The organism is Bellilinea caldifistulae (assembly GCF_001306055.1).
Classification (GTDB): Bacteria; Chloroflexota; Anaerolineae; order Anaerolineales; family Anaerolineaceae; genus Bellilinea; species Bellilinea caldifistulae.
The window spans coordinates 1-57671 of the sequence record NZ_LGHJ01000023.1 but is presented as its reverse complement, the minus strand read 5'-3'; the positions used below and the strand labels follow the sequence as shown (position 1 = coordinate 57671).

The window sequence follows — 57671 nt, the reverse complement described above, 5'->3', positions numbered from 1 at the left end:
CGGACAGATTGGAGGGGCTCATTTAAGTCTATAAATAAACTTCCAATGTAAATACTCAGCCACAACAAAAACCATCCTTTTATTTTTTGGATGATTCGATAGACTACGGAGAAACTTTGAAACCTGGAAAATTCTGATTTTCTTTTGAAAACTGAACCAAGGATTCTCCTCAGTAGTTCGAAAAAGACAAAAGAAGCCAGTAAGGCTCCAAAAGCAAGTAACCAGTTATCCAGATGATTGTTCGAAATTAAAAAATCAAAATCCATCGCAAGGAGATTATAACTTACCTTCGTTCAACATTCGTAAAAATACTTCAACAACCCGCGGATCGAACTGTTTCCCAGACAAACCGGTGATATATTCAATCACATCCTTTTCTTCCCATCGCGCTCGATAGTGGCGATCGAAACGTAGCGCATCCCAAACGTCCACAACCGCAAAAATCCTTGCTGGTAGTGGAATTTGCTCCCCCTTTAATCCCAACGGATACCCATTTCCATCCCAGTGTTCATGATGGAAGGTGGGAATATCCAGCGCAGGCTGCAAAAACTCAATGCCAGAAAGCATGGATTGAGCATACAGAGGATGTTTTCGAAGGATTTTCCAATCCTCAGTCGTCAGTTCGCCCTTTTTTAACAAAATGGTGTCGGGTACAGCCATCTTGCCAATATCGTGCAAAACCGCCCCTCTCCAAACATTAACCAGTTCCGCTTCGCTCAACCCCATTTCACGCGCCAGTTTCACCGTTGCCTCAGCCACGCGTCGCGTATGACCTTCGGTTTCAGCATCGCGCATTTCCAGCGCCATTGACCAACCAAGGATAGTCTGATCATAGGCTGCGGCCAGCTCCCGGTTGGTTTTTTGCAAATCCTCAACCATCCGTGCGTTGTCAATCGCAATGGCCGCACCCGATATGAGGGAATTCAAGAATTCGCGTTTTTCAGCATCCAGCCGTAAAGTGTGCCGCTGGAATACTTCCAAGACACCATGCAGTTGACCTTTGGCAATAATTGGTGTTCCATAATACGAATTTAAACCTTCTTTTTCTAATGGGATAATATGTTCCTTTCCTCCCTCCCATTCGGAAAAATTGGGGACAAATAACGGTGACCGCTGCTGAGCCACCTTTCCAGGTAGCCCCCATCCGATTGGTGCAGGGCTGGTTCGGACTTCCAAACTCCGAAAACCCCATCCTGCCACAAATACCAATCGCTGAGTTTTCGCATCATATAACCAAACATCGGCAGCATCTACATTTAATTGAGAAACGACCTGATCTAACAAAATACTGAGTGTGAAACGAAAATCAAGGCTGGATGTTATGGCAGTTTCAATGGTACGAAGCGCTACCAGCTGCTGCAGCCTTTTTTCAGTCTGTTCGTACAAAGTGATTCGGCGGATCGCTGTGGCAACCATATCCGAAATTGAGGTTATCAACCTTAAATCATCCTGAGAAAATGGACTCTCTCGAACGATTAAGAGACTGCCCATTGCCTGTTCCCGTTCAAGTAGAGGGACACATAAAACAGCATTTGCCCGGTTTTCTATATCTGCAATCAGCAGACTTTTATCCAGGCCAATTTCATCTCCCAAAACCGGTAAACCGCTTTCAATGACTTTCCCAATCAGACCTTCTCCCCGATTGTAACGATACCCTTGAATCGGGCGGAGGATTCCCACAGCCATTTCCACAACACTTAAACCGGTTGGCTCTCGAAAAGCCAGCGCGCCGCCATCAGCATCCAGATGCCGGGCAATTTGATCCAGAACAATGCTGGAAATTTCAGTTTTTCCTCTGGCGGAACGCATTACCGCACTGATCGAGGCGATCACCTCCATTTCCTGTTCTCTCTTCTTAACTTCGGTAATATCGGTGATATATCCCTCAACCGTGTGAATAGTCCCGCCATTATTGATTAAACCAACGCCCTGTTCAAGCACCCAGCGGGTCTGATGATTGGCCGTCCGAATGCGATAGATAACCCGATACGGCTTTCCCCCAACGGCCGTCTCTTCAATTACTTTTGCAACCTCGCCCCGATCATCAGGGTGAATCAGGTCTTGAAATTGAATTAAATTTCCATCCAGTAATTCCTCTGGTGAATAGCCAGTTAATTCAACACAACCGGAACTGATAAAGGTGATTTTTCTTTCTTTCAAAGAATAACGATAAGCCATCCCCGGCAAATTCCTCAACAAGACCGATAGCATTTGCTGGGTTTCGTTTACCGTTTCTAACGCCTTCTTCTGCTCGCTCAAATCGGCAATCAGATAAGTAACTCCGGCTGCTTCTCCCGCCGTATTTCTCAACAACGCAGCAGAAAGGCCAACGGGAATCTCTCGTCCATCCTTCGTCTGACATTTTATTTCTTGAATTTGTATGGTTTTGCCTGCCAAAACCCGTTTTCGAATAGATTGAAACTGAAACGCATGCTCCGCCGATAGTACTGGCATTTCTTTCCCAATAACCTCGGATGCTGTCCATCCAAAAATCGAAGTGGCCGCTGGGCTCCATTCGATCACCCTGCCTTCCATATTCTCGACAATTATTGCTAACGGCGAAGTGCGGATTATCGCCGCCAGTTTTTCGTTTGATTCCTTCAGCGCTTCTTCAATTTTCCGGTGTGATTTCTCCCGCTCCTCCAGGGCTTCCGCCATTTGATTGAATGTTTTTTCCAATTCCAGTAAACCATCTGCAGTGGCTTTCATCCGCGGCTGAGTGCGAACTGCCAGATCTCCACGGGCAATCTTTTTTGCGGCATTCAACAGGGGTTCGCTTCTTCGTTCCAAAATCCTTCCACTAATCAAATACGCCAGCAAAATACTCAATAAAAACACTGCTACGAACAAAAATCCAATGGTATACAGCAATTTTTGAAACTCGCGGTTGACGTTTTCAAGGGGCAATCCACTCCGGATAATGCCAAAAGGCTGGCCTTCAAGGGTAAGCACTCGATAAGAATATAAGCGGGTTATGCCGTCCATTCCTGTTGTCGTGAACTTACCCTGTTCAACCAGTTCACCACCGAAAATTTTCTGTTGTATAAGGGAATCGGTTTGCCCAATCAAATTCGGGTTTGCAGGAAATATTGCAATGATTCTTCCGCTCAAATCAGTGAGGACAGTTTCGGTTTCAGATGGAATACCAGAACGAATGACTAACTGTTGGATCAATTCGCCAGGAATACCTGCATAAATATAACCACCGCTATGATTGATTTCATCCTGAAACGGGATAACAAATGGTAAAATCATTCTCCCCGTCAACGGGTCTGCCTGCATCGCTCCAATGCTTAAAGATTGGTTTTGCAAAGATTGCGCTACAGCATCTACCTCAAAAAGATCATCAACATCATTGGTGGTAGGCAGCTGACAAAGGATTTTTCCGTGATCATCCAAAATTGCCAGGCTGACAAAACTCCCACGAATGAAGTATTCATTGAGCAGTTTTCTGCATTCTGAAACCTGTAAGGGCAACCACCTGTCAATCCGAGTGCCCAATTCCACCATCACAATTTGGGCGTTTTCCAGGCTCCACAGCTGCCGCTCGGCAATGCTGTTGGCAAGCAACTCGGTTTGATTTTCCAGATTTCGATATATATTTACCCCCCAATTAAACGCAAAAAAAACTGCCGCAAAAATCATTGGCAAAATTGCCAGTAAAATCAGCAGCGTAAGCCTGAAACGTAAGCCCTTAAGAAGATGAAACATCTGAAAAAATAATCATAAAAGTAATTACGAAAGAAAAAGGCGATAAATCCCCGATCACCTTTTTCAGAATGAAGATATTAATATTTTACAAGACATTGGAAATTACACAAGCCCATCACGAGAACGATTTTCACGATTCCAGAAAAGAAAGAGTAAAATTGAATAGACTAGAGACGAGGGAGTTATGACCGATATCAAAACCTTTCTTGAATTTCGACAAGATGAACTAAGCAGCGCCGCAATATATGAATCGCTCGCCAGTATCGAAAAGGATGAACGCATCCGTAAAGTTTACGAGAAGATGGCAGCGGTTGAACGCAAACACGCTAAAAACTGGGAAGAAAGATTACAAGCAGAGGGAATTCAACCACCTCCCTTTAAACCATCCATCCGTGTTCGCCTGATCATCTGGTTGGCCAAACGGTTCGGTCCCGAAATGATCCTACCGAGCCTTCAGGCGATGGAAAAGGATGGCAGCTCCGCTTATCTTAAAGTTGATGCCGATAAGCAAATGGCAAAGGACGAACAAACTCATTCGCTGGTTCTAGCCCAAATTAAGAGAACTGTTCGCGGGGGTATGGAAGGTAGCGCTCTAGCCCAATTGGAAGGCCGCCACCGTTCAACGGGCGGCAACGCTTTACGGGCGGCAGTACTAGGCGCAAATGATGGACTTGTCAGTAACCTTAGCCTGGTCATGGGGGTTGCCGGAGCAACCATGGATAACCGCTCGATTCTGGTAGCCGGAATCGCTGGTCTGTTAGCTGGTGCCTTTTCAATGGCCCTGGGCGAGTGGCTTTCTGTTCAATCCTCCCGCGAACTTTACGCTAATCAAATCAAAATTGAAGAAGGTGAAATTGAACAGGCACCCGAAGAGGAAGCCGAAGAATTGGCTTTAATTTATGAAGCCCGGGGAATACCATCGGAACAGGCAACCCAGATGGCTTTAAAAATTATGCAAAATAAAGACGGAGCATTAGATACCCTTGCCCGTGAAGAATTGGGGATTGACCCAGAAGAATTGGGCGGTTCTGCGTGGGAAGCAGCCATAACCTCATTTATCCTGTTTGCGGTTGGCGCTGTAATCCCCGTAATCCCTTACACCTTTCTTGGCGGTACATCTGCCCTGCTTTTCAGCATTTTATTCAGCGTAATTGGCCTGTTCTTGCTCGGCGCAGCAATCACTTTATTTACCGGCCGTTCAATCTGGTATTCTGGTACCAGAATGGTGATTTTTGGAATGCTGGCAGCCGCAATCACCTTTGGTATTGGCAGATTGATCGGCATCAGTATTACCGGATAAAGGTCATGAAATCTTTTGAACAGTTGATAACTTTCTTGCCTTCCAAAGATCTTCAAACCACCACTAATTTTTACCAGAATGTTTTAGAACTACCCCTGGTAAGGGATCAGGGTGATTGTAAAATCTTCCGCGTTTCTCCTGCCGGATTGATCGGCTTCTGTTCTCGCCCAGAATTACCATCCCCCGCAAAATCCATCATTTTGACTTTGATAACCGATGAAGTAGATGAGTGGTTCAAAAAACTGGTCAAAGCTGGTGCACAGGTTGAAAAACCACCAACGTACAATTTGAAATACGCCATCTATCAGGCCTTTGTGTTTGATCCAAATGGATATCGAATCGAAATCCAGCGCTTTGATGACCCTCTTCCTGGCTAATTAATATGTCACTCACGCAAATTCCCTTTGGGAAGATCAATATACCCCTCCATTTAGCCTTTTCTTTTGACCATTACGAGCCAAAAGATTATCCTCCCGCCACGCAGCCTCTTTCTGTTGTAATACGGGCTTTGCAAAATCCGTTGGGAAATCCTCTGCTTGAATGGCCGAATTTTCCTGAAAGAGTTGCCATCAGCATCAACGATAAAACCCGGCCCGTGCCATACAACTTTATTCTCCCCCCATTACTGGATTGGCTGAATGAACACGGCATTCCGGATGAGCATATTGAATTATTTGTCGCAACGGGCACTCACACTCCAGCAACGATTGAGGAAGTCCAAACCATCCTTCCAGCCATTGTTTTAGACCGGAAGAAAATTCGGATTTTCTCCCACGACTGTGATGACCGGCGAGACCTGGTTTTTTTAGGTAATACGCGGCGTGGAACTCCTGTTTGGGTCAATAAACGCTTTCACCAGGCTGATCTACGGATCGTGACAGGAAATATTGAACCCCACCATTTCATGGGCTACTCTGGAGGTGTCAAGAGTGCAGCCATTGGTTTGGCTGGCCGCCAAACCATCAATCACAATCATGCCATGTTAAATGACCCACTTGCCTTTTTGGGTGAATATGACAACAACCCCATGCGACAAGATGTGGAAGAAATCGGTAGTTTGATGGGGATTCACCTTGCTCTGAACGTCATCCTTAACGCCAATCGTCAAATTCTGGCTGCTTTGTTTGGAACACCCCGTGCCGTTATGGAGAAAGGGATCTCTATATCCGATGATTTATGGAAAGTCGCCGTTTCTCAGCCCTACGATTTGGTGATTGCCTCACCCGGTGGTCATCCTAAGGACATCAATTTATATCAGGCACAGAAAGCCATCACCCATGCTGCTCTTTTCGCCCGCCCTGGCGGGGTGATTATCCTGGCTGCGGCATGCCCCGAAGGAATTGGCAGTCAAAAGGCGCTTGATTTCATTGCCCCAATGACAACACCGGATGAAGTCATATTCAAATTTCAGCAAATGGACTTTCAGATTGGAGCTCACAAAGCCTATCAAATTGCCCTTCAGGTAAAACGGAATCATCTCATCCTGGTTTCTGAGATGCCTCATGAACTCGTGCGTAAGTTTTTCATTACTCCGGCAAATTCCATTGAACAGGCTATAGAAATTGCCCAGAATCTGCTGCCGGAAAAGTTCAGCGCTGTCATTTTACCCCATGCAACAGCCCTGCTACCCAAATTTCAAAGCCGTTAACTAAGCCCATGAAGCGACCCATTTTTGAAAATCCTCACCTGGATGGTTCATCCTTCCTTCTTCAAGGCACGCAGCCGGTCGGAGTCCTGTTGTTGCATGGCTTTACCGCAACGACGGTAGAAGTACGCCCCCTCGCCGAACATCTCAATTCGCAAGGATACTCGGTATTTTGTCCCCTTCTGCCCGGACATGGTACGCGACCGGAAGACATGATTTCAATCCGCTGGCAGGATTGGTACGAAACGGCTCGTAAAGGGTTGGAAAAGCTGAGTCATACCCCCAATGTTTTTGTAGCGGGCGAATCAATGGGCGGATTGCTCTCGCTACTCCTGGCTGCCAATCATCGCTCGCTTAAGGGGGTTATCCTTTATGCGCCCGCTATCAAAATTAATGGGATCTGGCGGGCAAAATGGTTGGCTCCGTTTGTAAAAATCATGCCAAAAAATTATCTGCCCGACGAGGATGAAAATCAAGCCGAAACCGATACCCTCCCATGGCAAGGCTATAACGTCGTCGCTTTAGCCGCTGTGGCTCAGTTAGAAAAATTACAAAAAGAAGTTCTCAGGCAAATTCATCATGTTTATCAACCGGTTTTGATTTTTCAAGGCAAAAAAGACCGCACGATCAATCCTTCAGGTTCTCGATTGCTGTACGAAAAATTACCTTCCAGGAACAAATCCTTGGTCTGGTTGGAAAACAGCGGCCATTGTGTCGTTTTGGACCGCGAATTAGATTTTGTTAAGTCCAAGACTGTGGAGTTTATCCAGAACCTGCTGAATTGAAGAGGATCAAACAGGAAGCCAAATATCCTGCTTGCGATAAAATTCCTTTTTGACAATCCGATTTGAAATTGAAAATTTATTTTGAATGGATTATTTGTGGAAAGGGTTATAATTGTATATGAGCGCGATAACAATAATCCAGCATTTTAGCGGAGGATGAATGACCGAAAATTCCCGCCCACCCGGCAAAACCACCATCGCCCCCGAAGTGCTTGTTTCCGTGGCGCGTCTGACAGCCCTCGGCGTACCCGGTGTTAATCGGTTGGCAACCATTCCCTCGGAAGTCGAGCGTTTTTTCAGCCGCGGAATGAGCGAAGGGATAAAGATTACTGTTGAAAACGACCACGTCTATATTGACCTTTATGTCATTCTCAACCGTGATGTAAAGGTTCGCGAGGTGTGCCGGGCAATTCAGCAACAGGTAGCCCGGGCCGTTTCCGAATTGGTCGGCATGGAAGTTGGGCGAGTTAACGTCCATGTTGAAGATGTAGAAACCGGCGTAACCGCCAATTAATGTCGGAAAACCTGTTGAATTTGGAAAATTAACAACGAAGGTGTTATGAAACCCCGAACCAAGGCAAGAAGCTTAGCCTTGCAGGTGCTTTATGAATGCGACCTGACCAATCATTCTCCTCAGGCTGCCATGGAAGAGCGCCTTAAAGACGAAACACTGGATACGAATCTGGTGAAATTTGCCTACGATATCATCAATGGGGTTTTTCCAATCACTCGTCAATTAGATGATTTCATCGCCCAGCACGCCCCCGAATGGCCATTAGATCAGGTGGCTGTCATTGACCGGAATATTTTGCGGATTGCCTTGTGGGAATTTGCCGTCGAAGGGTGCACACCAGTAAAGGTTGCCATAAACGAAGCCATTGAGCTGGCAAAAATCTTTGGGGCGGACAGCACTCCACGCTTTGTCAACGGCGTATTAGGCAGCCTTGCCAACCGTCAGCAAGAAATCAGGCAAAAATTCAAAAAAGTCACCTCACCAGAGGACGGGAAAACCGCTCACCAGAATTAATTCTCGCGAGCGGTTTCTGTTTTTCATCTTTTAACCTAAACGCTGAGGAAATGCCATGAAAATGACACACAAAATAGGGATTTTTCATAACACCTTAATTATCCTGATTGGTCTGACTTTCTTCCTCAGCGCCTGTTCATTAGATTTTTCCTCCTGGTTCAATTCTTCTCCAACAGCACCCTCTCCGATTACCAGTGATCAGCCGGACCTGAGTTATACCAAAGTCACTTTTCGAGCAAAACCTCCTGCCAACGCCCCAAAAGGGAACATTACCCTCGAAATTCTCGATGAAGTGACCGGTCTGGCAATGAATCCTCAGCGCTATCCGATGATCGAAAATTCGGACGGGTCCTTCCAACTGGAATTGATTTTTCCGATCGGTTCGGTGGTAAAGTACCGATACTTAAGAGGAGATTTTCCTTATTTTGTTGAATACAACGCTCATGGCGAACAGGTTCGCTATCGCATGGCAGCGGTAAATTACCCCCTATTCGTTGAGGACACGATTGCTGGTTGGACTGATTTTCGGTTCAATGGCTTGACCGGTACAATCAAAGGACAGGTTTTTGATGCCAGCACCAAAGCGCCATTTCCAAATGCTCTGGTTTGCGTTGGTGGCATTCAAACACTCACTGCCAGTGATGGATCTTTCATCGTCGAGAACATTGCCGAGGGCATTCATAATTTAGTGGTTTATAGCATAGATGGAAGTTTTCAAACCTTTCAGCAAGGGGCTGTAGTTGCCGCAGATTCAACTACACTTGCTCTTACTCCGCTAACCCCCTCGCGCTTTGTCAATGTGACTTTTATCGTTCAGACTCCACCAACGAATTTACAAGGTGTACCGGTAAGAATGGTGGGAAATATTTATTCGCTTGGCAACACTTTCGCCGAGGTCAACGGTGGATTTAGCGTCATTGCTGCCCGCGCACCCCTGCTGACCAATGTCGCCGAAAATGCGTATGCCATAACCCTGCGGTTACCAGCCGGCTTTGATTTGCGCTACAAATACACCTTGGGCGATGGTTTTTGGAATGCAGAACACGATCAAAGTGGAGGATTTGTCCTCAGGCAACTGATTGTGCCGCAAAACGATACCACAATTACGGATCAAGTCACTTCATGGCAATCGGTCAATACACAACCAATCACCTTTTTGGTCAGTGCCCCCAATAACACACCTCTTGAAGATAGCGTTTCCATCCAATTCAATCCATATACATGGACAAATCCACTCCCAATGTGGCCATTGGGAAATAATCAATGGCTATATGTCCTTTATAGCCCATTGAATATGTTCAATTCATTACAATATCGTTACTGCCGGAATGACCAGTGTGGTCATGCAGATGATTTGGCCACTGCTGGCACACAAGCAGAAGGATATCCCTTGGTCGTCAGCAGCGAATCCCAAATTCGCCGGGACGAAATAAAAGCCTGGTCAAACTGGAATACCACTTCAAGTTCCACTGAAATTGTTGCTCCTACTCCCCAATCCCGTCTTAATGACTTTGTTCGAGGGATCGAAATAAGCCCCAATTACAACCCCACCTGGCAACCTTATTTATTTTGGGGGATGAATAAAATCAGTTTATTAAAAGCCAATACGACCGTCCTAACGCCGGGGTGGTCTTACGTAAATGTTGGCACACCCAATTTTGAACCCGTGGCCGGCAAGGACTCCCTGTGGCTTGATAATATACAGGCAATTCAAACCATCCAGCAAGCCAATATGACCGCATGGTTGTACCCCCACCTTCGCAACGGTAGCGAAGTTTGGTCTGAACCACATTTGGAAAAAGCCTGGTGGGAAAATTGGTTTGAACGCTATCATACCTTTGCGATCCATTTTGCAGATCTGGCTGCCCAAACCAGCACACCGGCTCTCATTTTAGGAGGTCCACAGGTGGCACCTGCCCTCCCAGCCGGAGTTCTTCCAAGCGGTGAGGCCTCAGGTGTGCCGGACTTTGCCGATGAACGATGGCAATCCATTGTCGAAAACGTTCGCCAGCGTTATAACGGAAAATTGGGTTGGAGTATTCAGATCACCGACAAAAGTCCAACAATCCCTGAATGGGTTGTTGAGCGGATGGATTTTCTTTATGTCCAACTTGTAATCCCCTCATTGTATTCCTCTTCAACGCCCCAAGATGACCGACTCAGCCAGGTGGAAGATTACCTCGACACGATTTTGCTTCCAATTCGAGAGTCCACCGGAAAACCTATCGTTGTAGCCATAAATTTACCCTCTGCTATAACAGATTCCTCGATCTGCAACAACGAAAACTGCCTGACCTTGGAAACATTTTTCCCGCCTCTTTCTCCAACCGAACAATTTACCCCCGACCTACAACTTCAAGCAGATAGTTACAGTGCCTTACTTTCCGCGATCAACGAACGCTCGTGGATTGACGGCGTTGTATCGCAAGGTTTTTATCCACCTGCAGCCATTCAAGATGCTTCGTCCTCAATTCACGGTAAACCGGCATCAGACGTTCTCTGGTATTGGTTTCTGGGCTGGTCGGGGAACAATCCCTAATTTACTCAACCCACATATAAGGAGAGATCAATTTGATGCAAGCCTTTGGAATTCCATCAAATTACGGAATTGAGAACCATGGCTTTCAAAATACAGGGAATATTTACTGGAATTATGCATCTGCCGGCTTGATTGAAGAAGGCATTAGACGCAATGAAGTTGCCCTCTCTTGTGATGGAGCAGTGATTGCCTACACCGGTAAACATACCGGACGGTCACCCAATGACAAATTCATTGTGCAATACCCTCACTTAGAGGATGAAATCTGGTGGGGAAAAATCAATCAACCTCTTTCCCCTCACGCATTTGATCAAATTTACCAAAAGTTTCTTGCTTACTTTCAAGGAAGAGATTTGTTTGTCCAGGATGTCTATGCAGGCGCACATCCAAATTATCGGCAAACGATAAGAGTGATTACCGAGAAAGCCTGGCACAATCTGTTCTCACGGAATTTGTTAATCCCCATTCCGGTTTCGCAAATTCCACACACCATCCCCGATTTCATCATCCTCCAGAGCGAAAACTTTCAAGCTGACCCCAAATTGGATGGTGTACGTTCTGGTACCGTTATACTGATTGATTTTGAAAGAAAAATCGTCTTGATAGGTGGAACCGGTTACGCCGGCGAAATCAAGAAATCAATATTCACCATTATGAACTATCTTTTGCCGCGTCAGGGCGTATTGTCCATGCACTGTTCAGCTAATGTGGGTAAAAATGGCGATGTTGCCTTGTTTTTCGGGCTGAGTGGAACCGGCAAAACCACCCTTTCTTCCGACCCCGAGCGTCAATTGATCGGTGATGACGAACATGGTTGGTCAGACGAAGGTGTCTTTAATATCGAGGGCGGCTGTTACGCAAAAACCATCCGCCTGAATCCTAAATATGAGCCAATGATTTGGGCTGCAACCAATCGTTTTGGGGCTGTATTAGAAAATGTAGTTTATGATCCGGTTTCCAGAGTGGTTGATTTCGACTCGGATCAATTTACGGAAAATACGCGTGGGGCCTATCCCTTATCATTCATCCCTAACAGTCTCAGCCAGGGATACGCGGGTCACCCGCAAAACATTTTTTTCCTGACGGCCGATGCATTCGGCGTAATGCCACCAATTGCCCGATTAAATTACGAACAAGCGATGTATTACTTTCTCTCAGGTTACACCTCTAAACTGGCCGGAACCGAAACGGGCTTAGGCAGCGAACCACAAGCCACTTTTTCAACCTGTTTTGGTGCGCCTTTCCTGCCACTCTCTCCAAACCGATATTCCGATCTGCTCGGCGAGAAAATCTTGCGCCATAAGGTTAAGGTTTGGCTAATCAATACCGGTTGGATTGGTGGCCCCTATGGAATTGGAAAACGGATCAACCTCCCCTATACCAGGGCAATGATCACTGCTGCTTTGAACCATGATCTGGATGAAGTACCGTTCCGTCAAGAACCATTTTTTGGATTGAACATCCCCCTCTTTTGTCCCGGTGTTCCTTCAGAAGTCCTGAATCCCCAATACAACTGGAAAGACAAGCAAGCCTATCAGGAATACGCCCGCAATTTGATTGCACAATTTGAAAACAATTGCACTCAATTTGCCAAAAACGTGACAAAAGAGGTGCTCGCCACTGGGCCGCATCTCTGAGTTTGATCAGGCTAGATAAATTAGAATGACCGCAGCAATTACTAAAAACGGCGCATACGGTATTGCTGTAAATGGCCGGTAGCGACGGGCAAGCACGCTTCCCAACAGGTAAAGCCCGCTGAAAACGCCGCCCATTACAACAGAAAAGAATAAGCTTATCGCAATCTTTGGCCATCCCAGCAACAATCCTAACACACCACTAAGGTTCACATCTCCAAACCCCAATGCAACTTCCTCAATTTCTTCTCCCCGCCTTTTGGACATCCAGCGGTTGAAAAGAACCCCAAAGTAATAAAGAATGAACATCAGTCCGAATCCAGTAAGCCCCCCCAGGATGGTTTTCAACCATCCATTCCAGTACAATCCCATCGGTATAGAAATCAATATACCCGCACCAACAACCTCGTATAATACAACCCGGTGTTCGATGTCCATGATAAACACCAGTGCGAAATATAAAAAATAGGGCAAGCTTAACCAAAATCCAAATCGTGCAGGGGGAAAATAAAAGACGATGGGAATCAGGATCGTTGAAAGTGCCTGCACAACTCGCCTTCGTGATGTGGTTTCCGCGCCACAGTTATTGCATTTTCGCAACAGTAGATAGTTCTGTAAGGACACCTTAATTCCACAAGATATGCATTTAGGAGAGCTCAATCGGCGAGTTCGGGGTAAAACATCCGCCAGATAATTCAAAAGAGAACCCGCCAGCCACCCAGCGAGGATCAGAAAAGGAAGAATACCAAAATTCATAATTAATCCTGTGCCGGAGCAGAAACCAATTGATCATTTAAGTTCCCCTGACTCAATGCCATTCTCTCTTTTTCTGCTCTTTGGGCTAATTGCTGGCGCAAATCCCGAATGTCACGTGGCAACAAGTAAATTGCACCCAAAAAGAATAAGAAACACAAAATCCATGCACCCACACATATGATCAGAATCGCATCCTTTAATGACGAATTCACCGCAATCAAACCCGCCAACGCCGGAGCTACTGCCGAACCACCTTGCTCAATCATGTTTTGAACCGAATTTGCAGTAGATCTCACTTCTGGCAAGGTGACATCATAAACCGTTGAAAGGACATTCGGTGCCGCAAAAGGAATGAAAATTGCTGTGATGGCCATGGAGATGGTAAAAAACAGGGTGTTGTTTTCAGGAATACTCAGGGAAAACCACAACAAAAGTGCACCGGTGATGACGCCGAAAGCCGAGACAATCAAACGGCCGCGCACATTGCGTTTGAAAAGATAATCCCCCAATGCGCCACCAATTGGATAACCAGCCGCTAAGAACAATACTGCAATCACCATCGTGATTAAGACTTGATTGGGATTGAAACCTCGTTCCGTTTCCAGATAACGGAAGAACCAGAAAGTAATCACCTGCCACGGAAAGACCCCGAAAAATCCCTGGGTAAAGAGTAGCAGAAGACTCTTTTTCCTGAAAAGCCCTAAAGCGGTCTTCCACTCAAAGCGATAATGAGTATGTTGCTCAATGTTTTCCAGCTCGGGTTCAGATCCCCCTCGTGGCATCTCCTTCACTGTAGTAAAAATGACAGCCGCAAGGACAATTCCCAAAGAACCAGTCAGTATGAAAATTCCTTGCCAGTGAATCAGTTGAGTCAGTGTAATGGCCAGCACCATCCCAATCATATAACCCAGCGGACTGGCAATCTGCAACAGGCCATATACTTTACCCCGTGTTTTTGGGGGAAAATAATCCGAGATCAGGGAATATAAACCGGGATAACTCGCATCGTCAATTCCCGTGGAAGCACGGGTAATTACAAAAACACCAAAGGATTTTGCCAGTGCGCTTAACCAGGTTGTCGCTCCCCAAATTAAAGAGGCCAATGCCAGCAGCTTTGCTCGCGCAAAACGATCATAAAGGTAGCCCCACAGGGGGTAAAAAATTCCTCCAACCAAAATGGCACCCGAAAAAACTACCCCCATTTGAGCTTCATCAATTTGAAAATATTCCATGATCGGTGTGGTCAATGGTCCAATCAATAATTTATCGGCTTGGTGGAGAAGCATGAACACGAAAAACACCCCTACCACAAACCAGCGATACCGAGCAGTTGGTTTCATCCTCTCTCTCCCGATTGAACCAATCTTCTCAAACAAGCAAAGTATAGCCAAAGATGGCGAAAAAGAAAAACGATTTGTCATCCCCAATTTTCAAGATCAATGAAAAGGTATAATGGGTTACGCCAATCAAAAACCATCCTTATAATCGGAAAATTTCGGGTAAATGAAAAAGATTTTAGACTTTTGGCAAAACGATCCATCCCTCTCGCCCAACATCAGCACAATTCATGTCACCAATGCGAATCCGGGACATTTTGTTCCATTACCTGAGAAATTGGATAAAGCATTGGTAGATGCACTTTTACAAGAGAACATTAAAGCACTTTATCGCCATCAATGGGAAGCCATCCAGAACATTACGCAATCTAAGCACACCATCATCACCACTGGAACTGCCAGCGGAAAGTCACTTTGCTATCTTTTACCAATTCTAGACAAATGCTTGAAGGACAACACTGCCACTTCATTGTTGCTTTTCCCCACCAAGGCCCTCACACAAGACCAATTGAATACATTTCTGCGCTTATCCCCTTCTACGTTTCATTCTTCGATCGCAATCTACGATGGTGATACACCATCCTCTCAACGCGCAAAAATTCGCCAAACCGCCCGAATCTTGCTCAGCAACCCGGATATGCTCCACACTGCAATTCTTCCCCATCATCCAAACTGGGAAAGATTTTTTCGTGGTCTGACCTTTGTTGTTTTGGATGAAGTTCACCTTTACCGCGGTGTTTTTGGCTCTCACATTGCCAATCTGATCCGCCGCTTGAAGCGGGTCGGCCAGTTTTATTCCGCGTCTCCAATCTTTATTCTCACTTCGGCAACGGTTGCGAACGCGAAGGAACATGCCGAAAATTTGATTGAAGAACCCTTCCAGCAGATATCGGATAGTCAATCTCCACGCGGCACGAAATATTTTCTGCTTTACAATCCTCCCATTGTTCATGAAGAACTTGGGGTTCGTCGTTCCGCACTCAGTGAAGCCGTGCGGATGAGCGGCGATCTAATTGTAAAAGGTATCCAGACACTTTTGTTTACCCACACTCGTAAAAATGTCGAGATCGGTATGAAATTACTACAAAGCCAGAATCCAGATAAGGCTCACCAAATCTTTGCTTACAGAAGTGGGTATCTGCCGACTGAAAGGAGAAAAACAGAAGAAGCTCTGAAAACCGGAAAAGCCAAAGCCGTTGTCGCCACCAATGCGTTGGAGCTAGGGATTGATATTGGGGGAATGGAAGCGGTCATCATCAGCGGTTATCCGGGCAGTATTGCCGCAACCCATCAACAAGCCGGGCGGGCTGGCAGACAAAAACAAGACTCCCTGGCGGTACTGGTTGCCTCTTCAAACCCTTTGGATCAATATATCCTCAAGCATCCGGAGTACCTGTTTGAAAATCCACCCGAAATGGCGTTGATCAATCCCAACAATCCGCTGATCTTATACCAGCATATTCGTTGCGCAGTCTTTGAATTGCCATTCCGTCAAAATGATACCTTCGGTAAACTCCCCTGGGAGGATATTCATCCTTATCTTCAAGTATTAACCCTGAATCGAGAAGTATTTGCAACCGCAGACCGATTTATCTGGCGTGCAAATCAATACCCTTCTCAAAACGTATCGTTGCGCAGCACCTCTGGTGACTCGTTCTTGTTACAGGTCGAAGAAGATGACCGATTGATCACCATTGGGGAATTAGATCAAGCCAGCGTGGATTGGATGGCACATCCCAATGCGATTTACCTGCATCAAGGTCAAACCTTCATTGTGCAAGAATTGGACTTTGAAAAAAAACTGGTTCGACTATCTTCCTTTAACGGAGATTATTACACCCAACCGTTGATGGATCAAACTATTCGGACAATTTCTGAAGAAAAAAACCAATCTGTCCCCGGCGGAGCAATTCATTTTGGTGAAATTGAAGTGACCCGGCAATTGAAAGGTTTTCGGAAAATTTCGTGGCTAACAAAGGAAATTTTGGCAACCGAAGAACTGGAACTCCCCCCGCGTACCATGCGTACTGTTGGATACTGGATTGAGCTGGATGCCGTCAGTGTCCAAAAACTTTCCGAATACAACTTATGGAGTGGTAAACCTAACAATTACGGACCAAATTGGGAGAAACAAAGAAAACTTGCCCGCCAGCGCGATCAGTATACCTGTCAATTATGTGGTATTCCCGAAAAAGGCACACCCCATCATGTTCATCACAAAATCCCCTTCCGTCAATTTCCATCCTATGAACAGGCCAACCGATTGGAAAACCTGATTACACTTTGTCCGGTCTGTCACCACAAAGCTGAAAGTGTTGTGCGTATCCGCACTGGCTTATCGGGTCTGCGTTTTCTTCTCTCCCAAATTGCACCTTTATTTGTTTTATGCGATCCTGGAGATTTAGGCTCTCACAGCGATCCTCAATCTCCAATCAGCCAGGGCAACCCAATTGTAATGTTATATGATAACTCACCCGCCGGCATTGGATTATCCGAAACCCTTTTTGAGAAACACGAACCCATCCTTAACAGCGCTCTCGAAGTTGTCCAAAACTGCCCATGTGGGGAAGGATGCCCTTCTTGCGTTGGTGTGGGTGGAGAGAATGGCAGCGCCGGTAAAGTAGAGGCGATTGCAATTCTCAAAATTCTCAACGGCCAGCCCCTTCGTTTATAATAAGTTTATGGACGAGTCTTTGCTAAGTCGCTTGCGATCTTTGGGGGTACAACTGGGAAATACCCCGTTTTCGAATAATTCGACCCCAAAACTCGAAAGGTTGATTTCGATTGAAAAAGTTATTGAGGGTAAAAATTACCCAACAATTTTTGGAGATATTTTCATTTCTGAAAAACAATATCCACCGAATTACAACCATGGTATTGTTAATTTTTCAAGCTCAGTTGATCTTTCGTCCTTAATCGCATGGTCGCGCATACCGTTCGAATCCATCACCTCAATAGATGAATTTGTATTTTTGGACACAGAAACTTCTGGACTGGCCGGCGGGACCGGTACATTTATTTTCTTGGTTGGCTTGGGGTACTGGAAGAACGGCCAATATTTTCTTAATCAAATATTCTTGCGGGAACCGGACGAAGAACCCGCTTTTCTGACTGCACTGGAAGAATTTCTCACACCTTTCAAAATTCTGGTTACTTACAACGGTAAATCTTTTGACGCCCCGTTATTAAACAACCGATACATCTTAAACGGTTTTCGATCGCCGGTAAGAAATCTGCATCATATTGATTTGCTTTCTCTCACACGGCGTATCTGGCGAAACCGGCTTGATGATCGTTCATTGGGTAATTTGGAACACGAAATTCTCAATCTGGGTCGTGCGGAAGAAGAAATCCCCGGCTGGATGGTTCCACAGATTTATTTTGAATATCTACAAACCCAAAACGCGACACCCCTAAGGGGCGTTTTTTATCATAATGAAATAGATATCCTGTCTCTCTCTGCCCTGTTCTTGCATTTGGCCAACTTATTGCGAAATCCCCTTGGTTCTCCCAATCCACAAAGTTTAGATTTGATCGCCATCGCTCGCCTGTATGAAGAATTGGGCGATTACACTGCTGCGGTACAGTTGTATGAAGCCAGTTTGGAAATCGGTCTGCCTACTCATTTTTTTATCCAAACCCTTTACCGCTTTGCCGACCTGCACCGCCGCACCGGTAAAATTGAAGCAGCTCTCGCATTATGGATGAAAGCCTCCGAGTTCAATGAAGTAGACGCCTGCATTGAAATTGCCAAATTTTACGAACACCAGATAAAAGCCTATAAGCAAGCCATCGAATGGACAGATTTAGCACTGACTTATCTCGATCAATCTCCCCTCCCGCGCTACCTGAAGAATCAAAGACGGCTGGAATTAGAACATCGCCAACAGCGATTGCACCAGAAACACAACCGTTCAACCAATCAGAGTAAACCATGATGACATCCGAAACAAACTTACAACAGCAACTCAAACAAATGGTCATCAAACAGAAAACCACCCATCTCGAATCCCCCGATGATCACCTCTACCTGACTTCACTTTATCAATTACTGCATCAATATGAGGAACATGTCAGCAAGTTAGTGATTCAGGCCCTTCAAGGGAGCGGCGAATATACACCCTTCGGATTGATGGACTTACTTCTTGAAGAATTCAAGAAGGCCGAAGCTCGCACTAATTCCGAAAGTCAGCGGCTTTTGCACCAATATCGTCTGCATAAAGCACGCCTGGATGAGGTTTATCAATTGGTCAAAGAAATATTGACCACAAGGAATCTTGGAGAACATGCCAATGGCGGATGAAATTCAAAAAGTATTTACAGCCTATGGTCAATTAGAAGCGGACATGGTTCGTCTGATGCTGGAAGCCGCAGGCATTACTGTGATCCAACGCCGAGAAAGCGCCGGTACGGTTTATGGATTGACGGTCGGCCCATTGGGAGAGGTTCATTTGTATGTGCCTTCGAGCCAGTTTGAGGACGCCCAACAGCTTATTCAGGCCATGCAAGCCGGGGATCTGGAAAATCTCACCAGTGAAGATGAATGGGAAACTGGGATTTCCGATGAGGAAACAGATTAAATAGGCTCTACCATCCGTTTGATTTGCTCCTGATAGCGTTCCATAATTCTTCGGGTTAATTCACCGACTTTTCCAGATCCAATCATGTGATCATCTATTTGACGAACAGGTAAAACCCCTCGGCTGGTACTGGTGATAAATGCCTCATCAAGGTTTTTTAATTCTGCATAAAGAGCACCTTCGCAACGCAGCGGAATTCCCATCTCATTAATAATCTCAAGGACATGTTTTCGAGTAATTCCAGGCAGAACATTCGTGTTGTCAGTAAACACCACTCCGTTCTTAACTGCAAAGAAATTACTGCTTAAACCCTCCAGCATTCTTCCGCTTTCATCAACCATGATTACTTCATTGATTTCTGGCGGTAAGTTTTGACGGATATCATCAGCAGTATGGATGAACGTTGTAGTCTTGGCAGCGGGATTGTCGCGTTGCATCCGTATGGTAATCACTCGCCCCCCATTTTGATAATCTTCAAAGGAAGGCACAACCAGAGTTTCAAAAAAGACATAAATTTCGATTACATGCGGAACGGTAGAAGTAAGCGGTACACTGATGCGTACTCGGGCTTCATTAGCCGGAAAATTTTTAAGTAATTCTCGTAAAGTTCCTCGAATTTCCGCTCGTTTCAGGATGATATCTTTTTGGAGCAGTCTTGCCGATTCTTCTAAACGGTTAAAGTGTCCTTCCAAATCCAGTACATAGAATTTGTCATAAGTACGAAAAGTAGTATAAACTCCATCAGGTATTAAGCGATTAGCTTGATCCAATGAGCGTAAATCAATCCCTTCAAATACTGGCTTGAGAGAAAAATCATCCTTCGTTTGGGTGATACAATACGCAGACACCATGCTATTTCACCTTTGCCTTCCGTTTCTGCCGGATTATACCGGTTTAGAAGAATTATGATCAGATCAAATAAAAGGTTTTCAAGTGAGAACTAAATCATCAAACTTTCGATTCTACACGCTGGTATGGTTGATTTTCCTACTTACCTTTGGTGTTGGACTGGCTATGGGGTATTTGATTCGCGACCGACAAATCGTCCCCATCACCACGAACGCCTTTCCACTATTCCAACAAGCCTACGATTTGCTGGTTGAGCATGGTTCTTATCCCTTACCGGAGCAGAAAAATATCGAATATGGGATGATACGCGGTCTCTTACAAGCATACGATGATCCTTACACGATTTTTGTAGAGCCACCCCAGCACGAATTACAAAGTCAGCAACTACGCGGAAAATTTGGTGGAATTGGCGCTCGAATTGAACGCGATTCCCAAAATCAATACCGATTATTTCCATTCGAGGATTCTCCCGCCAAACGCTCTGGCATACAAGATGGGGATATTTTACTTTCAATTGATGAAGTTGAAATACGCGCCGACATGCCGCAGGATGACGTCCTCGCGCTATTGAGAGGCGACAAGGGTACTTCAGTCCGTTTAGTGATTTTCCGTGAACATGATCAAAGAGAATACCGTTTTCAAATCACTCGAGAGGAGATTGCCCTCCCCTCTGTCACGTGGAATTTACTACCGGAAGATAAACTCGTTGGGCACATTCAAGTTAACTTAATGTCCTCAACAACTCCGGATGAAATCAAAAAAGCGATTGAAGATTTGACCTTGCATGGTGCTGTTTCTTTCATCCTGGATTTGCGCAATAATGGTGGCGGATTGGTAGATACAGGCATTAAAATTGCTGAATTATTCCTACCCGCTGGCAGTCCGGTTTTGACTCAAACTTATCGAGATAAACAACCCCAAACCATTCAAGCCGAGAAAGATGGGCCTTTCACTCAAATTCCACTGGTCGTGTTGATTAATAATTCCACAGCCAGCGCCGCCGAAATCACTGCCGGTGCTCTCAAAGCCCAACAGCGAGCCACCTTAATTGGCACACCAACCTTTGGAAAGTATACGATCCAGCTGGTGTTTGATCTGCCGGATGGTTCATCATTACATATTACTGCGGCAGAATGGGAGATTCCGGGACTCATACCGCCCATTCGTGATCATGGTGTTTTACCGGATATCTGGGTCGAGAACGAGACAACCGAAAATCTCAATGGAAGGTATATACAAGCTGCCCTACAGGCTCTTAGATCGAAAAACTCTCCCTGACTCATGAAGGTTTAAACTGCTGATAATCCTGCGGTGTATCTAAATCTTGCAAAACGGTGGGAGTGTCCACCTCAAAATAGTGAATCTCATCCTGATGCTTTCGTAAAAAATCCCGCAAGGTATAAGAGGGATTGAGATTTTCTAATTCACCCCATAAACTCCGATCAATCAACCAGGGGTGCCCCCGTCGAAATTGGTAACTTGGCACAATAATTTTCGAGCCGGTTTTTTGGTAGGCATTCAGAACTCCGCGGATAACTTCTGCCATCATCTGCGGCTGATCACCCAGCACGATCAACACCGCCTCGGCGTCGCGTTGAACGGATTGAATTCCCACCTTAATCGAATCGGTCATTTCTCCATTGGAGTAGTTGGGGTTAAAAATTGTCTCAACCGGGAACGACAAGGAATAAATACATTCTTGGACAGCCTCTCGATTGGCGCCAACAACAGTGTAAATCCTTTCAATACCCGCATTATGCAATGTTTCTAAAACCGTCTGAATAACGGTCTTACCGTCCCAATCGAGTAATAATTTTGGCTGCCCCATTCTGGTTGAAAGGCCAGCCGCCAAAACCACCGCTGCCACTTTATTGGCTATGCGCAATCTGTCATCCATTCCAACCTCTTAACCACTCATAATCTTCTTTACGGTCAATGTCCTTTACCTCTTCCGCGTTACCCCATTCTATTGCTTCAACAGGATATTTTTGGAATAAAACTTTTCCGCCGCGATCCCCTTCCAGTTTCAACAAATCCTCAAAACAACGCCGGTCAAACAAAACCGGATTGATAAATTGACCCTGGGTTGCGGCCGAAAAGATAAAGCCGCTTTTCGTTCGATGTGCAAGAATCAGTTTCTCGATGAGTTGAACCGGAACTTGGGGCACATCACTCATCAAAAAGACCGCTGCACCAATTTGATCGGCAATTTTTTCCAACCCCCGCCGAACTGAGGTGCTTAACCCCCTTTCCCAATCCGGATTATGAACCTGCATAACCGGTAAACCCGAAATGGCATCTTCTACCAATTCGTGATTGGCGCCAGTGACAACCACAATGGGATCCAAGCCGGAAAGAAGTCCCTTGTGAATCACATGCCAGAGAAAGGGTTTTCCCTTCCATTCCAGCAGTTGTTTTGGCTTACCAAACCTTCTTGAACCACCTGCAGCCAGTACAATTCCCCCTACTCGCTCATACCTTTCAACTACCCTTTCTTCAGATTGGGGACGAGCAGCCTCACCCCAAATAACTTGATCAAATCTGTTAAGCAATTCTTTAGAAAGAATTTCCTTTTCCAAACGGCTAATGACCACCTGATCCAGCTGATTGAAAAAGACACTTCTGATGGCATCTTTCGGAATATTTTTTAATCCGCCTTTTTCCGAAAGCAGATAATTTTTTAACATCGCCAAATTAATTCTTTCCCCCATCTGACTGCCGGCAATTTCAGCAAAACGACCCGCCCGAAAAACTACCTCCTCGCTGAGCGCTTTACCCAAGGCTGAAAGACCTGAAACGACCACAACGTGATTGACCCAACCGGGTATCGGCGGTTCATGTTCAGCAGGGGCTTTGAGGGGCAATCGGCGTGAGCCGTCCGCTTCAATGAGTAGCGGCAGGCCGTAACGGTCGCAATTTTCCCGAACCAGGTCAATCTCTTCTACCGACAAACCATGGGTTCGATCCCTTTCCCCCACTGGGCCGGTCAGGAGAATCGTCCCTCGTATGGATTTTTGAAATATCAAACTGACATCGGCAGGCTTTTCAATGACCCGATGCGTATCTGCGAGTCTGAGTTGGTCGGTGCAAAGATGAGCCGTGGCGGCCAGTACCACTGGTGAATCAAATTCTTTCGCAGCATTAAAAAGAATGGTGCTTTTCCCGCCCGCTCCTACAATGGCAGCCCGACTTGTGTGGTCAATTCTCAAGCAATCCCTCAGGCGCATATCTGATTCAACATAATTTACGACGCAATTCAGGGATAGAAAGCACTGCCTCCAGCGCACCTCCGCCCACCGCTAAGGATTTATCGGAAACCAGATTGCATAAACGCGGATCTTTTCGCGGGTCAACATCACCCACTTTCATGCCTTTTGTGACCGGCAATCCTTCCACCACCAGCCCGCGGATTACTCCATCAAATTGTGCAACAATCGGCACGCCGCCCACCTCAGCAACCGGTTGACCCTTGGTAACAAAATCGCAAATTCTTACTAAGGGATTAAAATAGCCATCCCGCGGCGCCCTCAACACCCGCTCCTCCACATATCCGTTGACCCCCTCAGGTAAACCGCTATCCGCTTCAGCTGTACCGTTCCAATACACTCTGCCCAGCGTAGGGCCTCGTTTCGTTTCAACAATGGCATGACAATTCAACCCAACCGTGAACCCCGGGCCCAATCCAATCACCAGTGAGGCAGCTTCCATGTTGATTTCAGGGGGGACTTTCCTCAATCGGGCATCCACGAGAACATCGGGTTTCAACCACTGGATTGTTTCTGCTTGTGGGTCTATCAAAACCGGTACAATTTGTTGTTCCAGCAGGAAAAAAACTTCCTCTTTGGAAGTAGCCTTTTGTGCTTTTACCTCTTCTACAAAAGTTGACCCGCTGATGACCGCTTCCGCAAAAGAAACGAAACGCCGAACAACCAGCGGCATGGCCAATTCGGTAAAAACTACCTGCGCTCCGGCACGATAAAGACGCACCCCAACACCACTACCCAAATCCCCGCCGCCGCGGATGAGCACTCTCAAATCAGACATCGAAAGGCTCGCTAAAGGGCTATTCTTCCAGTCCTGACAAAATTCTTTCCGGCGTGTAGGGGAATTGGTCAAACCACCTTCCGGTTGCATTGCGTATGGCTGCTCCTACAGCTGGCGCAAGCGGAAGATAGGGCATTTCTCCCATGCCACGCGCGCCCCACGGTCCTCGTGGATCAGCATACTCCAATACAATGGATTGGACTTTTTCTGGTATATCCAGAATCGTGGGAATTAAGTAGGTAGATAGTGTTTTGGTCAATACCTGCCCGTCTTGTTGAATGAAGTTTTCTAAAATTGCATAGCCGGCGGCTTGCACCACAGCCCCTTCTACCTGCCCCTGCACCTGTTGTGGATTGACCGCTTTACCCACATCATCGGCACAGATTACCTTCACCAGCCTCACCTGGCCAGTTTCGATATCCACCTCCACTTCTACCGCTTCGGCCACATAACCATAGGCAAAATTGGGTTCCGATTTTCCGGTCTCCGGATCATACGGGGTCGTTTTCGGAGGACGGTATTGAAATTCTGCTCTTGCCGGCCGCTCTTCGTTTTTCCATGCTTCCAAAGCTCTTTCTGCCGCACCCCGGATAGCATTTCCAGCCATGAAGGTCATTCGGGATGCTGAAACACTGCCCGAATTTTTCGTAACAGCGGTATCCGCGGCTACCAGTTCCACCTTTTCCATTGGCAGCCCCAAGGCTTCGGCTGCCATTTGCACCAGCACCGTGTGGGAACCTTGCCCAACTTCAGCCGCGGCATGGTATAACACCGCCTTTTCAATCTCGGCATCTCCGTGCAATTCAACAATAGCCCAGCAATTTTCCGGTGCGCCAAACGAGAATCCAACATTCTTGAAAGCACAGGCAAATCCAATACCACGCTTCAAGGATGGATTTCCGGTTTCCACCTGAAATCCGGCGGGACGGTGCCAGCCATTTTCGCCCTTTTCCCAGCCGGCGGCTTTGGCACACGCTTCCACAACCTTCTTGATACTGACTCCGGGTGGCAGCGGAGTTCCCACAGAAAGCAGGTCTCCTTCGTCCAGTAAGTTGCGCATCCGAATTTCAACCGGGTCAATTCCCAATCTTTCTGCCAGTTTGTTCATTTGCATTTCAGCAGCAAAGGCTCCCTGCGGTCCGCCAAACCCGCGGAATGCTCCATTGGGGAGGTTGTTGGTATAAACTGCGTAGGAATCAACCTTGACATTCGGAATCAGATACGGCCCGGTGCACATCAAGGTTGCATTTCCCAAGACTTTTGTAGAAGTATACGCATATGCTCCGCCATCGGCGATAACTTCCATTTCGGCTGCAATCACCTTACCATCCCGCTTCGCCCCCCACTTAGCCCGGATGAAGTAGGGATGACGTTTGTGATGACCAATGATCGATTCTTCTCTTGACCAGATAATCTTTACTGGACGGTTGATTCCGCGTTGATGAAGCCGCCAGGCCGCCAGAGCCAGTACAACCTGAACCGACATATCCTCTCGACCGCCAAAGGCCCCACCAATCGCCGGGTAAATTACCCGCACCTGATCCAGCGGCAAAGCCAGCGCATGGGCAATTTGTTCCTGATCTTCATGCGTCCATTGCCCCCCAACGATAATAGTTACTCTGCCTGCTTCATCTATAAAACTTAAACCCGCCTCCGGCTGGAGATAAGCGTGTTCCTGCGCTGGCGTTTGATAGTAACCCTCAACAATCACATCGGCTTGTTGAAACGCTTTTTCCACATCTCCCTTACGAATACGATAACGTCCAAACACATTGGATCCCTTGTCCGGATGCATCAGGATCGCATCTGCCTTCATGGCTTCACGTGGATCGGTGATCACCGGCAAGGCTTCATACTCAATCTCAATCAATTTCAAGGCTTCCGCGGCAATTTGTTCGGTTTCGGCAATCACCAGCGCAACCTGATCCCCAATAAACCTCACTCGATCGGCAAAAGGTTTTGTCGAGCCAGGGCCACACAATACCGGTTGATCCGGCATGATTAAACCGTACTCGTTATTGGGAACATCCTTTGCCGTAAATACAGCCAGCACACCCGGATATTGCTCAGCTTTCGAGGTATCCAATCGTTTGATGATCGCGTGGGGGTGCTGGGCAAATAAAATTTTCATGTAAGCTTGGTTGGGTAAATTAAAATCTCCCGGATACAATGTTTCTCCGGTGACTTTGCCAATCGCATCAACCCGGACAACAGACTCGCCGACTATGCTCATGGTTCAACCTCCACTTTACACTTCATCGCCGGTATTTTTTTCCACGATAACTGACAGGGGGTACATCATACGGACCATACCGAGAAGGTCCCAACAACCTGAACAAAACCATGCTGATAAATTGAAACAAGAAATAGAAGAGAAATGCCAAAATCAGGGTCATCCCTATTTTGACAAATAACAGAGGATCGGCTCCCGGAGCAAGCAAATCAACCGGGATAACAAACCATTTTTGGCGAGCGTTCTCTTCCAGCAAGGCAATTGTTCCAAAGTACCCCAAAATTGGCGTCAGGATGATCAGAATGAAGCCAACCCCCCGCCAAATCGGGTGGACATAATTGCGCGATTCGCGCATCATCTCTTGTTGCTTGGCTTGTAAATTTCCATATTTATTGGGCATGATTTTTTCCTCCCTTATTCGCCAACTGAGCAGCATCCTCTACGGCCTGAATAATTTTATAATAACCCGTACATCGGCACAAATTTCCGGTCATTGCCTGCCGAATTTCCTCTTGAGTAGGTGTCGGGCGCTCTTCAAGCAATTTGGCTGCCGACATCAAGAAACCCGGAGTGCAATAACCGCACTGAACAGCTCCATCCTGGACAAAGGCCTTTTGAACCGGATGAAGAGTTCCGTCACTGGCTAACCCTTCAACCGTGATGATCTGCGCGCCATGCGCACGGGTAGCGGGCACCATGCAGCTCATCACCGCAGTACCATCCAGAAAAACGGTACACGCTCCGCACTCTCCCTCGGCACAACCCTCTTTACTTCCAATCAGACCAACATCCTCGCGGATAAACCTCAAGAGTGATTTCTGATGCCCGCCTCGAATGGAATAAGGTTTACCATTGATGGTTGTTTCAATAGGCACACCTTCTTCATGGAGAATGGAGTGATCCAAATGTCCTCGTGGAGGATTTTCGCTTCCCCATAACAACACCGGGCGCTGTGGAAACCCTTCCCTTTCTCGGTGGGCAGCCAACGCCGTCAAAGATCGTCGGGTGATCACCCCTACTATCCTGCGGCGGTATTCAGCGGAGCCGCGCACATCCGAAATAGGCCGGGCGGCTTTCATGGTTAATTGCCCAGCCTGTTGAATCACTTCCGGTGAGAGGGATTTACCAACTAAATATTCTTCCGCCTCTGGCGCGTGAATAATGGTAGGAGCCACTGCCCCCAAAGTGATACTGGCTTTTGAAACTCGCTCTCCGTCAAAAGTCAAAATCACGGCAACATTCACCAGAGAAATCGCTTGCGCCCGGCGAAGAGCATACTTAATAAACATCCCCCGTTCATCAGGCTTGAGGGCAGGGAAAGCAATATCCACCAACATCTCGTCGGGCTGCAAATCCACCCGTCGAACCCCCTGATAAAATTTTTCCAGCGGAAGTGTACGAGTTCCCTTCAAGGATTGGAGGGTAATACGCGCCCCCAAAGCCATCAAGGGAGTAATCGTGTCATTAGCCGGAGAAGCAGTGATCAAATTGCCGGCAATCGTTCCGCGGTTGCGAATTTGTGGAGAACCGACTTCCCAGGCTGCCTGTGCAAGCGGGAATGCCAGATCCACAATCATTTTTGAAGCAACACAATGATTGTGGGTCACTAATGGGCCAAGATGAATCCACCCATCTTCATCCAGAATAATTTGATCCTGATTAGGGATGCGTGAAACATCCACCAGCGTTTCAATGCCATGGCGCACCCCCCGTTCTATCTCTAAAATCAAATCGGTTGCTCCGGCAATGATCCGCGCTTTCTCCTTTTTTTCTGCGAGGAGGTTTAAAACTTCTTCAATTGATACTGCACTGAAAACGTTCTTCCACATGGACGCCCTCCTAAATCCGCATCCTCTCTCCACTTCCGCCGTTCCGTAGCATGATAATTTCTGCCATGATGCTGACCGCAATTTCCTCCGGAGTCTCTGCATTTAATTCTAAGCCCATTGGTGAATGGACGCGATTGAGTAATTCCTCAGAAACTCCTTTTTCAAGCAAAGCTTTACGGGTTACCAGCCAACGTCGTTTTGAACCGATCACACCAATGTAGGCTGCCTCGGTATGAAGCAGTGGTTCCAAACCCTCCACATCAATGTTACTACCGCGGGTCGTCAACACCAGATAGGTATAGGGAGTGATTTTTAAGTGCTGAGGTAATTCCGCCATTTTCACCGGGAAAAATAAATCCGCTCCGGGGTTCGCTTCCGGGGTACAGAACTCCGGACGGTCATCACTCACAGCCACCGTGAATCCCAGCCACTTGGCAAGATGTACAACCGCCCTGCCGACATGTCCACCGCCGATTACAACCAGAGTGGGCTTGGGTAAGATTGGTTCCACGTACACCTCCAGCGTCCCACCGCAAACTCCCGGATCGCCTTGTTCTGGATCAACCATATTGTAGCGGAGGTTGCGTATTTTTCCATCCTTCAAGGATTGAAGAGCCTCCTGGATCACCCGATTTTCCACCTCTCCGCCCCCCACTGTCCCAATGAAGGATCCATCCGGGAAAACAAGCATTTTGCTGCCTTCGTGGCGCGGCACCGATCCGCTGGTTTCAATAATCGTACATACGGCAGCCGCATTCCCTTCCTCAATTATTTTGGCAATTTCACGATAAATAGCCAGCATTTTTCCTCACCCATTTTAATGATGATCTGCAACAGATTGTTTTTCCTTAAGAGCCCGCCAGAGACGTTCGGGTGTGATGGGATTTTCAAAGACATCCGCACCGCAAGCATCTAAAACGGCATTACCAACCGCCGGGGCAACCCCATCCATGGGAATTTCCGCAACAGCCTTGACCCCAAACGGGTGAGAAGGTTCATAAGTCTGCACAAACACCGTTTCCAACTTTGGCATTTCGTTTGCACGGAAGATATGATAATCCACCAAATCCTTCTCACGCGCCCGACCGTATTGATCATAAACCATTTCTTCACATACGGCATATCCCAGCGCCTGCGTCATTCCTCCCTCAATTTGACCCGAAGCCGTCACCGGGTTGACAATGACACCCGAATCCACAGCCATCACCAAACGATCAACGGTAATTTGCCCGGTTTCAACATCCACTGTTACTTCGGCAAATTGAGCCGCAAATGGCGGGGGTGAAACCGGCGAATAATACGAACCAATCCCCATAATCTGTTCCTGATCCGTGTGATGCAGAGCATTCAAGGCAACCTGAGCCAGGGTGACGTATTCCCCGCCAGGGGCAATCGCTTTACGATCTTCGAGCAAAATATCTTCAGGCGAAACCTGAACACTGGGATGCTGTTCCTTTATCATTCGGGCAGCTCGTTTTTTGATTTTTTCAGCAACATCTTCAGCTGCCTTGACGACTGCTGCACCGGATATGTAAGTCGTTGAAGAGGCATAAGCCCCTTTGTCGAAGGGGGTGAAGTCTGTGTCCGATGAATAGACGATGATATCATCCACCGGCACACCCAGCACCTCAGCCGCCATTTGTGCCAGAACCGTGTCCGAGCCGGTGCCGAGATCGGTTGCCCCAACCAGAAGGTTGAATGATCCATCGTCGTTCATCTTGATACTGGCACCGCCCATGTCCAGATAGGGAATCGCCGTACCCTGCATGACCAGCGCAACACCGATCCCGCGCCGTAAATAGGGTTTACCCGCCACCACATGCCATTCGGGATTGCCAAATTTTTGATCCCAGCCGATGACGGCCTTTCCCTGGCGGACACATTCTTCCAGCCCAACCGTTTGAATAATTTCCGGGCGTGGTTCACGGCCTTCACTCCATGCCGTGCTAAAAGGATGCAATTCACCTTCGCGGATGGCATTTTTTAACCGGAAGGCAATCGGATCAAGCCCCAGGTCTCGACTGATCCGCTCCATGTGCCTTTCAACCGGCCAGAATCCCTGCGGTACACCATAACCCCGGTAAGCCCCGGCCGGTGGGGTATTGGTATAAACAACATCCGCATAGAAACGGATATTCGGGGATTTACGATATGGGCCATCTCCGACATACAATGCCATAGATTTGTGACCGGTATTTCCGGTGACCGTCAAACCATGACAGCCGTACGCACCGGTATCCGAAAGCACCCGCATTTCATTGGCGGTTATTGTGCCATCCATCTTTACGCCTGTTTTCATACGGATTCGCATGGGATGGCGGGATCGAGCAGCGATGAACTCCTCTTCACGGGTGTATTCATACAACACGGGTCTTCCGGTAGCAATGGTCAAATGAGCAGCAACATCCTCGATCAGAACTTCCTGTTTTCCACCAAAACCGCCACCAATGCGTGGTTTAATGACTCGAATCCGTTTTACCGGCAGCCCCAGCACAGGCGCCAAAATTCTCCTGACGTGGAATGGCACCTGCGTGCTGGTGCGAATCACCAGACGATCATCCTCATCCCAGTAGGTTACAACCACATGCGGCTCAATATGGGCTTGCTGCACTTTTGGAACAACATACTCGGCTTCATAAATTCGATCGGCTTCTTCAAATCCTTTTTCAACGTCCCCAATATCAATGTGAATTTGTGCTGCCAGATTTCTTTGTGGATTCGACTCTCCGAAATTGACGTATTCCGGTTCGTCGTGGATAATCGGCGCATTGGGTTTCATGGCATCACGGGCATCCAGAATTGCCGGCAGGGGTTCGTATTCAACTTCAATCAGATTGAGTGCCTGTTCAGCAATTTCCTCAGTTTCGGCGGCAACAAACGCCACCCGGTCGCCCACAAAACGCACCTTTGAATCCAGTGAAAAAGTATCTAATGGGCCGGGTATCGGATCCGACTGACCAGCGGTTGAGTAAACCACCCGCGGTATATCTTTGTAACATAGCACCGCTGCCACACCCGGTAATGCCCGGGCTTTACTTAGATCAATGTGCTTGATACGGGCATGAGCCACCGGACTGTGCAGTACTTTGGCAATCAGCATGCCGCGTTTTTCCATGTCCGCTGCAAACGCAGGCTTTCCCTGTACCAGCTTGATGGCATCTACTTTTAATTCAGGCTTTCCAACTCGCGAAAGAGTCTTTTGGCGAACCTCAGGTGTAATGAACATGCGCGGCATGAAGACCTTACGGCGGGTAAGCACCAATTTTTCAGGTGAACCGAAGTCGCCGGCTGGCGCAGGTGATTGGTCTGCTCCCGAAGGCCAATCCACAGGTAAAGGAACACCCGTATCCTCGATCCAATCCTGCTCGTCCACTTCTCCCCGCAAAATCGAAGCCGCCTTGAGAATGGCCTGGACAGGTTTCAAGTAACCGGTACAACGACAGAGGATTCCAGCGATGGCTTCCCGCACTTCCTCTTCACTGGGATTGGGATTTTTTTCCAGCAAGGCTTTTGCGGCCAGAGCAAAGGCGGGGGTACAATATCCACATTGGATAGCACCGCTTTCCACCAGCGCCTGTTGAATGGGGTGTAATCCGGCGGTCTTCTTCCAGCCCTGATCGGGATGTTCTCCCATTCCTTCAATGGTCTGTACATGGCAGCCTTCCACCTGCACAGTCAACAGAGAGCAAGAATTGACTGGCTTCCCATCTAGCAGTACGGTACATGCACCGCACTCGCCCTTTTCACATCCACCAAATTTAACCCCAAAATATCCTTCACGCCGCAGGGAGGCCAACAAAGTCTCACCATCGGCAACTTCCCAGTGTTGAACAATTCCGTTGAGAGCAAAGGAAACTTTCTTCATTGCCTGGCTCCTCATTTACTCTGAAGACCTGACGAAATTCGATCCATGATTCGGCGTACGAACACTTGACCTACTGCTTGCCGATATTCCGCGGTTGCCCATTCATCTCCACTGGCACTCAAAGCATTCCTGACCGCTTCAATCACCCCGCCGTCTTCCGGGCCATCCAAAACAAGCAACGGGGCACTCCCATAACCTCCGGCAGCAACTCTGATTCTTCCCGAAGGCCAGCGAGCAGCCGCAATGGCCAGAATCGGCTGATCCATCGGCGTTCTTGCTACTTGTTCATAATCCATCACAAGATTTAAATTCAATTGAATTGCGTGGATCCAAAACCCACGCGGTTGCCGCAATGAAAACCAATCACCAATGGACTGAGTCTCCTGATTAGGATGCCAGATCAACTTTGCGTCCATGGCCATTAAGGCAATTGCCAGTGGCGATCGTCCATCTGCTGAAACAACATAACCTCCCAGCGTGACCTGATTCCGAAGATTCAAGGTTGCCGATTTTCGGATAACCTCTTTAAGGGTTGCATGGGCAAACTCCGATTCCAGAAGTTGTTGCAAAGTTACGGTTGCTCCAATGTCCGCTCTTTGCCCAACTACCTCAATCCGATTCAGCCCTAAATCCCGTAAATCCACAACACACAGGTCTTCTTTGGATCGGCTGAGCAAACTACCACCACCCAGGGGTACATACTTTTTATCACCCATTTTGAATAATTGTTCCGCTTCCGAAAGCGTCTTTGGGCGATAGTATTCTTTGATCATTGAATCAACCTCCAGATCAGGAAAAACACCTAAAAGAGGGAAAACAACGCTATTATTGCTGGGCAAATGTGTCAATCAAGAGTTTGACATCACCACCCACCGGGTAAAGAATCGGGCAGGTGCAGCCGTATTTGCGATACTCATCCACTTTTGCGCGCGCTTCCTCGGGCGTTCCGGAAGCGGTAATTTGGTGGATCAAGTCTTCCGGCACGAGATGTTTTGCCTTTTGAATCTGCTCATGGGTTGCCGGCCATCCCAATATGGATTGAATCTCAGCCACTACATCCTGGGATACACCCGAAGCCTTGGCAATATGTGGTTGTTGAGCCAGATACTGTGTCAGCAATTCACGGGTGGTATCAATCGCTTTTTCGCGGTCGTGATCAACCGAGCAAACCACCAGCTGAGGTCGGTCAAGGTCATCCAGCGTGCGTCCTGACTTCTTTGCACCTTTTTCCAGCAATTCCAATGCGCGAATGTTATATTCGGGCGGCACACAGTAATTCAACACGGCTCCATCCGCAATTTCCCCTGTCAATTCCATCATTTGATCGCCGGTTGCACCAATCATGATCGGCACATTTCTGGGTTCACGCCGACCGTGCACCACATCCAATTCAATCCCCTCGACATGCACAAACTCACCATGGAAGGTAACCCGTTCCATATTCAATAACCGGCGCAAAACGATCACCGTTTCCCGCATGGCGGTCAGTGGTTTTCGCCTCTCGATACCCACATTCTTTGCCAAGGGATCCCACCATGCCCCAATGCCACAGATGATCCGATTCGGGGCAAGGTCATCCAGAGTCAAAAATGTGGCAGCCAGCAGGCCGATATTGCGAGTCCAGTTGTTGATGACCCCTGAACCCACTTTAATCCGCTCCGTTACGGCTGCATATGCTGCCATGGGAACAATCGCATCCCTCACCAAACGGCTCTCTGCCTGCCAAACCGCTTCAAAACCGCGTTTTTCGGCGTATTTGACGTACTCAAGGCCGTCCCGCAAATCGTGGGCATCCTGCAAATAAAGCGCTACTCTTTCGGACATGGTTTCCTCCCGGTGAAAAAAATTTTTCTCAAGGTTCAATTTGCATGGCTTCGATTTGTTTTAGCAAGTCCAAATCTTCGGGTAAGTCCAAATCCAAGCTCAAGGTGGAAAGCTGACAAACTTCCACCCGAACCCCCTTCAACCGTGCCTGTTCTACATGCTGATGAAAAGAGCCCGGCCCGTAGCGATATTCGATAATCCCCGCCGGATTCATGTAAAGAGCGTTAGTGCCATCGTTACGTCGGTCAGGCGAGATTACGACAACCGGTGGATTTTTAGCACGCTGAAGAATTCGGTGAATATCGCTCACAGAGAGCAGCGGCAGGTCAGCCGGCAAAATCAGAATTTCCTGTGCAGCATACATTTGTGCAACAACCGTTGCACGTTGCAAAGCAGTGTTCAACTCTGGCTGGCCATCCTCCTGAACCGTTCTGGCTTTATATTCCCTGGCCAGTGATAAAGCCGCGGGGTCGCGGCTGACCACCAGAATCTGGTCAATTTCCTCGACCTCCTGTAAAGTGCGCAAGGTGCTGCTCAACATCGTAAAATTTAATAACGCCCGTTCGTCTTCCGATAATACACTTGCAAGACGTGATTTACCGCGACGCAGGGGTTTCACGGGGACAATTGCCCACAGGCCCATTCGTCAAAACTCCCTTCTTGGCATCTGATTTGGATTGCGGTCTTGGCTGAATGTGAGGATTTCTCGCGCCAAACTGAGACGATCCTGCTCATTTTGCATGATCGTTTGTGTACTTAATACCATTATACCTGACGACATCAGGGTTGATTCAAATCCTCGGTCTAATTCATCCATGACCAACCCCCACAGCAAGGTACTGTAATGTTGAGCGACTGCCACAGGGGAAGGTTCAATCCCCATTTCACGATACATTTTTGCAGCCGGGCCTTTGAGGGTTTGCCCTTGAATAATCGGTGATACCGCAACCGCCTTTTGGGATTGGATCATTGAGGCAATCCCATTGACCGATAAGATGGGTTGAATACTTACCCAAGGGTTGGAAGGTGCAATCACAATCAAATCACTGTCCTCTAATGCTTCCAAAACACCTGCGGCCGGTAATGCCTGCTCAATCCCTTCAAATGCAATCTTTTGAATAGTAGGTCGGCAGGCATGGCGGACAAAATAATTTTGAAAGTCAAGCCAGCCATATTCACGGGTATCCACCATCGTACGCACCGGATCATCGCTCATGGGCAACACCCGTGCTTTGATCCCCCAGGTGCTGCAGAAAGCGGTCACCACATCGCTCAATCGCTGACCCTCGCTTAGGCGACGGGTTCGCTCAAGGTGAGTGGCAAGGTCTTTATCCCCCAAACGAAACCACGTCGGTCCGCCCAGTTCGCCAACACACCGCAGCACTTCATAGGTTTCGTCTTTGCGTCCCCAGCCAGTTTGAGGATTAGCCAACCCTGCCAGCGTATAACAAACCGTATCCAGATCTGGGCAAATCCTCAAGCCAAAGTGGTCAAAATCATCTCCGGTATTGACAATCACCGTCAGGTCAATTTCCGGCTGGCAAAGTGCAAAGCCATGCGCCAGTTTTGCGCCACCCACACCGCCTGCCAGAACCGTCACATTCATCAAGGAAACAACTCCCCTATCGGAACAAATCCAATTCAATCGGCCGGGGCAATTCTGCAAAACTGCCCTCTCGCAAGGGGTAGGGAAATCCCCTGACGTGAACGATTGGCGTTCGTTCATCCGCCTGACCCATCACCAGCGAAGCGGCTGCCGCCAGTTCATCAGCTGCTGCAACCTGAGTAATCCGCAGCTGGTAACCAAACATGTCGGTTTGTCCACGCAAATCAACCAGACCGGGCAATCCCGCAAGACCAATTGCCACACCAACCGTCCCCAACCGCCAGGCGCGCCCATGCGAGTCGATGATCAACACGCCAACTTTTACTCCCGCCCGCTTCTCAATTTCGGATCGGATTTGCTGCGCCGAACGATCCGGGTTTTCAGGAAGCAACAAAACCCACAGGTCGGGGTCACCGTAAGGGCCGCGCACATTCGAATGATCAATCCCGGCATTGGCACAAATAAAACCATGACGATGTTCAACAATAATTGTTCCGGGCCGCTTGCGAATCACCTGGCGCGATTCACGCAGTACCAATTCGATAAAACGGGCATCTTTCTCAACCTCTGCCGCGATTTGAATAGCCTGATCGGAAGGCTGTACCTCGGGTAAATACACCAGCCGGCCCTCGGCTTTGGAAATTATCTTTTGGGCAAATACGAGAATATCCCCATCCAATAATGGAATATTCTCGTGTTTTAGAGCATCAAATGTAATTTTTGCCAGATCATCTCCAGCTTGAATAAGTGGAATTCCTGCGAGCGGAGTCAACTCCAGCTTTTTCATGCGATAGCCTTATGACTTTCGGGGTATGCCGGTAATCCGAATACCTGACGAGGGCACACCATATTGTTTATTCAACCCAATCAGGATCGAGGTTAACCCCTCAACAACCACGGCATTTTCGACCGGACCCGCATTCCAACCAACCAAACCGGCATCTTCAACCAGCTGTAAAACGACCTCCCGGGCTTCTTTGTTGCCGCCGCACACCAGAACATCACATTCTACTTCCTCGTCGTTGAGGAGATGTTCATACGAGATATTTTGAAATGCAGCCACGACCTGCACATCTTCTCCCATAATTTTTTGCGCCTGCTGGGTTGCACTTCCTTCAGGTGGCATTTGAACGCGGGTAACCTTCGGCGGTACCAGTGGCACGGTTACATCAATGATAATTTTGCCCTGGGCAAAAGGTTTCATTCGCTCGCACATCTCAGCATGAGCAGCATATGGAACCGTCAAGACCAGAATGTCGGATTCCTGAGCAGCTACCTCATTTGCTTCCCCGCGAACGAGATGATCGGCGCCCAGCAATTCCATGACTTCCTGGGCTGCTGCCTTTGCCTTCTCTTCCTGCCGCGAACCGATTGTAATGCGATGCCCCGCCTTTGCCCAACGGTAAGCCAATCCTTTGCCTTCTTTACCCGTTCCTCCAATGATTCCGATGGTATATGTTTTTTGTGGCGACATTGCTTATTAACTCCTCTGTTGTAATCAAGATACTTGAAAGAGGTTCTGAAACCGCTGCCAGGTTTGAGAAGATAGATGGCGAGCCTCGTAGGTAATTTTTTCCTCATCCAGTGTCAGCAGTTGGCGATTGCGCATCAGGAATTCACCTGCCACCATGGTAGAAGTCACCATGCTCTCATGAAAACCAAAAACAATGTGCCAGGGCAGATTTCCTTCGTTTAACTCGGTAAATGGATGATAGTCCACAAAGATCAGGTCAGCCTGTGCCCCTTCACAAATTACCCCAAGCGGCCCGATGTTAAATTGCTGCTCTGCGAGAGCCCGGTTGTTATAGACTGCCATTTCCACCACCGTGGTAGCCGGCATTCGCCGAGGATCACGATTCCACAACTTGTGGGCAAGGTAGGCTGTCTTCCACTCCTCCCACATCGCGTTGGAAAATCCGTCATTACCCAAACACACTCTAACACCGGCACGCAGCATCCCTTCCGGTTGCGACATCCCCACTGCATTGTTCATGTTGGAACGCGGTTGATGAGTAACCCATGTCTTGGTTTGCGCCAGCAAATCCACCTCACGAACATCCACATGCACAGCATGAACCGCAATACTTCGTTCACCCAGTATTCCATGGCGGTAAAGTCTGTCCACCACTCTTTCGCCGCACTTATACAAACTATCATATTCATCGGCTGGATCTTCGGCAACGTGGATATGAAACCCGACATCATCTGCTACTGCTTCGCGGCATTTTCTCAGGGTGTCTTCGGAAAGGGTCAAACTGGCATGTAAGCCAAACATCCCAGCCAGTTTCCCCGGCAGCGGATTGTTTCTTTTTATCAGATCAATAAATCGCAGATTTTCACGAATTCCTTCTTCAGCACCCTTCTCACCTTCGCGGTCGGTTACCTCATAACACAAAGAAGCCCGCACGCCGGCCTGAGCCACTGCTTGAGCAATCTCATCCAGCGATCCACGGATGGCGCTCGGCGAGGCGTGATGATCAATCAAAGTTGTTGTGCCATGCTTGACCGCATCAATCAAACACACCAATGCCGAGTACCTTACATCTTCCAAACTGAGTGATTTGTCCAGCGACCACCATAATTTTTCCAGAATCTCCGGAAAATCTTTTGCGGGCATGCCGGGAATGGCCATTCCGCGTGCAAATGCCCCATAAAAATGGGTGTGTGCGCAAATGTTACCAGGCATCACGTACTGTCCGCCAGCATCAACCACTTCTTCAGCAGGAAATGCTCGTTTAATATCTTCAAATTTTCCAATTTTTGTGATCACCCCATTTTGAATTAATAGAGCCATATCCTCAAGAATTTGATTGGGGTTCTGCCATGTTATGATCTTTCCATTTTTGATAATCATATCAACCTCACTCTCTGGAATGGGAGAATGAATTTAAAAAAACCGAAAGGAATCCCTTTCGGTTTGTTCAACTTTTTGACCGGAACAGGTACCGGGCAATGTTGTATTTTGGGGAGATCATTAAATCGGTATTTTTCATAGGATCGGTGGAGGAGGAGGGCGGCACTTTTCGACGGGCTGAACAAAATTACCCGACGCCAGTCAAGATTTCCTTGAACTGACCACCGAACCTTTTCACTTTTATTTTAGCAGAATTTTCGCGTGAAGCAATAATTCTTTCTGGATTGTGACTTTTATCATATAATCAAACCATCTTCTATCAGGAGCCATGGATATGAGCCACCGCCAAAAGGCACTCGAATATGCTAACACAATGCGGGAATCGTTTTTAGAACAGCTCAAAGATTTTGTTCGTATACCATCTATTTCGACCGACCCCGAAAAGAAAGCGGAGATGCAGGCTGCTGCTGAATGGATCACCGCCAAGTTAAGGGATTTAGGTTTAAGGGAGATTTCCATCATTCCCACCGAGGGTCATCCGGTAGTTTACGGCGAATGTCAATGTGCCGACCGGCCTAATGCGCCAACCGTTTTGATTTACGGACATTATGATGTTCAACCTTCCGAGCCTGATGACCTTTGGAAAAGCCCTCCCTTTGAGGCAACGGTACGCGGTGAAAATCTGTATGGGCGCGGTGCATCCGATATGAAAGGTCAGGTAGCTGCAACCCTTTTTGCCGTTGAATCGATTCTCAAAAACGGCAAAATGCCGGTCAACGTAAAATTCATGATAGAAGGAGAAGAGGAAATTGGTTCACCAAACTTAAACTCCTTCATGGAAAGCCATAAAGAGTTACTTGCTTGTGATGTTGCCCTTAATCCCGATTCAGGGATGATTGCAGCTGACCTACCCACCATTACATATGCATTACGCGGTTTAGCCTACTTTGAATTACGTGTATACGGCCCGGAACACGATCTTCATTCCGGTTTATTTGGTGGAGTTGTTCACAATCCTGCCCAGGTCATATCCGAGTTGATCGCCGGAATGCACGATCAGGATGGCAGAATTACACTACCCGGTTTTTATGACCGTGTTCGCCCCCTTTCCGAGGAGGAAAGAGCCGAACTGGCAAAACTGCCTATGGATGAGGAATACTACAAACGCCAAACCGGCGTCCCCGCCCTGTATGGTGAGAAAGGTTTTACGCCCGTTGAACGGGTTGGAGCCCGCCCCTCGCTTGACGTGAACGGCCTTTATTCTGGTTTTACGGGTCAAGGTCAAAAAACCGTCATTCCCTCGTGGGCTATGGCAAAAATTTCCACCCGCCTCGTGCCGGATCAAGACCCAGCGGCGGTATTTGACCAACTCAAACAATACTTGATGGAAAAAGCCCCTAAAACAGTTCGCTGGGAATTAATCCAGATGTCCTATGGAGCCGCATCAATTTCCGATATCCATCATCCGGCTACTCAGGCACTTGCCAATGCATTTGTCTCCGTTTGGGGCAAACCTCCTGTGTACAAAAGAGAAGGAGGCAGTATCCCGGTTGTTGGTAATATGCAGCGTATATTGGGAGTCGAATCGGTGTTGACCGGTTTTGGTTTGTCGGACGATAACATTCATGGCCCAAACGAAAAATTACACCTCCCCACCTGGTACAAGGGGATTCAAACTTTGGTCCATTTCTTTTACAATTATGGTGAACAGGGATAACCCAGAATCGGATCGCGTATGAGCACAGATAAATTAAAACTACCATCCTATGGAGGACAGGCCCTCATTGAAGGGGTTCTCATGCGCGGAAAATATGCATTGGCGGCAGCCATGCGTTCCCCCGATGGTCAGATCATCATTGAAACCGAGGAGTTGAAGGGAATTTATCAATCCTCATTGAGCAAAGTACCCTTCTTTCGCGGATTGATTCTTCTCTGGGATGCTTTGGGATTGGGGACTCGCTACCTGACCCGCTCGGCAAACTTGCAGGGTGGTGAAGAAGAAAAAATTGAAGGCATTTCTTTGTACCTTACCCTTGCCGCCTCTCTGGCAATCGCAATTGGTTTATTTTTTCTGACACCGGCTGCGATTGGTAAAGCAATTCAAAACCTGACGGGTATTTCATCTCTTGCCATGAACTTAATCGAGGGCGTTCTCCGGTTGGGAGGTGTCATTCTCTACATTTGGGGGATCGGTCGTATTCCGGATATCCAGCGGGTTTTTGCCTATCACGGAGCTGAGCATAAAACTATCAATGCCTTTGAAGCCGGAGCCGAGCTGACACCCGAAACGGTCAAGCAATACCCACTGGAGCACCCCCGTTGCGGAACTTCTTTCCTCTTGACTTTGATCATCCTCTCGGTTCTGGTCTTCTCGCTGGTAGGCAACCTGCCATTTGGATTATTGTTGCTTTCCAGAGTGCTGCTTATTCCTGTTTTAGCCATGCTGGCTTACGAATACATTCGTTTCACCGCAAACCATCTGGATCATCCATTAATTCGATGGATGATCCGCCCCAACCTGGCGCTTCAATCGCTGACGACACGAGAACCGGACTCTGCGATGCTGGAAGTCAGTATTGCCTCGTTCAATGCCATGCTTGAATTGGAGAAGAGTTTACAGGAGAAGATTATTCTCCCAAAACCTGAACCTTTAACCGTCTCCGGCGTGGGCGGATATCAAAATCCACCAGAATGATTTGCTGCCACGTCCCCAGCATCAATTGATGATTTTGAACTGGGATGGTCACAGACGCTCCGAGCAGTGCAGCCCGGATGTGACTGTGACCGTTTCCATCGCCCCAGCGGGCATTATGGGCATAATGTTCACCGGAGGGAGCGATGCGTTCAAATACCCTTTTTAAGTCTTGTAAACAACCCGGCTCGTATTCAATAGTTGTGACACCACTGGTGCTGGAAGGTGTAAAAATTAAACAAATTCCCACAGTAACTTCGGCTTCTTTGATAATTTCTTCCACCTTACCAGTCACATCAATGATATCTGTGTTCCCCCGAGTATCAATTTCAATTTCCTGCGTGTAAATTTTCATCATTTCCCTCCCCACACCGGGATTCTAGAAAATCAACCGAAAACTGCTTGACCACTTACCGAACCTCATTATACTGATATTGAAGAATTCAGGAAATGGCAGTAACCACATGGGAAAAACAATTTACTCGATCGTTTTCGGGATTCTGATCGGATTGCTGGCTGCCGGATTAATTCTACTGATCTCAGCGCCATCTGAAAGTGCGCCCATTATAATTTTACCCACACCTACCCCCTCTAACATTGCCGTGCATGTCATCGGAGAGGTACGCCAAGCGGGGGTCTATCACCTTCCAGTTGGCAGCCGGGTAGAAGATGCCCTTCAGGCTGCCGGAGGACTGACCGCTCTGGCGGATGTCGATCAAATCAACCTTGCGGCTCGCTTGAATGATGGGCAAAAATTGGTTATTCCGACAAAGGGCGAGGTTTTATCTATCACCAGCCTGACCCCAACCCTATCCTCAGTCCATGCAAACGAAAACACACCCGGCATCGTTGATCTGAATTTGGCAACTCAACAAGAATTGGAAAATCTTCCCGGAATTGGCATAGCCAAAGCCCGTGAAATCATCGCATATCGGCAAAAAAACGGCAGATTTGTTACAATTGAAGAAATTCAAAATGTACCTGGAATTGGATCGGCCATATTTGAAAAGATCAAAGATTACATCACCGTGTCCAATTCACCTTGAACCGAATTGAGGAAAAGAGATGGAGTTGAAAAATCAAATCGAGACATCCCTTAAAGAAGCCATGCGGTCTGGTGATGAAACACGCAAACGCACACTACGGTTGATCATCGCCAGTATCAAGAATGCCGAAATTGACAAAGGCTCGGCTCTGGATGATTCCGGTGTTTTGGGAATTATTCAAAAAGAAGTAAAAATCCGTAAAGAGGCGCTGGAAGGCGCTGAACAGGCACACCGCGACGACCTCAAGGAAATGACCCTTGCAGAAATCAAAATTCTGGAAGAGTTTTTACCCAAACAATTAGACGAAGCCGAGCTAAGAGAACTTATCAAAACCGCAATTGAAGAAACTCAGGCTAAAAGTCCCGCCGATACAGGCAAGGTAATGAAAATTCTCATGCCAAAAGTACAGGGACGCGCAGCCGGCGATCAGGTTAGCAGGCTGGTAAGGGAATTGTTATCTCAATAAAAGACAATGAACAATAACCGGGGCTGGATTTTTGCCAGGCGGATTAATCGAAATCTCTTTCGATTAGTTTTACTTATCCTCACCAGTATTCTCTCTTGGGGAGCAATGGTGCTGCCAATTGCCATTCGCCAGCCCATTGCCCCTTTACAAATTGGTGATGTTGCCTCTCAAGATATTCAAGCCCCTTATGATCTTTCCTACGTCAGTCAGGTACTGACCGACCAAGCTCGTCAGGATGCACGCAATCGGGTTGCCCCTGTCTACCTTCCCGCCGATCCTGCGATAGCCCGCCGGCAGATTGAAAAATTGAGAGTAACCCTGAATTTCATCACCAACATCCGTTTTGATACTTTCGCAACCCCCGAACAAAAATTTGCTGACCTTTCCGCAATACAGGATATTCAAATTTCTCCTGAAACAGCCGAAGCCATTTTAGAATTAAGCGACTCCCGCTGGCAAACCATCCAACAAGAATCCCTCTCGGTTTTGGAGCAGGTCATGCGGCGGACAATCCGCGAAGACCAGGTAGAAGATGCCCGTCGCAGCATCCCGACCTTGATCAGTTTTTCCTTGCCGGAGGATCAGGCGAAAATCGTTGCGGAGCTGGTAACTCCATTTGTTGTACCCAATAGCCTGTACAGTGCAGAGCTGACCGAACGGGCGCGAGAAGAAGAAGCCCGCAAAGTTGAGCCTATCGTTAAAACCTATCTCGCCGGAGAAACGATCATCCGCCGCGGACAAATCATCACACCACTGGCGTGGGAAGCACTCACCGCTTACAACCTCATTCAACCACGAAGTCAACAGGAAAATTTACTCGCAGCCTTTTCCCTGATCGGACTGATTACTGTTTTCACCGGTCTTTACTTCAACCGCCGTAAAATGCCGCTGGTTGAGAACCTGAAAGGCTTGTTGCTGCTTTCCATCACCTTTCTGATATTTTTATACGGCGCCAAAATTGTCATCCCTAACCGCACCGTACTTCCCTATATCTACCCCATACCGGCATTTGCCCTATCGCTGGCCAGCCTCTTTAGTCTCGAAGCCGGCTTGATCTTTCCAATGATTCTTTCCATTCTGGCAGCTTATGGCTTACCCAATAGCCTTGATCTGACCTTGTATTACATCTTGACCAGCATGATCGGAGTGCTGGTGATGGGTCGAGGGCGTCGCATTGCTAATTATTTTTGGGCTGGTGTTGCCATTGGGTTGAGCGGCACCGCTATTATTCTGGCTTATCGGCTACCAGATACAATCACTGACTTGCTCGGAATTGCTACGCTAAGCGGAGCAGCATTTCTCAATGGTTTGGCATCCGCAAGCCTCACACTCCTGTTCCAGTTCCTTTTCGCTCAATTATTGGGGATTACAACAGCCCTCCAATTGATGGATCTTCTACGCCCTGATCATCCCTTATTGCAGCATATTTTACGAACGATGCCGGGCTCCTATCAGCATTCTCTTCAGGTTTCCAATTTAGCAGAGCAGGCTGCCGAAGCCATCGGCGCTGATGCACTACTGACCCGCGCCGGCGCAATATATCATGACATTGGTAAATCATTAAACCCTTCGTTTTTTATTGAAAATCAAATCGGAAACAAGATTGACTCCCATGATGATTTGGACCCCGAAGAAGCCGCTCAAATCATCATTCGGCACATTACCGATGGCGTTGCGCTGGCTCAAAAATACCGTCTTCCTCGCCGGATTCAAGATTTTATCCTCGAGCATCACGGAACATTGATCACCCGTTATCAGTACTCTCAGGCACTTAAAGCCGCCGGCGGAGATCCATCCAGGGTGGATATTGCTAAATTCCGTTACCCCGGTCCCCCGCCTCAATCGAAAGAAACTGCAATCTTAATGCTGGCCGATGGTGTCGAAGCCCGTGCCCGGGCTGAATTACCCAAAGACGACGAAGAACTTCGGAAAATCATCCGAAGTGTGATTGAATATTGTCAGAAGGAAGGACAACTGGATAACACCAATCTGACCCTGCGTGATCTCAGTCTGATTACCGAGTCATTCGTGAACACCTTGCGAAACACTTATCATCCACGCATTAAGTATCCAGAAATTAAAACTCCTCAACAGGCTGGTACTGCCGAAAAAGAAACAGCATCGGTCGAGTCCTCCATTAACCAACCTACTGAGCCCCTAAAAAGCAACGATGATCATTAATATTCAAATCGAACCTCTATTTGAAAACGAAATTTCAGAAGATTTAGTCTCACAAGTCGGCCGGGCAGTTTTAGCCCAATCGCAGGCCGAAAATGAGGTGGAAACCACCATTGTTTTAACAGATGATGAGACCCTCCGCGAACTCAATTCTCAGCATCTGGGAATTGATGCCCCCACAGATGTCCTTTCCTTCCCTGCGGACGAATTTGACCCGGATGAGCAGACGACTTATATCGGGGATGTTGTTATTTCCGTTCCTCGGGCAAGGGAGCAAGCAAAGACAGCCGGTCATCCCTTGGAAAATGAAATCAGCCTTCTGGTTGTACATGGTCTCTTACATCTTCTGGGTTACGACCATGACGTTGAGGAGCGAAAAGCGCTCATGTGGGAAAAACAAGCCGAGATTCTCACCAATCTGGGAATTCACATCAATCAACTTCCCGAATGACCATGCTGCGATTTTTCGTCGGACGGCGACCAGCCTTCAAACACGCCTTTCAGGGTCTGAAATTTGTGCTGCAGACTCAGTACAACGCCCGCATTCATCTGGCGATGACCATCCTTGTGGTCATCTTTGGTCTTCTCCTGAGATTGAGCAATTTAGAATGGGCAATTATCGTTATCGCAATTGGATTGGTATGGATAACCGAGATCATCAATACCGCACTCGAAGCTCTGGTTGATCTGGTAACCCAACAGTATCACCCACTTGCCAAAATAGCCAAAGATACCGCTGCCGCGGCGGTTTTATTTGCATCCTTTATTGCGGTGCTGTTGGGTATTGCTATTTTTACACCCCACCTCCTCTACTTATTCTTTAAATTCAACCTGAATCCATGAGCCACAGCAGGAGAAAAAATGTCACAATTTCGCTTCGGTACAGTTGGTTCACCCGTTTCAACCCCCAAAAAGCCAGGGGGGAGTGTTGGAGCTGTTCAGCAGATCCACACCCTGGGTCTATCTGCTCTTGAATTGGGGTGGGTTCAATCCGTCAGGGTTTCAGAGGATACTTGCCGGCAGATTCAGGCAACCGCTGCCCAATTGGACGTCGCCATCAGCGTTCACGCCCCCTACTTCATCAACTTGAACGCAGATGATGAGGAATGGCCAAAATCTCGTCAACGATTAATGGATGCAGCTTATTACGGCTTTTTAGCCGGCGCAACGGATATCGTGTTTCACCCCGGTTCTTATTTTAATCACCCGCCCCATGAAGTCAGAGAGAAGGCAATTCAACGCCTTGCGGGTTGTGTGAGTGAACTTGAAGCCAATAATATCCATGTAATTTTACGCCCAGAAACGATGGGCAAATCCGCTATGTTGGGTTCCTTAGAAGACACATTAATAATGAGCCAACAGGTGGAACACGTACAGCCTTGCCTGGATTTTGCTCACCTTCACGCACGTGCCGGTGACGGCTCGATGAATAGTCGTCAAGAGTGGCTGCAGGTACTCAAAGATTACCAAAACGCTTTAGGAGCCGAATCCCTCCAAAAACTGCATATTCACCTTTCAGGAATTGAATACGGCGCTAAAGGAGAAAAAAATCACCTTCCTCTGCGTGAATCCGATTTTGCCTTGAGAGAGTTATTTCTGGCCCTTAAGGAAATGAACTGCTCGGGCAGAATTCTATGCGAAAGTCCTGTTTTGGAAGAAGACGCCCTGTATATGAAACAGGTCTGGGAGGAATTATAGATATTCTTTTAAGTTGTGTTCAACCGCGTAGGCAGCCGCCTCTGCTCGATTGCTGACACCCAACTTTGAGAGGATGCTGCTAACGTAGTTTCTCACGGTGCCTTCTCCTAAAAACAGCACCTTTGCAATTTCTCGATTGGTCTTCCCCTCCGAAACCAGCAGTAGAACATGCTTTTCCTGCTGGCTCAGGTTGGCAAAGGCAGAGGCTTCCTCTTCTTTTACCGCCCGCCGCACTTCTTGAAAAACCCGCTGAGTCACAGCCGGATCCAGTAGTGCTTCACCACGACCAACGGCTTCAATTGCCCGGATCAAATCCTCACCACCAATTTGCTTCAAAACATAACCGGAGGCACCCGCTCGAATTGCAGAAAAGAGCATTTCATCCTCAGCGTAGGAGGTCAGCATAATCACTTTGGTATCGGGATACTTTTGGGTAATTTCTTCACAGGCTTCAATTCCCGATGCCCCCGGCAAACGAATATCCAGCAGCACAACATCCGGTCGAAGTTGAGCCACTTTCTCTAAGGCTTCTTTTGCTGTTCCCGCTTCCCCCACTACTTCAAATTGGGGATGATGTTCCAGTAAGGCTTTCAACCCAAGGCGCACAACTTCGTGATCATCAACCAGTACGATGCGTTGTTTGCTCATAATTGCCTCCACGCGAAAGTATAGCGAATTATCCCTTCTATGGCAAGCAAAATGATGACCGAACGTAAAAGGATTGAAAATTCTTGAAGTATGAAGTTTTGTACAATTTCTAATCTTTTTAATTTGGAATTCTTCCATGGCTGTGGTAAACTAAATATAGGGCGGAATAATAAATTCGCTCACGATGAATGATCAGGGAAATCCTTCAGCAATAATATGAATTCAAGTCTCAACCGCACGGTCATTTATATCGAAGACGATCAGGAAATGATTGACCTGGTATCAATGATTTTAAGCCGGCGCGGCTACACTGTGCAAGGGGCGCAAGGGGGGAAGATTGGCCTGGAAATGGTTAGGCAGGAACCGCCCAATTTGATTTTGCTGGACTTAATGATGCCGGATATGGATGGCTGGGAGGTTTACCAAAATCTCAAGTCCGATGAAAAAACCAAAAACATCCCCGTCATTGTCATTACTGCCAAAGCACAGGCGATTGACCGAGTACTTGGTTTGCACATCGCACACGTAGATGATTACATCAGCAAGCCATTTCGACCTCAGGAATTACTGGAAAGCATCGAAAAAGTACTTTCAAAGGCCGAAAGCAAGGACCGATAAATCACTTCAATGGCCCGCTGGGTTATCGTTCAAAACTTGAATCGCACAGAAACACCTCCCATAAAAGCCCGTCTTTGTGATTCTTTTTGGGCAAAGTTGCGCGGTTTGATGTTTCAAAAGTCTGTAGGGGAACATGAAGGCATCCTGATTGACGAAAATTCAGATGGGGTTGTCACCACAGCCATCCACATGTTTTTCATGCGCTTTCCCATCGCAGCCATCTGGATTAATTCGAATTTAGAAGTTGTGGATACCCGGTTAGCCCGTCCCTGGGCTGCTTATCATGCCCCGGTTCAGCCAGCCCGTTATGTTTTGGAAACCCACCCCAACCGCCTTCTCGACTTCAAAGCCGGTGATCGGGTAAAATTACTTCATGGTTAAAACTCTTCAATTAATTCGTATTATTGTTATCCTTGCTGTTGTATTCACACCCTTTATGAAGGTTGCCGCCCAGTCTTCAAATGATTTGCCGGTTTACATCGTTCAGGCTGGCGACACGATCAATTCTATTGCATTGCGGTTTGGAATTTCTCCTCAAGATTTGATTGCTGTCAATCAGATTTCCAACCCCGATTTGCTTCCAGTAGGCACATCCCTGAAAATTCCCGGATTCGAAGGCGTTTCCGGCACATTAACCCTCAGCATTGCCCCGCTGGGAGCCAATCTGCGAACCATCAGCCGCCAATATGAAGTAGATGAAGACACCATCATTCGATTGAATCAATTAACCAGCCCCGCCCAAATTTACGTAGGGTCAACGCTGATCTTGCCTGAAAAAAATCCATCCGCAAGGATCAAACCCTTGAAAGCGCTTGGCGAGGGAGAATCTGCTCTTGAAACCGCAGCCCAATTTTTGTCCAACCCATGGAAACTGGTCATCTACAATCAAAAAGAAAGTACTGCCCGCTTTCTTAGCCAGGAATTGATTTTCAGCGACATTTCAGGAGATGAGAGTGGATTATTTGGCTCGCCCTGGTTAAAAAACATCGAAATCACACCTCTACCTCTGCGACAGGGCAAAACCCATGTGGTGAGAGTTTACACCTCAAAGCCCCTCAATCTTTCTGGCTCGTTGAATAATGTTCCATTATCATTTTTCAAGGAACAAGAAAATCAATATGTGGCTATTCAAGGAATACACGCCATGGCACAACCTGGCCTGGCCCTGTTAACCCTCAAAGCCCAGGACGATGCGCAAATGAGTTTTGAGATAGAACAACCCATTTTACTGGAACCGGGATATTATCCGCAAGATGTCCCTCTCACGGTCGATCCTTCCACTTTGGATCCGGCCATCACTCAACCCGAAGATGAACTGATCCGAACTGTGACCAAAACAGCCACCCCACAACGCTACTGGACGGAAAAATTCCGGGTGCCGGTAGATGAACCGTGTATTCGTTCGTGGTTTGGCAGCCGCCGCTCTTACAATAACAGTGGCTACATCTACTTTCACACCGGTGTGGATTATGGCGTCTGCGCCAATAATTTAAATATTTACTCACCGGCACCCGGCGTGGTTGTTTACGTCGGTGAATTGACTGTACGAGGAATTTCGACGATTATTGATCATGGTTGGGGGGTTTATAGCGGTTTCTGGCATCAGAGCGCCCCCAAGGTGAATGTCGGCGATTTTGTTGAAACCGGCCAGATCATCGGCGAAATTGGAGGAACAGGACGGGCTACCGGCCCCCATCTTCACTGGGAAGTATGGGCAAACGGCGTTCAGGTAGAACCGCTGGATTGGCTGGAAAAGGTGTACCCATAAAATTGTCAACATTTATCATTATCAGGGTATAATAACACTGTAATGAAGCGCATATTTTAATCCATCGAGCAACAGGAACATGCCAGTTCAGATCGAAAACCTGCAAGAAAAGTATTGGGAAAAGTTTGAAATTCAAGAAGAAGATCTCGAATTTCTTTACAACCATCTTCTGGAAATTGAAACACCACTCACGGCAAAAGAATTAGCAGAAGTTTTAATTCGAGAACGCATTCGCCGCGAGACAGAGCGCCTGTTGGAGCTCCAATCTGCACGGGGTGAAATTTATCAACCCCAAAAAACCTACCAACCGGGCGAACACCTTCAATTTCCCGCCTTAAATTGGGTAAAGGGGAAGGTACTCTCGGTACGACCTGGATTCAACCCAGATTTGCCTGCTTTTGAAGTCATTAAAGTTGAGATGGAAGATGGTAGTATTAGAGAGTTTGCCGCCTCATTACCAGATCATATTCTAAATCAGTCCATCCAAAGCGAAATTAACGAACCGGCGCTCAATCCCGATTTGATCTTAGAAAAATACAGCGATCAGATTGCCGATTTACTTACCCAAACTTTTGAAACCGTTGCGGATCTCGTTCAAATTGCTGGAGCGTGGTTTCCGCGTTCTCTTTTGGTAGATGTCAGCGTTGGGCATCTCAACCTGGCCGAAGCATTGTTGGAGATGTCTGGCGGCGGTCCGCTGCCTACTGAGGTGATTTTAGATCAAATCGAACTGCCTACCGATGTCAATCGCAAACTGACCGAATTCTCGATGAATCTGGCATTGCAGGAGGATAACCGCTTTGACGAGGTCGGTCCTGCTGGCAAGACCCTTTGGTTTTTGCGACGGCTGGAACCGGAGGGAGTGCAAAACACCCCCCTCTATCTCCGCTACCAACCCGTCTCAGTAGACACCAGTGTAGCCAGGTCGGAAATCGAAGCCCTGAATCGACTGGTATTCGATGAACTCGAACCAGAAGGGGATTTACCAAAGAAAGCCGAAGAAATTGAGGTCAGTTTAATTTTTCCACATTGGCGGGCTGGTACAATTCCTCTCTCCAGAAGCATTGCCCGCCTTTTCCCAACAGCGTATGAAGCCCCACGGGTGCGCTTCCTCTTTGTGGATGAAGAGACTGGCAAAGAATTTCCTGGCTGGGTAGTGCGACCAGGCCGCTATGTTTTTGGCTTAAGGGAATGGATTGAAGAAAAAGAATTAATTCCGGGTTCTTTATTCGTGGTTAAGCAAGGTAAAGAACCGGGCAAAGTGATCATTAAAGCACTCAAGAAAAAATCAACCAAAGAATGGTTGCGAACCGTTCTTGTAGGCACCGATGGCGGTGTGGTGTTGACCATGCTCAAACAACAGATTGGGAATGAATATGACGAGCGAATGGCAATTGCCATTCCCGACGTGGCAGCCCTCGATCAAGTATGGGAAACCGGCACTCGCTATAAAACATCACTCGAAAAAACCATCCTCAGCATGATGCGAGAAATGGTTAAATTATCCCCTCAGGGACATGTGCATGCGCAGGAACTTTACGCGGCCGTTAATCTGGTACGGCGCTGCCCGCCCGGTGTATTGGTCTCCATCCTGGCTAATCAACCTAATGTTCTTCATCTCGGTGATTTGTACTACCGACTAAGCGACCAAGACTTAGAGGTCTGAAAAAATGAGCATTTCCAGCCGCTTCAGTCTCATTAAACCAACCCTGCAAACCCCTTTTCACATAGATTTTGAATGGTGGAAAAGCCATGACCAAAATTGGCGGGTTTTCTTGCTGAGTTTTTTATGCCCTGAACACCAGAGTTTTTTCGAAAGCCTGGGTCAGGAGACCTGGATTGATTGGGTCAACCCTCAAACCGCTGAAGTCACTCGGGTGGATGGTCTCCAGCATACCTTGATGGTACATTGTGCAAAATTACCCGGATTTTTATCTCAAAACACCTCGCTGGTCAATGCAGTTTTTCGGGTTTTCCTCTCCAACGGAAATACCCCGCTGACTCCCGTTGAACTCGCAGAAATCATCGGTAGGCCAGCCGATAAGATCTTACAAACATTCTCCGGTACAACGGTCTATCAAGGAATTCGTCCTTTTCAAAGGGGATAAGTGATTGAATTAGATACAACCTGATAAAGGTTCATGCTGGCTGTGCTATAATTGAATTTGATCAATTTACATCATGATAATTTATGGGTGCTCGCCCATCGTTCCTGATCCATGAACTGCCCCTGTAGCTCAATGGACAGAGCACCGGACTTCTAATCCGTTGGTTGTGAGTTCGAGTCTCACCAGGGGCGCTCAATTTACCAAAGGAGTTGGCGTATGACTTACCTTGAAAGAAACGGTGTAATCACATTTGCAGGGAAAGACGTTACAGTCGTTGGTTCTGACCTGAAAGCAGGTGATTTGGCACCGGAATTTACCGTTCAGGCACAAGATTGGTCCACCGTGTCCGGATTGAGCACAACGGCCGGGAAGGTACGAATTATTGCTTCTGTTCCATCTTTGGAAACTGCAGTATGTGATCGCGAAACCAGACGATTTAATGAGGATGCAGCCAATCTTAGTAAGGATATTGCCATCCTGGTAATCAGTACAGACCTTCCATATACTCAAAAACGGTGGTGCGGTGCCGCTGGTATTGATCAGGTTATGGTCCTGTCCGATCACATGGATGTTGACTTTGGTAAAAAATATGGTGTTTTACTCAAAGAGCTGAGGATACTCAGAAGGGCTGTTTTTGTCGTTGACCGCAATAATCGGATCACCTATGCCGCTTACATGCCAACCATCGGGGCAGAACCGGATTACGATGCTGTTATACAAGCCGCAAAGCAGGCATTGTAGTCATTGTTTTATTTTAGTGGAGGTACGATGGTGACCATCTATTTCAAGTCCAGAAAGTCTCATGCCAGTTTTACAGGTTTGGAAGAAGCCACACCCGCCTTGGGGAAACATCTAAAAAACTGGAATAATAATCATCCCCACCAGTGGCAACCCGCCACTGATATTTACGAAACTGAAGATAAAATCATCGTCCTTATGGAAATTGCCGGGATCAAAGAAGAAGATTTGACCATCCTGCTCCATCAGGGCACTCTGGTTGTTCAAGGCATTCGTCGTTTCAATTACCAGTCACCTCGTGCCATTCACCAGATGGAAATACCCTACGGTGAATTCAATGTGGAATTACATATCAACATTCCCGTGGATGATTCGCAAATCGAAGCCATCTACGATCAGGGATTATTACGAATAGAAATTCCCAAAGCCCGCCCTAAACAAATTCACATCATCAAGGAATAAGCGAGCGGTATGCCAGCATCAAGATGGAACATTGACTTTAATCAATTTTATTTTCAATTTGACGCCGAAGAGGAAGGCTACGAAGAGGTCTTTCTTAGTTCGGACGAAGGGGAAGAAGAAATTTTCATTGAAGAACCGATCGCTACACAACCCGAAAGTAATCAACCCGAAGAAATCGTCAAATTACCAGAAATTTTGCCAATCCTCCCATTAAGAGGATTGGTGGTTTACCCCCAAACCGGGGTTCCTTTGACGATTGGACAACCACGCTCCATTCGTCTGGTGGATGATGTGGTTACCGGCGACCGTTTTATGGGGTTGGTTGCATCAAAACACCCTGAAATTGAAAGCCCCGACCCCGAACATCTTTACAAGGTGGGCACCGCTGGATTAATTCACCGAATGTTCAGAGCCCCGGACGGCACAATTCGATTACTGGTTCAGGGTTTATTCCGTTTTCGCATCATCGAATTTGTGGCAACAGAACCCTATCTCAAAGCCCGCATCGAGGTGATCCCCGAAAAACAGGAAACCGGCTTAGAAGTGGAGGCCTTGGCTCGCAATGTTCGCGATCAATTTGCGCATATTGCGGAAATGATTCCTTCCATGCCGCGTGAGCTGGTGGCAACTGTTACTTCCATTACCGATCCTCTCCAAACCGTTTATACGATTGCCAATCTCCAGCGGATGGATATCGAAGATGCGCAGGAAATTCTTGAACTGGATTCAATTACCGATAAGCTTCATAAGCTGGTAACTCTACTGACACGCGAAAGCGAAGTTTTGGAGTTAAGTCAGAAAATTCAGAAAGAAGCGCGCTCCGAAATTGACAAAGTCCAGCGTGAGTACTTTTTACGAGAACAATTAAAAGCCATCCAGCGTGAATTGGGCGAAACTGATGAACAGGCTGCCGATGTAGAAGAATTCCGCAAGAAGATCGAGGAATCCGGCATGTCTGAAGAAGCCCGCAAACTGGCCCAACGCGAGCTCGACCGCCTCTCCCGTTTACCGACCGCTGCAGCAGAATATGGCGTGATACGCACATTTTTGGATTGGTTAGTTTCGTTGCCGTGGTCAAAAACGACACCGGACAATCTTGATATTGCCCACGCCAGAGAAGTCCTGGATCAAGACCACTATGGTTTGGAGGACATCAAGGAAAGAATCCTTGAGTACCTGGCTATACGAAAATTAAGACTGGACCGTGCGGCTGAATTTGCTCAGGAAACTACCCCGGACGTAATCCGCCGCCAACGTGAGGGGGTGATCTTGTGTTTTATTGGACCTCCCGGCGTTGGCAAAACCTCATTAGGGCAGTCCATCAGCCGTGCAATGGGACGGAAATTCGTTCGGATTTCATTGGGCGGCGTTCGAGACGAAGCGGAAATTCGCGGACACCGCCGCACTTATATTGGGGCAATGCCCGGGAGAATCATTCAGGCTTTACGCAGGGTCGAAACTCGCAATCCCGTTTTTATGCTGGACGAGATTGATAAACTCAGTTTTGACTTTCGGGGCGATCCGGCTTCGGCCTTATTGGAAGTATTAGACCCCGAACAGAATCAGGAATTTCGAGATAACTATATTGAAGTCGCCTTTGATCTCTCACAGGTGATGTTCATCACCACCGCCAACCAGATGGAAACCATTCCCGGTCCTTTGCTGGACCGCATGGAGATCATCCAACTCTCAGGTTATACCGACAGCGAAAAATTCGAAATCGCAAAGCGATACCTGATCCCTCGCCAATTGAAGGAAAATAGCCTCCGGCAAGATGAAATTGAGTTCACGCCCAAAGCATTGACGACCATCATCCGCCATTACACGCGGGAAGCTGGTGTACGTAACCTCGAACGGGAAATTGGATCAATCTGTCGTAAAGTAGCCACAAAAATCACCGAGGGCAAAATCACCCGTCAGGTCGTTGATGAAAACACCATTCGGGAATTTTTAGGCAGACCCAAGTATCTGGGCACTGAGGAAATTCAACGCCGAACCGAAATCCCCGGTGTGGCTACTGGTCTGGCATGGACTCCGGTCGGTGGTGATGTATTATTTATTGAGGCCACCATTATGCCGGGGAGTAAAGGTTTCATCACGACCGGTTCGGTAGGTAAAGTCATGCAGGAATCGGCACAGGCAGCCCTCTCTTATGTGCGTTCCCGCGCCGCTCAACTCGGTATTGATCCAAATATCTTCGAAAAATCCGACATTCACCTTCATATTCCAGCCGGCGCTCAACCCAAGGATGGCCCATCGGCCGGAGTTACGATGGCAACTGCTCTCGTGTCATTGCTTACTGGCAGGCTGGTACGATCAGACGTGGGCATGACGGGTGAAATTACCCTTCGCGGGCAGGTTTTACCGGTTGGGGGCATAAAAGAAAAAGTACTTGCTGCTCATCGTGCTGGCTTGAAAACTGTCATCTTGCCCAAAGGCAATGAGGCCGATTTAGAGGACTTACCCGAAGAAGTGCACAACGCCATCCAATTTATCCTCGTCGAAAGAGTTGATGAGGTTTTAGAACATGCTCTGGAACAAAAAGTTGAGCAGCCCGCCCAAGTTTGAAATTGGGTAGAAAGACGGATTTATGACGAAGGTATTAATCATTGAAGACGATCTCTCGATGCGTTCTTTACTGAAAACATTACTTGAAATTGAGAATTTTCAGGTAAATGTTTTGGAACTCAATGATCCCGTGGATCTGGTCTCACAAATCCAAAATTCCGATCCTGACGTCATTTTGATGGATGTAAATCTCAAAAGCACGGATGGCCTGACCATATTGCGACAAATCCGTCATGGCGCACCGGAACAAAAAAAATTCCGAGTGATTATGACATCTGGCGAAGATAAAAAACAAGAATGTCTGATGGCTGGGGCGGATGAATTTTTACTCAAGCCCTACATGCCAACAGACTTGATTCAGAAACTCAAATTGCATTCTTAAATTTATTCCCAAACAGGAGAAAATGTTTGGCCAAAAAACAATCCCTCACAAATTCGCAATGGTATACCATTGATCTTCACATTCATACCCCCGCTTCGAGCGATTATCAACAACCCGAAGTAACTTTCTTGGACATCTTACAAAAGGCAGAAGCCCGCGGGTTGGATATGATCGCGATTACCGATCATAATACGGTTGCTGGCTACCGAAAAATGATGGAGGAGATTCACTCCCTTGAATTTCTCGATAAACTGGGGAGGCTTCTGCCTGCCGAAAAACAACGATTAGAGGAATACCGTCGTTTACATTCAAAAATACAGGTGTTACCGGGCTTTGAATTTACAGCCACATTCGGTTTTCATATCCTTTGTATCTTCCCTCCAGAAAAATCAATTCGAGAACTGGAACATCTCCTTCTGAGTCTTAACATCCCGCCTGATCAGATTGACGAAGGCTCTCAAACCGTTGGTGCAACGGAGGATGTTCTAACCGTTTATCGAGTGGTCAATGAAAATGGCGGCCTCGTGATTGCGGCTCACGCCAATTCCAGCAATGGTGTAGCCATGCGCGGCTTCAATTTTGGCGGACAAACCAAAATTGCGTTTACACAAGACCCCCATCTCCATGCACTTGAAGTAACCGATCTGGAACAAAAAGGACCTCGCACAACTGCAGCTTTCTTCAATGGAACAAAGCCGGAATATCCGCGTCGGATGCACTGTATTCAGGGGTCAGACGCCCACCGTCTTACTTCCGACCCAACCCGGAAGAAAAATTTTGGGGTAGGCGAAAGAGCCACCGATGTCCTCTTACCAGAATGTACTTTTGAAGCCCTCTTAGAACTCTTCAAAAGCAACGATTTCTCCCGCACGCGCCCCCATCAACACAAAGAAGAAGCTGCCGGGTTTGATTTTGTTCAAAACGCTCAGGAAGAAGGCCCGAACATCATTCAGGATTTTCATGAAAGCATGACCGTTCGGGGTGGCAAGTTGTACGCCATTCTGGCGGATGTTTGTGCTTTTGCAAATACCAACGGCGGGACACTTTATATCGGGATCAGTTCCGATTCTAAGAAACCTCCTGCCGGAATTCAAGATGTTGAACAAAGTATCCATACCCTCGAAAAAGAAATCAATAACCGGATCAGTCCACCTTTGCATTGCACAATTGATGCCCTGGACTATAAAGGGAAAAAGATTATTCGGATATTAATCCCGCGCGGTGAAGAACCCCCCTATGCTGTGGATGACAATAAAATCTACATTCGCGATGAAGCCGAAACCGGCTTAGCTGTAAGAGATGAAATTGTCAGTCTGGTGCTACGCAATAAAATTGCTATTTTGCCTGCACCCAGCGAGATCAACCCATTCGACTCCGTTCAGCCGTCCGAAGGAATCCGTGACGATTTAGGTGTGGAGCCCCGCACCGGCGTGGAGGTTTTACCCCCCGAAGAACGGCAGGGGAAACAATACTTTACCATGCGCGACCTTCGCAACGGCAATGTGGTCAAAAATGTGACCCGGGCTTCGGCCCGTAAACTCTGGCATTACGCCATTGATCGCTATACCGAAACCGTCAAGTCCTTTGAACCCACCAGAATTAAATGGCTTGGGGATTATGGCTTATTACGAAAGCATAAGCAAGGAAATATCACCCGGTTTGATCTTATACTTCGCACGCCTCAGGGCTATCGCTACTTCTTTGGGGTCACTGAAGATGGAATTCACGGGCAATGGCGTAAAGTTACCGGTATTGAGAGAGTTGAAAAATCAAGCGTAATACGCCGAGCAGGCTGTTTGAGGGGTGGAAAAGCCGCACCCGATGGGGTATCCACCCTAAAATAAAGGGGCTGTGTATCTTGATTTGACCTCTTCACCTCCA

53 protein-coding genes and 1 tRNA gene (1 of these 54 running past the window's edge) are annotated in these 57671 nt (G+C 47.5%); 32 read left to right on the top strand and 22 right to left on the bottom strand.

Annotated features, from left to right (window positions below; all coding sequences use genetic code 11):
• Nucleotides 1-266: the 5' portion of a mechanosensitive ion channel family protein gene (locus AC812_RS15725; RefSeq protein WP_061916684.1), read on the bottom strand. Its footprint begins 781 nt before the window's first position; 266 of the gene's 1047 nt are visible here — the first part of the coding sequence; its start codon is at nucleotides 264-266; its stop codon lies off the left edge, out of view.
• 10 nt (nucleotides 267-276) lie between these two features.
• The gene (locus tag AC812_RS15720; protein WP_061916689.1) at nucleotides 277-3711 is read right to left on the bottom strand and encodes a PAS domain S-box protein; all 3435 of its coding nucleotides are present in this window, start codon (nucleotides 3709-3711) and stop codon (nucleotides 277-279) included.
• A gap of 184 nt (nucleotides 3712-3895) precedes the next feature.
• Here AC812_RS15720 and AC812_RS15715 point away from each other — a divergent pair, with 184 nt between their 5' ends.
• From AC812_RS15715 to pckA, 8 genes are all read left to right on the top strand, one after another.
• On the top strand, nucleotides 3896-5011 hold the full coding sequence (locus AC812_RS15715) for a VIT1/CCC1 transporter family protein (RefSeq protein ID WP_061916692.1): 1116 nt from the start codon (nucleotides 3896-3898) through the stop codon (nucleotides 5009-5011).
• 5 nt (nucleotides 5012-5016) lie between these two features.
• Nucleotides 5017-5388: a VOC family protein gene (locus tag AC812_RS15710; RefSeq protein ID WP_061916694.1), complete on the top strand. Its 372-nt coding sequence runs from the start codon at nucleotides 5017-5019 to the stop codon at nucleotides 5386-5388.
• A gap of 5 nt (nucleotides 5389-5393) precedes the next feature.
• On the top strand, nucleotides 5394-6659 hold the full coding sequence (gene larAH5, locus AC812_RS15705; protein ID WP_061916697.1) for a nickel-dependent malate racemase, LarAH5 family: 1266 nt from the start codon (nucleotides 5394-5396) through the stop codon (nucleotides 6657-6659).
• Nucleotides 6660-6667: 8 nt separating this feature from the next.
• Nucleotides 6668-7441 carry an alpha/beta hydrolase gene (locus tag AC812_RS15700; protein WP_062158967.1) on the top strand — a complete coding sequence of 258 codons (774 nt, stop codon included), beginning with the start codon at nucleotides 6668-6670 and terminating at the stop codon, nucleotides 7439-7441.
• 160 nt (nucleotides 7442-7601) lie between these two features.
• The gene (locus tag AC812_RS15695) at nucleotides 7602-7955 is read left to right on the top strand and encodes an Asp23/Gls24 family envelope stress response protein (protein WP_061916702.1); all 354 of its coding nucleotides are present in this window, start codon (nucleotides 7602-7604) and stop codon (nucleotides 7953-7955) included.
• Between the two features lie 45 nt (nucleotides 7956-8000).
• Nucleotides 8001-8468 carry a transcription antitermination factor NusB gene (gene nusB, locus AC812_RS15690; RefSeq protein ID WP_061916705.1) on the top strand — a complete coding sequence of 156 codons (468 nt, stop codon included), beginning with the start codon at nucleotides 8001-8003 and terminating at the stop codon, nucleotides 8466-8468.
• 55 nt (nucleotides 8469-8523) lie between these two features.
• Complete coding sequence (locus AC812_RS15685; RefSeq protein ID WP_061916708.1) at nucleotides 8524-11007, top strand: glycoside hydrolase family 113; 2484 nt, start codon at nucleotides 8524-8526, stop codon at nucleotides 11005-11007.
• A gap of 35 nt (nucleotides 11008-11042) precedes the next feature.
• Entirely contained in the window at nucleotides 11043-12644 is a 1602-nt protein-coding gene (pckA, locus tag AC812_RS15680) for a phosphoenolpyruvate carboxykinase (ATP) (protein WP_061916710.1), read from the top strand.
• A 6-nt stretch (nucleotides 12645-12650) separates the two neighbouring features.
• On the opposite strand, the gene AC812_RS15675 is transcribed toward pckA, so the two are convergent.
• Together AC812_RS15675 and AC812_RS15670 are read right to left on the bottom strand one after the other, a co-directional pair.
• On the bottom strand, nucleotides 12651-13397 hold the full coding sequence (locus AC812_RS15675) for a prepilin peptidase (RefSeq protein WP_082149087.1): 747 nt from the start codon (nucleotides 13395-13397) through the stop codon (nucleotides 12651-12653).
• Nucleotides 13398-13399: 2 nt separating this feature from the next.
• Complete coding sequence (locus AC812_RS15670; protein ID WP_082149088.1) at nucleotides 13400-14737, bottom strand: MFS transporter; 1338 nt, start codon at nucleotides 14735-14737, stop codon at nucleotides 13400-13402.
• Nucleotides 14738-14900: 163 nt separating this feature from the next.
• On the opposite strand from AC812_RS15670, the gene AC812_RS15665 reads away from it, so the two are divergent.
• The 4 genes from AC812_RS15665 to AC812_RS15650 all read left to right on the top strand — a co-directional run bounded on the left by AC812_RS15665 (nucleotide 14901) and on the right by AC812_RS15650 (nucleotide 19314).
• Entirely contained in the window at nucleotides 14901-17408 is a 2508-nt protein-coding gene (locus AC812_RS15665) for a DEAD/DEAH box helicase (RefSeq protein ID WP_061916715.1), read from the top strand.
• A 298-nt stretch (nucleotides 17409-17706) separates the two neighbouring features.
• Nucleotides 17707-18672, top strand: coding sequence for a ribonuclease H-like domain-containing protein (locus AC812_RS15660; RefSeq protein ID WP_169787328.1), 966 nt, complete (start codon nucleotides 17707-17709; stop codon nucleotides 18670-18672).
• Entirely contained in the window at nucleotides 18669-19037 is a 369-nt protein-coding gene (locus AC812_RS15655; RefSeq protein ID WP_061916721.1) for a hypothetical protein, read from the top strand. The genes AC812_RS15660 and AC812_RS15655 overlap by 4 nt, the downstream gene beginning before the upstream one ends.
• Complete coding sequence (locus AC812_RS15650; protein WP_061916724.1) at nucleotides 19027-19314, top strand: putative signal transducing protein; 288 nt, start codon at nucleotides 19027-19029, stop codon at nucleotides 19312-19314. The genes AC812_RS15655 and AC812_RS15650 overlap by 11 nt, the downstream gene beginning before the upstream one ends.
• Here AC812_RS15650 and AC812_RS15645 read toward each other — a convergent pair.
• Nucleotides 19311-20165, bottom strand: a complete 855-nt coding sequence (locus tag AC812_RS15645; RefSeq protein WP_061916727.1) for an aminotransferase class IV — start codon at nucleotides 20163-20165, stop codon at nucleotides 19311-19313. The two genes, AC812_RS15650 and AC812_RS15645, sit on opposite strands and share 4 nt — an antisense overlap.
• 82 nt (nucleotides 20166-20247) lie before the next feature.
• On the opposite strand from AC812_RS15645, the gene AC812_RS15640 reads away from it, so the two are divergent.
• Nucleotides 20248-21441: a S41 family peptidase gene (locus AC812_RS15640; protein ID WP_145962560.1), complete on the top strand. Its 1194-nt coding sequence runs from the start codon at nucleotides 20248-20250 to the stop codon at nucleotides 21439-21441.
• A gap of 1 nt (nucleotide 21442) precedes the next feature.
• On the opposite strand, the gene AC812_RS15635 is transcribed toward AC812_RS15640, so the two are convergent.
• The 15 genes from AC812_RS15635 to ssnA are packed head-to-tail and all read right to left on the bottom strand — an operon-like array spanning nucleotide 21443 to nucleotide 38418.
• Nucleotides 21443-22060, bottom strand: coding sequence for a nucleotidyltransferase family protein (locus AC812_RS15635; RefSeq protein WP_061916732.1), 618 nt, complete (start codon nucleotides 22058-22060; stop codon nucleotides 21443-21445).
• Nucleotides 22053-23372: a selenium cofactor biosynthesis protein YqeC gene (gene yqeC / locus AC812_RS15630; RefSeq protein WP_061916735.1), complete on the bottom strand. Its 1320-nt coding sequence runs from the start codon at nucleotides 23370-23372 to the stop codon at nucleotides 22053-22055. The genes AC812_RS15635 and yqeC overlap by 8 nt, the downstream gene beginning before the upstream one ends.
• A 25-nt stretch (nucleotides 23373-23397) precedes the next feature.
• Nucleotides 23398-24207 carry a selenium-dependent molybdenum cofactor biosynthesis protein YqeB gene (yqeB, locus tag AC812_RS15625; RefSeq protein ID WP_061916738.1) on the bottom strand — a complete coding sequence of 270 codons (810 nt, stop codon included), beginning with the start codon at nucleotides 24205-24207 and terminating at the stop codon, nucleotides 23398-23400.
• Between the two features lie 19 nt (nucleotides 24208-24226).
• Nucleotides 24227-26440 carry a xanthine dehydrogenase family protein molybdopterin-binding subunit gene (locus tag AC812_RS15620; RefSeq protein ID WP_061916740.1) on the bottom strand — a complete coding sequence of 738 codons (2214 nt, stop codon included), beginning with the start codon at nucleotides 26438-26440 and terminating at the stop codon, nucleotides 24227-24229.
• Nucleotides 26441-26462: 22 nt separating this feature from the next.
• Nucleotides 26463-26840 carry a hypothetical protein gene (locus AC812_RS15615; RefSeq protein ID WP_061916743.1) on the bottom strand — a complete coding sequence of 126 codons (378 nt, stop codon included), beginning with the start codon at nucleotides 26838-26840 and terminating at the stop codon, nucleotides 26463-26465.
• On the bottom strand, nucleotides 26830-28269 hold the full coding sequence (locus tag AC812_RS17320; protein WP_169787327.1) for an FAD binding domain-containing protein: 1440 nt from the start codon (nucleotides 28267-28269) through the stop codon (nucleotides 26830-26832). The genes AC812_RS15615 and AC812_RS17320 overlap by 11 nt, the downstream gene beginning before the upstream one ends.
• A gap of 10 nt (nucleotides 28270-28279) precedes the next feature.
• Complete coding sequence (locus tag AC812_RS15605; RefSeq protein ID WP_061916744.1) at nucleotides 28280-29071, bottom strand: XdhC family protein; 792 nt, start codon at nucleotides 29069-29071, stop codon at nucleotides 28280-28282.
• A gap of 15 nt (nucleotides 29072-29086) precedes the next feature.
• A complete protein-coding gene (locus tag AC812_RS15600; protein ID WP_061916747.1) occupies nucleotides 29087-32134 on the bottom strand; it encodes a molybdopterin-dependent oxidoreductase in 3048 nt (1015 codons plus the stop codon).
• An 11-nt stretch (nucleotides 32135-32145) separates the two neighbouring features.
• Nucleotides 32146-32907: an FAD binding domain-containing protein gene (locus tag AC812_RS15595; RefSeq protein ID WP_061916750.1), complete on the bottom strand. Its 762-nt coding sequence runs from the start codon at nucleotides 32905-32907 to the stop codon at nucleotides 32146-32148.
• A 52-nt stretch (nucleotides 32908-32959) separates the two neighbouring features.
• Entirely contained in the window at nucleotides 32960-33958 is a 999-nt protein-coding gene (locus AC812_RS15590; protein ID WP_061916753.1) for an LLM class flavin-dependent oxidoreductase, read from the bottom strand.
• Between the two features lie 28 nt (nucleotides 33959-33986).
• On the bottom strand, nucleotides 33987-34601 hold the full coding sequence (gene cofC / locus AC812_RS15585; protein WP_061916756.1) for a 2-phospho-L-lactate guanylyltransferase: 615 nt from the start codon (nucleotides 34599-34601) through the stop codon (nucleotides 33987-33989).
• Nucleotides 34602-34604: 3 nt separating this feature from the next.
• Nucleotides 34605-35564: a 2-phospho-L-lactate transferase gene (cofD, locus tag AC812_RS15580; RefSeq protein WP_061916759.1), complete on the bottom strand. Its 960-nt coding sequence runs from the start codon at nucleotides 35562-35564 to the stop codon at nucleotides 34605-34607.
• A 16-nt stretch (nucleotides 35565-35580) separates the two neighbouring features.
• Nucleotides 35581-36351 carry a coenzyme F420-0:L-glutamate ligase gene (gene cofE, locus AC812_RS15575; protein ID WP_061916762.1) on the bottom strand — a complete coding sequence of 257 codons (771 nt, stop codon included), beginning with the start codon at nucleotides 36349-36351 and terminating at the stop codon, nucleotides 35581-35583.
• Between the two features lie 9 nt (nucleotides 36352-36360).
• Nucleotides 36361-37038: an NADPH-dependent F420 reductase gene (npdG, locus tag AC812_RS15570; RefSeq protein WP_061916765.1), complete on the bottom strand. Its 678-nt coding sequence runs from the start codon at nucleotides 37036-37038 to the stop codon at nucleotides 36361-36363.
• Between the two features lie 24 nt (nucleotides 37039-37062).
• Nucleotides 37063-38418, bottom strand: a complete 1356-nt coding sequence (gene ssnA / locus AC812_RS15565) for a putative aminohydrolase SsnA (RefSeq protein ID WP_061916768.1) — start codon at nucleotides 38416-38418, stop codon at nucleotides 37063-37065.
• Nucleotides 38419-38752: 334 nt separating this feature from the next.
• Here ssnA and AC812_RS15560 point away from each other — a divergent pair, with 334 nt between their 5' ends.
• Complete coding sequence (locus tag AC812_RS15560) at nucleotides 38753-40135, top strand: dipeptidase (RefSeq protein ID WP_061916771.1); 1383 nt, start codon at nucleotides 38753-38755, stop codon at nucleotides 40133-40135.
• Between the two features lie 18 nt (nucleotides 40136-40153).
• Nucleotides 40154-41113, top strand: coding sequence for a DUF1385 domain-containing protein (locus tag AC812_RS15555; RefSeq protein WP_082149093.1), 960 nt, complete (start codon nucleotides 40154-40156; stop codon nucleotides 41111-41113).
• Here AC812_RS15555 and AC812_RS17315 read toward each other — a convergent pair.
• Nucleotides 41046-41465: a secondary thiamine-phosphate synthase enzyme YjbQ gene (locus tag AC812_RS17315; RefSeq protein ID WP_061916777.1), complete on the bottom strand. Its 420-nt coding sequence runs from the start codon at nucleotides 41463-41465 to the stop codon at nucleotides 41046-41048. The two genes, AC812_RS15555 and AC812_RS17315, sit on opposite strands and share 68 nt — an antisense overlap.
• A gap of 109 nt (nucleotides 41466-41574) precedes the next feature.
• Here AC812_RS17315 and AC812_RS15550 point away from each other — a divergent pair, with 109 nt between their 5' ends.
• From AC812_RS15550 to AC812_RS15525, 6 genes are read left to right on the top strand one after another with little or no spacing between them, the layout of a single operon-like run.
• Complete coding sequence (locus tag AC812_RS15550) at nucleotides 41575-42156, top strand: helix-hairpin-helix domain-containing protein (protein WP_061916779.1); 582 nt, start codon at nucleotides 41575-41577, stop codon at nucleotides 42154-42156.
• A gap of 19 nt (nucleotides 42157-42175) precedes the next feature.
• A complete protein-coding gene (locus AC812_RS15545; protein WP_061916782.1) occupies nucleotides 42176-42622 on the top strand; it encodes a GatB/YqeY domain-containing protein in 447 nt (148 codons plus the stop codon).
• Nucleotides 42623-42628: 6 nt separating this feature from the next.
• Nucleotides 42629-44803 (top strand): HD family phosphohydrolase, encoded by a 2175-nt coding sequence (locus tag AC812_RS15540; protein WP_061916785.1) that lies wholly within the window; start codon nucleotides 42629-42631, stop codon nucleotides 44801-44803.
• A complete protein-coding gene (gene ybeY / locus AC812_RS15535) occupies nucleotides 44793-45251 on the top strand; it encodes an rRNA maturation RNase YbeY (RefSeq protein ID WP_061916788.1) in 459 nt (152 codons plus the stop codon). Before AC812_RS15540 ends, ybeY begins: the two co-directional genes overlap by 11 nt.
• A gap of 2 nt (nucleotides 45252-45253) precedes the next feature.
• Nucleotides 45254-45643 (top strand): diacylglycerol kinase family protein, encoded by a 390-nt coding sequence (locus AC812_RS15530; RefSeq protein ID WP_114676147.1) that lies wholly within the window; start codon nucleotides 45254-45256, stop codon nucleotides 45641-45643.
• A gap of 18 nt (nucleotides 45644-45661) precedes the next feature.
• The gene (locus AC812_RS15525; protein WP_061916794.1) at nucleotides 45662-46498 is read left to right on the top strand and encodes a TIM barrel protein; all 837 of its coding nucleotides are present in this window, start codon (nucleotides 45662-45664) and stop codon (nucleotides 46496-46498) included.
• Here the strand turns inward: AC812_RS15525 and AC812_RS15520 are convergent.
• On the bottom strand, nucleotides 46493-47146 hold the full coding sequence (locus tag AC812_RS15520) for a response regulator transcription factor (RefSeq protein ID WP_061916797.1): 654 nt from the start codon (nucleotides 47144-47146) through the stop codon (nucleotides 46493-46495). The two genes, AC812_RS15525 and AC812_RS15520, sit on opposite strands and share 6 nt — an antisense overlap.
• Before the next feature lie 216 nt (nucleotides 47147-47362).
• Between AC812_RS15520 and AC812_RS15515 the strand changes: the two genes are divergently transcribed.
• The 11 genes from AC812_RS15515 (at nucleotide 47363) to AC812_RS15465 (ending at nucleotide 57634) form a co-directional block, all read left to right on the top strand.
• The gene (locus tag AC812_RS15515; protein ID WP_061916800.1) at nucleotides 47363-47764 is read left to right on the top strand and encodes a response regulator transcription factor; all 402 of its coding nucleotides are present in this window, start codon (nucleotides 47363-47365) and stop codon (nucleotides 47762-47764) included.
• Between the two features lie 9 nt (nucleotides 47765-47773).
• Entirely contained in the window at nucleotides 47774-48145 is a 372-nt protein-coding gene (locus AC812_RS15510) for a DUF192 domain-containing protein (protein ID WP_061916802.1), read from the top strand.
• Nucleotides 48138-49532, top strand: a complete 1395-nt coding sequence (locus AC812_RS15505; protein ID WP_061916805.1) for a peptidoglycan DD-metalloendopeptidase family protein — start codon at nucleotides 48138-48140, stop codon at nucleotides 49530-49532. The genes AC812_RS15510 and AC812_RS15505 overlap by 8 nt, the downstream gene beginning before the upstream one ends.
• 79 nt (nucleotides 49533-49611) lie before the next feature.
• Nucleotides 49612-51198: a hypothetical protein gene (locus AC812_RS15500; protein ID WP_061916808.1), complete on the top strand. Its 1587-nt coding sequence runs from the start codon at nucleotides 49612-49614 to the stop codon at nucleotides 51196-51198.
• Nucleotides 51199-51202: 4 nt separating this feature from the next.
• Nucleotides 51203-51640, top strand: coding sequence for a hypothetical protein (locus tag AC812_RS15495; protein WP_061916812.1), 438 nt, complete (start codon nucleotides 51203-51205; stop codon nucleotides 51638-51640).
• Between the two features lie 118 nt (nucleotides 51641-51758).
• A tRNA-Arg gene (locus AC812_RS15490) sits at nucleotides 51759-51831 on the top strand.
• A 25-nt stretch (nucleotides 51832-51856) separates the two neighbouring features.
• The gene (tpx, locus tag AC812_RS15485; protein ID WP_061916815.1) at nucleotides 51857-52381 is read left to right on the top strand and encodes a thiol peroxidase; all 525 of its coding nucleotides are present in this window, start codon (nucleotides 51857-51859) and stop codon (nucleotides 52379-52381) included.
• Nucleotides 52382-52408: 27 nt separating this feature from the next.
• Entirely contained in the window at nucleotides 52409-52840 is a 432-nt protein-coding gene (locus AC812_RS15480) for an Hsp20/alpha crystallin family protein (protein WP_061916818.1), read from the top strand.
• 9 nt (nucleotides 52841-52849) lie between these two features.
• Entirely contained in the window at nucleotides 52850-55408 is a 2559-nt protein-coding gene (lon, locus tag AC812_RS15475) for an endopeptidase La (RefSeq protein ID WP_082149095.1), read from the top strand.
• Nucleotides 55409-55430: 22 nt separating this feature from the next.
• Nucleotides 55431-55790: a response regulator gene (locus AC812_RS15470; protein ID WP_061916821.1), complete on the top strand. Its 360-nt coding sequence runs from the start codon at nucleotides 55431-55433 to the stop codon at nucleotides 55788-55790.
• Between the two features lie 26 nt (nucleotides 55791-55816).
• Complete coding sequence (locus AC812_RS15465) at nucleotides 55817-57634, top strand: RNA-binding domain-containing protein (RefSeq protein WP_157235492.1); 1818 nt, start codon at nucleotides 55817-55819, stop codon at nucleotides 57632-57634.
• The last annotated feature ends 37 nt before the right edge of the window (nucleotides 57635-57671 follow it).

What these genes read in the sequence shown, in the direction of transcription:
- AC812_RS15720 (WP_061916689.1), bottom strand. Translation starts at nt 3,711, where the DNA reads ATGTTTCATCTTCTTAAGGGCTTACGTTTCAGGCTTACGCTGCTGATT.
- AC812_RS15715 (WP_061916692.1), top strand. Translation starts at nt 3,896, where the DNA reads ATGACCGATATCAAAACCTTTCTTGAATTTCGACAAGATGAACTAAGC.
- AC812_RS15710 (WP_061916694.1), top strand. Translation starts at nt 5,017, where the DNA reads ATGAAATCTTTTGAACAGTTGATAACTTTCTTGCCTTCCAAAGATCTT.
- larAH5 (WP_061916697.1), top strand. Translation starts at nt 5,394, where the DNA reads ATGTCACTCACGCAAATTCCCTTTGGGAAGATCAATATACCCCTCCAT.
- AC812_RS15700 (WP_062158967.1), top strand. Translation starts at nt 6,668, where the DNA reads ATGAAGCGACCCATTTTTGAAAATCCTCACCTGGATGGTTCATCCTTC.
- AC812_RS15695 (WP_061916702.1), top strand. Translation starts at nt 7,602, where the DNA reads ATGACCGAAAATTCCCGCCCACCCGGCAAAACCACCATCGCCCCCGAA.
- nusB (WP_061916705.1), top strand. Translation starts at nt 8,001, where the DNA reads ATGAAACCCCGAACCAAGGCAAGAAGCTTAGCCTTGCAGGTGCTTTAT.
- AC812_RS15685 (WP_061916708.1), top strand. Translation starts at nt 8,524, where the DNA reads ATGAAAATGACACACAAAATAGGGATTTTTCATAACACCTTAATTATC.
- pckA (WP_061916710.1), top strand. Translation starts at nt 11,043, where the DNA reads ATGCAAGCCTTTGGAATTCCATCAAATTACGGAATTGAGAACCATGGC.
- AC812_RS15675 (WP_082149087.1), bottom strand. Translation starts at nt 13,397, where the DNA reads ATGAATTTTGGTATTCTTCCTTTTCTGATCCTCGCTGGGTGGCTGGCG.
- AC812_RS15670 (WP_082149088.1), bottom strand. Translation starts at nt 14,737, where the DNA reads ATGAAACCAACTGCTCGGTATCGCTGGTTTGTGGTAGGGGTGTTTTTC.
- AC812_RS15665 (WP_061916715.1), top strand. Translation starts at nt 14,901, where the DNA reads ATGAAAAAGATTTTAGACTTTTGGCAAAACGATCCATCCCTCTCGCCC.
- AC812_RS15655 (WP_061916721.1), top strand. Translation starts at nt 18,669, where the DNA reads ATGATGACATCCGAAACAAACTTACAACAGCAACTCAAACAAATGGTC.
- AC812_RS15650 (WP_061916724.1), top strand. Translation starts at nt 19,027, where the DNA reads ATGGCGGATGAAATTCAAAAAGTATTTACAGCCTATGGTCAATTAGAA.
- AC812_RS15645 (WP_061916727.1), bottom strand. Translation starts at nt 20,165, where the DNA reads ATGGTGTCTGCGTATTGTATCACCCAAACGAAGGATGATTTTTCTCTC.
- AC812_RS15635 (WP_061916732.1), bottom strand. Translation starts at nt 22,060, where the DNA reads ATGGATGACAGATTGCGCATAGCCAATAAAGTGGCAGCGGTGGTTTTG.
- yqeB (WP_061916738.1), bottom strand. Translation starts at nt 24,207, where the DNA reads ATGTCTGATTTGAGAGTGCTCATCCGCGGCGGCGGGGATTTGGGTAGT.
- AC812_RS15620 (WP_061916740.1), bottom strand. Translation starts at nt 26,440, where the DNA reads ATGAGCATAGTCGGCGAGTCTGTTGTCCGGGTTGATGCGATTGGCAAA.
- AC812_RS15615 (WP_061916743.1), bottom strand. Translation starts at nt 26,840, where the DNA reads ATGCCCAATAAATATGGAAATTTACAAGCCAAGCAACAAGAGATGATG.
- AC812_RS17320 (WP_169787327.1), bottom strand. Translation starts at nt 28,269, where the DNA reads ATGTGGAAGAACGTTTTCAGTGCAGTATCAATTGAAGAAGTTTTAAAC.
- AC812_RS15605 (WP_061916744.1), bottom strand. Translation starts at nt 29,071, where the DNA reads ATGCTGGCTATTTATCGTGAAATTGCCAAAATAATTGAGGAAGGGAAT.
- AC812_RS15600 (WP_061916747.1), bottom strand. Translation starts at nt 32,134, where the DNA reads ATGAAGAAAGTTTCCTTTGCTCTCAACGGAATTGTTCAACACTGGGAA.
- AC812_RS15595 (WP_061916750.1), bottom strand. Translation starts at nt 32,907, where the DNA reads ATGATCAAAGAATACTATCGCCCAAAGACGCTTTCGGAAGCGGAACAA.
- AC812_RS15590 (WP_061916753.1), bottom strand. Translation starts at nt 33,958, where the DNA reads ATGTCCGAAAGAGTAGCGCTTTATTTGCAGGATGCCCACGATTTGCGG.
- cofC (WP_061916756.1), bottom strand. Translation starts at nt 34,601, where the DNA reads ATGGGCCTGTGGGCAATTGTCCCCGTGAAACCCCTGCGTCGCGGTAAA.
- cofD (WP_061916759.1), bottom strand. Translation starts at nt 35,564, where the DNA reads ATGAATGTGACGGTTCTGGCAGGCGGTGTGGGTGGCGCAAAACTGGCG.
- cofE (WP_061916762.1), bottom strand. Translation starts at nt 36,351, where the DNA reads ATGAAAAAGCTGGAGTTGACTCCGCTCGCAGGAATTCCACTTATTCAA.
- npdG (WP_061916765.1), bottom strand. Translation starts at nt 37,038, where the DNA reads ATGTCGCCACAAAAAACATATACCATCGGAATCATTGGAGGAACGGGT.
- ssnA (WP_061916768.1), bottom strand. Translation starts at nt 38,418, where the DNA reads ATGATTATCAAAAATGGAAAGATCATAACATGGCAGAACCCCAATCAA.
- AC812_RS15560 (WP_061916771.1), top strand. Translation starts at nt 38,753, where the DNA reads ATGAGCCACCGCCAAAAGGCACTCGAATATGCTAACACAATGCGGGAA.
- AC812_RS15555 (WP_082149093.1), top strand. Translation starts at nt 40,154, where the DNA reads ATGAGCACAGATAAATTAAAACTACCATCCTATGGAGGACAGGCCCTC.
- AC812_RS17315 (WP_061916777.1), bottom strand. Translation starts at nt 41,465, where the DNA reads ATGAAAATTTACACGCAGGAAATTGAAATTGATACTCGGGGGAACACA.
- AC812_RS15550 (WP_061916779.1), top strand. Translation starts at nt 41,575, where the DNA reads ATGGGAAAAACAATTTACTCGATCGTTTTCGGGATTCTGATCGGATTG.
- AC812_RS15545 (WP_061916782.1), top strand. Translation starts at nt 42,176, where the DNA reads ATGGAGTTGAAAAATCAAATCGAGACATCCCTTAAAGAAGCCATGCGG.
- AC812_RS15540 (WP_061916785.1), top strand. Translation starts at nt 42,629, where the DNA reads ATGAACAATAACCGGGGCTGGATTTTTGCCAGGCGGATTAATCGAAAT.
- ybeY (WP_061916788.1), top strand. Translation starts at nt 44,793, where the DNA reads ATGATCATTAATATTCAAATCGAACCTCTATTTGAAAACGAAATTTCA.
- AC812_RS15530 (WP_114676147.1), top strand. Translation starts at nt 45,254, where the DNA reads ATGCTGCGATTTTTCGTCGGACGGCGACCAGCCTTCAAACACGCCTTT.
- AC812_RS15525 (WP_061916794.1), top strand. Translation starts at nt 45,662, where the DNA reads ATGTCACAATTTCGCTTCGGTACAGTTGGTTCACCCGTTTCAACCCCC.
- AC812_RS15520 (WP_061916797.1), bottom strand. Translation starts at nt 47,146, where the DNA reads ATGAGCAAACAACGCATCGTACTGGTTGATGATCACGAAGTTGTGCGC.
- AC812_RS15515 (WP_061916800.1), top strand. Translation starts at nt 47,363, where the DNA reads ATGAATTCAAGTCTCAACCGCACGGTCATTTATATCGAAGACGATCAG.
- AC812_RS15510 (WP_061916802.1), top strand. Translation starts at nt 47,774, where the DNA reads ATGGCCCGCTGGGTTATCGTTCAAAACTTGAATCGCACAGAAACACCT.
- AC812_RS15505 (WP_061916805.1), top strand. Translation starts at nt 48,138, where the DNA reads ATGGTTAAAACTCTTCAATTAATTCGTATTATTGTTATCCTTGCTGTT.
- AC812_RS15500 (WP_061916808.1), top strand. Translation starts at nt 49,612, where the DNA reads ATGCCAGTTCAGATCGAAAACCTGCAAGAAAAGTATTGGGAAAAGTTT.
- AC812_RS15495 (WP_061916812.1), top strand. Translation starts at nt 51,203, where the DNA reads ATGAGCATTTCCAGCCGCTTCAGTCTCATTAAACCAACCCTGCAAACC.
- tpx (WP_061916815.1), top strand. Translation starts at nt 51,857, where the DNA reads ATGACTTACCTTGAAAGAAACGGTGTAATCACATTTGCAGGGAAAGAC.
- AC812_RS15480 (WP_061916818.1), top strand. Translation starts at nt 52,409, where the DNA reads ATGGTGACCATCTATTTCAAGTCCAGAAAGTCTCATGCCAGTTTTACA.
- lon (WP_082149095.1), top strand. Translation starts at nt 52,850, where the DNA reads ATGCCAGCATCAAGATGGAACATTGACTTTAATCAATTTTATTTTCAA.
- AC812_RS15470 (WP_061916821.1), top strand. Translation starts at nt 55,431, where the DNA reads ATGACGAAGGTATTAATCATTGAAGACGATCTCTCGATGCGTTCTTTA.